Annotated in this window: 58 protein-coding genes and 1 tRNA gene (2 of these 59 cut by a window edge); 30 read left to right on the top strand and 29 right to left on the bottom strand. The window is 49.8% G+C overall.

What is annotated here, in order from left to right:
- The 3 genes in view from AB9H23_RS07460 to hacA are tightly spaced (at most 15 nt apart) and all read right to left on the bottom strand, a layout consistent with a single transcriptional unit that may run on beyond the window.
- Nucleotides 1–306 carry the 5' portion of a 3-isopropylmalate dehydrogenase gene (locus tag AB9H23_RS07460; RefSeq protein ID WP_321211292.1) on the bottom strand. The gene continues 675 nt to the left of window position 1, outside the view, so only the first 306 of its 981 coding nucleotides appear in the window; it begins with the start codon at nt 304–306; its stop codon lies beyond the left edge, outside the window.
- A 5-nt stretch (nt 307–311) separates the two neighbouring features.
- Nucleotides 312–800: a 3-isopropylmalate dehydratase small subunit gene (locus AB9H23_RS07455; protein WP_321211291.1), complete on the bottom strand. Its 489-nt coding sequence runs from the start codon at nt 798–800 to the stop codon at nt 312–314.
- Nucleotides 801–815: 15 nt separating this feature from the next.
- The gene (gene hacA / locus AB9H23_RS07450; protein ID WP_321211290.1) at nt 816–2,072 is read right to left on the bottom strand and encodes a homoaconitase large subunit; all 1,257 of its coding nucleotides are present in this window, start codon (nt 2,070–2,072) and stop codon (nt 816–818) included.
- A 325-nt stretch (nt 2,073–2,397) separates the two neighbouring features.
- Between hacA and AB9H23_RS07445 the strand changes: the two genes are divergently transcribed.
- The 7 genes from AB9H23_RS07445 to AB9H23_RS07415 all read left to right on the top strand — a co-directional run bounded on the left by AB9H23_RS07445 (nt 2,398) and on the right by AB9H23_RS07415 (nt 11,472).
- Nucleotides 2,398–4,776, top strand: a complete 2,379-nt coding sequence (locus tag AB9H23_RS07445) for an OB-fold nucleic acid binding domain-containing protein (protein ID WP_321211289.1) — start codon at nt 2,398–2,400, stop codon at nt 4,774–4,776.
- A gap of 21 nt (nt 4,777–4,797) precedes the next feature.
- Nucleotides 4,798–5,733, top strand: coding sequence for a DNA repair and recombination protein RadA (gene radA / locus AB9H23_RS07440; protein ID WP_300477590.1), 936 nt, complete (start codon nt 4,798–4,800; stop codon nt 5,731–5,733).
- An 18-nt stretch (nt 5,734–5,751) separates the two neighbouring features.
- Nucleotides 5,752–6,651, top strand: a complete 900-nt coding sequence (locus tag AB9H23_RS07435; RefSeq protein ID WP_321211288.1) for an AEC family transporter — start codon at nt 5,752–5,754, stop codon at nt 6,649–6,651.
- 182 nt (nt 6,652–6,833) lie between these two features.
- Complete coding sequence (gene hdrA, locus AB9H23_RS07430; protein WP_321211287.1) at nt 6,834–8,813, top strand: H(2):CoB-CoM heterodisulfide ferredoxin reductase subunit HdrA; 1,980 nt, start codon at nt 6,834–6,836, stop codon at nt 8,811–8,813.
- Between the two features lie 192 nt (nt 8,814–9,005).
- Nucleotides 9,006–10,277 carry a serine hydroxymethyltransferase gene (gene glyA / locus AB9H23_RS07425; RefSeq protein WP_370004646.1) on the top strand — a complete coding sequence of 424 codons (1,272 nt, stop codon included), beginning with the start codon at nt 9,006–9,008 and terminating at the stop codon, nt 10,275–10,277.
- Nucleotides 10,278–10,973 carry a dihydromethanopterin reductase (acceptor) gene (locus AB9H23_RS07420; protein ID WP_321211285.1) on the top strand — a complete coding sequence of 232 codons (696 nt, stop codon included), beginning with the start codon at nt 10,278–10,280 and terminating at the stop codon, nt 10,971–10,973.
- Nucleotides 10,974–11,079: 106 nt separating this feature from the next.
- Nucleotides 11,080–11,472: a HEAT repeat domain-containing protein gene (locus tag AB9H23_RS07415; RefSeq protein WP_321211284.1), complete on the top strand. Its 393-nt coding sequence runs from the start codon at nt 11,080–11,082 to the stop codon at nt 11,470–11,472.
- Nucleotides 11,473–11,511: 39 nt separating this feature from the next.
- Here AB9H23_RS07415 and AB9H23_RS07410 read toward each other — a convergent pair whose 3' ends face one another.
- A complete protein-coding gene (locus tag AB9H23_RS07410; RefSeq protein WP_321211283.1) occupies nt 11,512–11,877 on the bottom strand; it encodes a DUF192 domain-containing protein in 366 nt (121 codons plus the stop codon).
- A gap of 93 nt (nt 11,878–11,970) precedes the next feature.
- Between AB9H23_RS07410 and AB9H23_RS07405 the strand changes: the two genes are divergently transcribed.
- From AB9H23_RS07405 to AB9H23_RS07390, 4 genes are read left to right on the top strand one after another with little or no spacing between them, the layout of a single operon-like run.
- A complete protein-coding gene (locus AB9H23_RS07405; protein WP_013296541.1) occupies nt 11,971–13,176 on the top strand; it encodes a methionine adenosyltransferase in 1,206 nt (401 codons plus the stop codon).
- A 22-nt stretch (nt 13,177–13,198) separates the two neighbouring features.
- Nucleotides 13,199–16,336, top strand: coding sequence for an isoleucine--tRNA ligase (gene ileS / locus AB9H23_RS07400; protein WP_370004645.1), 3,138 nt, complete (start codon nt 13,199–13,201; stop codon nt 16,334–16,336).
- A 2-nt stretch (nt 16,337–16,338) separates the two neighbouring features.
- Nucleotides 16,339–18,483 (top strand): phosphoribosylformylglycinamidine synthase subunit PurL, encoded by a 2,145-nt coding sequence (gene purL / locus AB9H23_RS07395; protein ID WP_370004644.1) that lies wholly within the window; start codon nt 16,339–16,341, stop codon nt 18,481–18,483.
- A gap of 8 nt (nt 18,484–18,491) precedes the next feature.
- Nucleotides 18,492–19,052 carry an SEC59/DGK1/VTE5 family protein gene (locus tag AB9H23_RS07390; RefSeq protein WP_321211280.1) on the top strand — a complete coding sequence of 187 codons (561 nt, stop codon included), beginning with the start codon at nt 18,492–18,494 and terminating at the stop codon, nt 19,050–19,052.
- Nucleotides 19,053–19,120: 68 nt separating this feature from the next.
- Here the strand turns inward: AB9H23_RS07390 and AB9H23_RS07385 are convergent, their stop codons facing one another.
- From AB9H23_RS07385 to AB9H23_RS07375, 3 genes are read right to left on the bottom strand one after another with little or no spacing between them, the layout of a single operon-like run.
- Complete coding sequence (locus AB9H23_RS07385; RefSeq protein WP_370004643.1) at nt 19,121–20,245, bottom strand: ABC transporter permease; 1,125 nt, start codon at nt 20,243–20,245, stop codon at nt 19,121–19,123.
- Entirely contained in the window at nt 20,242–21,324 is a 1,083-nt protein-coding gene (locus AB9H23_RS07380) for an ABC transporter permease (RefSeq protein WP_370004642.1), read from the bottom strand. The genes AB9H23_RS07385 and AB9H23_RS07380 overlap by 4 nt, the downstream gene beginning before the upstream one ends.
- The gene (locus tag AB9H23_RS07375; RefSeq protein WP_370004641.1) at nt 21,325–22,230 is read right to left on the bottom strand and encodes an ATP-binding cassette domain-containing protein; all 906 of its coding nucleotides are present in this window, start codon (nt 22,228–22,230) and stop codon (nt 21,325–21,327) included. It abuts the gene before it with no gap.
- Nucleotides 22,231–22,325: 95 nt separating this feature from the next.
- Here AB9H23_RS07375 and glp point away from each other — a divergent pair, with 95 nt between their 5' ends.
- Both glp and AB9H23_RS07365 read left to right on the top strand, forming a co-directional pair.
- A complete protein-coding gene (gene glp / locus AB9H23_RS07370) occupies nt 22,326–23,540 on the top strand; it encodes a gephyrin-like molybdotransferase Glp (RefSeq protein WP_321211276.1) in 1,215 nt (404 codons plus the stop codon).
- A 74-nt stretch (nt 23,541–23,614) separates the two neighbouring features.
- Entirely contained in the window at nt 23,615–24,772 is a 1,158-nt protein-coding gene (locus AB9H23_RS07365) for a site-2 protease family protein (RefSeq protein WP_321211275.1), read from the top strand.
- A 34-nt stretch (nt 24,773–24,806) separates the two neighbouring features.
- On the opposite strand, the gene AB9H23_RS07360 is transcribed toward AB9H23_RS07365, so the two are convergent.
- The gene (locus AB9H23_RS07360) at nt 24,807–24,962 is read right to left on the bottom strand and encodes a hypothetical protein (protein ID WP_321211274.1); all 156 of its coding nucleotides are present in this window, start codon (nt 24,960–24,962) and stop codon (nt 24,807–24,809) included.
- Nucleotides 24,963–25,198: 236 nt separating this feature from the next.
- Between AB9H23_RS07360 and AB9H23_RS07355 the strand changes: the two genes are divergently transcribed.
- The 3 genes from AB9H23_RS07355 (at nt 25,199) to feoB (ending at nt 31,526) form a co-directional block, all read left to right on the top strand.
- A complete protein-coding gene (locus AB9H23_RS07355; protein WP_370004640.1) occupies nt 25,199–29,206 on the top strand; it encodes a cobaltochelatase subunit CobN in 4,008 nt (1,335 codons plus the stop codon).
- A gap of 132 nt (nt 29,207–29,338) precedes the next feature.
- Nucleotides 29,339–29,569, top strand: a complete 231-nt coding sequence (locus AB9H23_RS07350; protein WP_321211272.1) for a ferrous iron transport protein A — start codon at nt 29,339–29,341, stop codon at nt 29,567–29,569.
- A 1-nt stretch (nt 29,570) separates the two neighbouring features.
- Complete coding sequence (feoB, locus tag AB9H23_RS07345; protein ID WP_370004638.1) at nt 29,571–31,526, top strand: ferrous iron transport protein B; 1,956 nt, start codon at nt 29,571–29,573, stop codon at nt 31,524–31,526.
- A gap of 74 nt (nt 31,527–31,600) precedes the next feature.
- On the opposite strand, the gene tusB is transcribed toward feoB, so the two are convergent.
- From tusB to AB9H23_RS07315, 6 genes are read right to left on the bottom strand one after another with little or no spacing between them, the layout of a single operon-like run.
- A complete protein-coding gene (tusB, locus tag AB9H23_RS07340; RefSeq protein ID WP_013296528.1) occupies nt 31,601–31,924 on the bottom strand; it encodes a sulfurtransferase complex subunit TusB in 324 nt (107 codons plus the stop codon).
- Entirely contained in the window at nt 31,924–32,523 is a 600-nt protein-coding gene (locus AB9H23_RS07335) for a (Fe-S)-binding protein (protein WP_321211270.1), read from the bottom strand. Before AB9H23_RS07335 ends, tusB begins: the two co-directional genes overlap by 1 nt.
- Before the next feature lie 9 nt (nt 32,524–32,532).
- Complete coding sequence (locus AB9H23_RS07330) at nt 32,533–32,889, bottom strand: DsrE family protein (protein WP_013296526.1); 357 nt, start codon at nt 32,887–32,889, stop codon at nt 32,533–32,535.
- A 1-nt stretch (nt 32,890) separates the two neighbouring features.
- The gene (locus AB9H23_RS07325) at nt 32,891–33,256 is read right to left on the bottom strand and encodes a DsrE/DsrF/TusD sulfur relay family protein (RefSeq protein WP_300477627.1); all 366 of its coding nucleotides are present in this window, start codon (nt 33,254–33,256) and stop codon (nt 32,891–32,893) included.
- A 57-nt stretch (nt 33,257–33,313) separates the two neighbouring features.
- The gene (locus AB9H23_RS07320; RefSeq protein WP_321211269.1) at nt 33,314–33,961 is read right to left on the bottom strand and encodes a DUF166 domain-containing protein; all 648 of its coding nucleotides are present in this window, start codon (nt 33,959–33,961) and stop codon (nt 33,314–33,316) included.
- The gene (locus AB9H23_RS07315; RefSeq protein WP_321211268.1) at nt 33,962–34,354 is read right to left on the bottom strand and encodes an arsenate reductase ArsC; all 393 of its coding nucleotides are present in this window, start codon (nt 34,352–34,354) and stop codon (nt 33,962–33,964) included.
- Between the two features lie 139 nt (nt 34,355–34,493).
- Between AB9H23_RS07315 and AB9H23_RS07310 the strand changes: the two genes are divergently transcribed.
- Both AB9H23_RS07310 and AB9H23_RS07305 read left to right on the top strand, forming a co-directional pair.
- The gene (locus AB9H23_RS07310) at nt 34,494–35,846 is read left to right on the top strand and encodes an FAD-dependent oxidoreductase (protein WP_321211267.1); all 1,353 of its coding nucleotides are present in this window, start codon (nt 34,494–34,496) and stop codon (nt 35,844–35,846) included.
- Nucleotide 35,847: 1 nt separating this feature from the next.
- Nucleotides 35,848–36,621, top strand: coding sequence for a hypothetical protein (locus tag AB9H23_RS07305; protein WP_370004637.1), 774 nt, complete (start codon nt 35,848–35,850; stop codon nt 36,619–36,621).
- 102 nt (nt 36,622–36,723) lie between these two features.
- Here the strand turns inward: AB9H23_RS07305 and AB9H23_RS07300 are convergent, their stop codons facing one another.
- From AB9H23_RS07300 to AB9H23_RS07290, 3 genes are read right to left on the bottom strand one after another with little or no spacing between them, the layout of a single operon-like run.
- The gene (locus tag AB9H23_RS07300; RefSeq protein WP_321211265.1) at nt 36,724–37,257 is read right to left on the bottom strand and encodes a rubredoxin; all 534 of its coding nucleotides are present in this window, start codon (nt 37,255–37,257) and stop codon (nt 36,724–36,726) included.
- A 2-nt stretch (nt 37,258–37,259) separates the two neighbouring features.
- Nucleotides 37,260–37,673 (bottom strand): ferritin family protein, encoded by a 414-nt coding sequence (locus tag AB9H23_RS07295; RefSeq protein WP_370004636.1) that lies wholly within the window; start codon nt 37,671–37,673, stop codon nt 37,260–37,262.
- Between the two features lie 5 nt (nt 37,674–37,678).
- Complete coding sequence (locus tag AB9H23_RS07290) at nt 37,679–38,893, bottom strand: FprA family A-type flavoprotein (protein WP_321211263.1); 1,215 nt, start codon at nt 38,891–38,893, stop codon at nt 37,679–37,681.
- A 123-nt stretch (nt 38,894–39,016) separates the two neighbouring features.
- Between AB9H23_RS07290 and AB9H23_RS07285 the strand changes: the two genes are divergently transcribed.
- Nucleotides 39,017–39,757 (top strand): V4R domain-containing protein, encoded by a 741-nt coding sequence (locus AB9H23_RS07285; RefSeq protein WP_370004635.1) that lies wholly within the window; start codon nt 39,017–39,019, stop codon nt 39,755–39,757.
- A gap of 59 nt (nt 39,758–39,816) precedes the next feature.
- Here the strand turns inward: AB9H23_RS07285 and cobI are convergent, their stop codons facing one another.
- Nucleotides 39,817–40,515 carry a precorrin-2 C(20)-methyltransferase gene (cobI, locus tag AB9H23_RS07280; RefSeq protein WP_321211261.1) on the bottom strand — a complete coding sequence of 233 codons (699 nt, stop codon included), beginning with the start codon at nt 40,513–40,515 and terminating at the stop codon, nt 39,817–39,819.
- A gap of 92 nt (nt 40,516–40,607) precedes the next feature.
- Here cobI and AB9H23_RS07275 point away from each other — a divergent pair, with 92 nt between their 5' ends.
- Nucleotides 40,608–42,362 (top strand): ATP-dependent DNA helicase, encoded by a 1,755-nt coding sequence (locus AB9H23_RS07275; RefSeq protein ID WP_321211260.1) that lies wholly within the window; start codon nt 40,608–40,610, stop codon nt 42,360–42,362.
- Nucleotides 42,363–42,385: 23 nt separating this feature from the next.
- Here AB9H23_RS07275 and AB9H23_RS07270 read toward each other — a convergent pair whose 3' ends face one another.
- Nucleotides 42,386–45,187: an FmdE family protein gene (locus tag AB9H23_RS07270; protein WP_370004633.1), complete on the bottom strand. Its 2,802-nt coding sequence runs from the start codon at nt 45,185–45,187 to the stop codon at nt 42,386–42,388.
- Nucleotides 45,188–45,351: 164 nt separating this feature from the next.
- Here AB9H23_RS07270 and AB9H23_RS07265 point away from each other — a divergent pair, with 164 nt between their 5' ends.
- The gene (locus AB9H23_RS07265) at nt 45,352–45,867 is read left to right on the top strand and encodes an FmdE family protein (RefSeq protein ID WP_370004632.1); all 516 of its coding nucleotides are present in this window, start codon (nt 45,352–45,354) and stop codon (nt 45,865–45,867) included.
- Between the two features lie 108 nt (nt 45,868–45,975).
- On the opposite strand, the gene AB9H23_RS07260 is transcribed toward AB9H23_RS07265, so the two are convergent.
- From AB9H23_RS07260 to AB9H23_RS07230, 7 genes are all read right to left on the bottom strand, one after another.
- Complete coding sequence (locus tag AB9H23_RS07260; RefSeq protein ID WP_370004631.1) at nt 45,976–46,296, bottom strand: hypothetical protein; 321 nt, start codon at nt 46,294–46,296, stop codon at nt 45,976–45,978.
- Nucleotides 46,297–46,491: 195 nt separating this feature from the next.
- Entirely contained in the window at nt 46,492–46,839 is a 348-nt protein-coding gene (locus AB9H23_RS07255; protein ID WP_370004630.1) for a hypothetical protein, read from the bottom strand.
- 263 nt (nt 46,840–47,102) lie between these two features.
- Entirely contained in the window at nt 47,103–47,534 is a 432-nt protein-coding gene (locus AB9H23_RS07250; protein ID WP_321211256.1) for a hypothetical protein, read from the bottom strand.
- Nucleotides 47,535–47,572: 38 nt separating this feature from the next.
- Nucleotides 47,573–48,067 carry a cysteine peptidase family C39 domain-containing protein gene (locus AB9H23_RS07245; RefSeq protein WP_370004629.1) on the bottom strand — a complete coding sequence of 165 codons (495 nt, stop codon included), beginning with the start codon at nt 48,065–48,067 and terminating at the stop codon, nt 47,573–47,575.
- Entirely contained in the window at nt 48,048–48,242 is a 195-nt protein-coding gene (locus AB9H23_RS07240; protein WP_321211254.1) for a cysteine peptidase family C39 domain-containing protein, read from the bottom strand. Before AB9H23_RS07240 ends, AB9H23_RS07245 begins: the two co-directional genes overlap by 20 nt.
- Before the next feature lie 35 nt (nt 48,243–48,277).
- Complete coding sequence (locus tag AB9H23_RS07235; RefSeq protein ID WP_321211253.1) at nt 48,278–48,433, bottom strand: hypothetical protein; 156 nt, start codon at nt 48,431–48,433, stop codon at nt 48,278–48,280.
- Nucleotides 48,434–48,681: 248 nt separating this feature from the next.
- Nucleotides 48,682–49,074: a hypothetical protein gene (locus tag AB9H23_RS07230; protein WP_321211252.1), complete on the bottom strand. Its 393-nt coding sequence runs from the start codon at nt 49,072–49,074 to the stop codon at nt 48,682–48,684.
- A gap of 366 nt (nt 49,075–49,440) precedes the next feature.
- Here AB9H23_RS07230 and AB9H23_RS07225 point away from each other — a divergent pair, with 366 nt between their 5' ends.
- From AB9H23_RS07225 to AB9H23_RS07215, 3 genes are read left to right on the top strand one after another with little or no spacing between them, the layout of a single operon-like run.
- Nucleotides 49,441–50,073 (top strand): flavin reductase family protein, encoded by a 633-nt coding sequence (locus tag AB9H23_RS07225; RefSeq protein WP_321211251.1) that lies wholly within the window; start codon nt 49,441–49,443, stop codon nt 50,071–50,073.
- On the top strand, nt 50,070–50,384 hold the full coding sequence (locus tag AB9H23_RS07220) for a dTDP-4-dehydrorhamnose 3,5-epimerase family protein (RefSeq protein WP_321211250.1): 315 nt from the start codon (nt 50,070–50,072) through the stop codon (nt 50,382–50,384). Before AB9H23_RS07225 ends, AB9H23_RS07220 begins: the two co-directional genes overlap by 4 nt.
- A 20-nt stretch (nt 50,385–50,404) precedes the next feature.
- Entirely contained in the window at nt 50,405–50,599 is a 195-nt protein-coding gene (locus AB9H23_RS07215; RefSeq protein ID WP_321211249.1) for a polysaccharide biosynthesis protein, read from the top strand.
- Between the two features lie 53 nt (nt 50,600–50,652).
- On the opposite strand, the gene AB9H23_RS07210 is transcribed toward AB9H23_RS07215, so the two are convergent.
- Nucleotides 50,653–50,728, bottom strand: a tRNA-Arg gene (locus AB9H23_RS07210).
- Between the two features lie 133 nt (nt 50,729–50,861).
- Here AB9H23_RS07210 and hisF point away from each other — a divergent pair.
- Genes hisF through AB9H23_RS07190 form a run of 4 tightly spaced genes read left to right on the top strand, consistent with a single transcriptional unit; the run spans nt 50,862 to nt 53,678 of the window.
- A complete protein-coding gene (gene hisF / locus AB9H23_RS07205; RefSeq protein ID WP_237779488.1) occupies nt 50,862–51,701 on the top strand; it encodes an imidazole glycerol phosphate synthase subunit HisF in 840 nt (279 codons plus the stop codon).
- 7 nt (nt 51,702–51,708) lie between these two features.
- Nucleotides 51,709–52,638, top strand: coding sequence for a DNA glycosylase (locus AB9H23_RS07200; protein WP_370004628.1), 930 nt, complete (start codon nt 51,709–51,711; stop codon nt 52,636–52,638).
- Nucleotides 52,639–52,672: 34 nt separating this feature from the next.
- On the top strand, nt 52,673–53,176 hold the full coding sequence (locus AB9H23_RS07195; RefSeq protein ID WP_321211247.1) for a hypothetical protein: 504 nt from the start codon (nt 52,673–52,675) through the stop codon (nt 53,174–53,176).
- Complete coding sequence (locus tag AB9H23_RS07190) at nt 53,169–53,678, top strand: GAF domain-containing protein (RefSeq protein WP_321211246.1); 510 nt, start codon at nt 53,169–53,171, stop codon at nt 53,676–53,678. The genes AB9H23_RS07195 and AB9H23_RS07190 overlap by 8 nt, the downstream gene beginning before the upstream one ends.
- An 84-nt stretch (nt 53,679–53,762) precedes the next feature.
- Here AB9H23_RS07190 and AB9H23_RS07185 read toward each other — a convergent pair whose 3' ends face one another.
- Nucleotides 53,763–54,188: a peptidylprolyl isomerase gene (locus AB9H23_RS07185; RefSeq protein ID WP_321211245.1), complete on the bottom strand. Its 426-nt coding sequence runs from the start codon at nt 54,186–54,188 to the stop codon at nt 53,763–53,765.
- A 79-nt stretch (nt 54,189–54,267) separates the two neighbouring features.
- Between AB9H23_RS07185 and AB9H23_RS07180 the strand changes: the two genes are divergently transcribed.
- Entirely contained in the window at nt 54,268–55,434 is a 1,167-nt protein-coding gene (locus AB9H23_RS07180) for an acetylornithine transaminase (protein ID WP_321211244.1), read from the top strand.
- Nucleotides 55,435–55,463: 29 nt separating this feature from the next.
- Here AB9H23_RS07180 and AB9H23_RS07175 read toward each other — a convergent pair whose 3' ends face one another.
- Nucleotides 55,464–55,871 carry an NUDIX domain-containing protein gene (locus AB9H23_RS07175; protein ID WP_321211243.1) on the bottom strand — a complete coding sequence of 136 codons (408 nt, stop codon included), beginning with the start codon at nt 55,869–55,871 and terminating at the stop codon, nt 55,464–55,466.
- A gap of 84 nt (nt 55,872–55,955) precedes the next feature.
- On the opposite strand from AB9H23_RS07175, the gene lysA reads away from it, so the two are divergent.
- Nucleotides 55,956–56,775: the 5' portion of a diaminopimelate decarboxylase gene (gene lysA, locus AB9H23_RS07170; protein ID WP_370004627.1), read on the top strand. 467 nt of this gene lie beyond the right edge of the window; the window shows 820 of its 1,287 coding nt (coding positions 1–820); the start codon lies at nt 55,956–55,958; the stop codon falls past the right edge of the window.

Raw genomic sequence — 56,775 nt, 5'->3', positions numbered from 1 at the left:
GTAAAGGCACGGAACACCCGGAAGGGACTTCACAGGCCTCAAATTCGCAAAAAGATCAAATTCACGCCTCAGTTTAACTATAACATCCGCTGCACTTTCACCTGCGGCACCAAAGAGGGTGGCGTCCGCCTCACCGATGATTTCAATTGTTTCATCTGGAAGGGCTGTTCCTGTCATCTCAAGGCACTCATCTCCAGCCTCTGCATATAAAAACTCAGGGTCGAGGTCCAGTCCTTTGAGAACGTGGAGGGTGGCCTCCATGACCTCCTTACCGATACCATCCCCGGGTATAACGGCTATCTTCATGGTATTCACCCGTCAAATTCTCCCTTTTTTCTGAGGTAGGGTATGAGACCCCCACTTTCAAGTATCTCCACCATGAAATCAGGGAGTCTCTTGAAGGGGAATTCTTCATCTCCCCGTATTATAACGCCCCTTTCCAGGTCCACCTCTATCTCATCACCCTCATTGAGTTTATCTGTTATTCCTGGCGCCTCAAGGAGGGGTATGCCCACATTTATGGCGTTCCTGTAGAATATCCTGGCAAAGGACTCTGCAATAACAGCGGCTATTCCAGCACCCTTGAGGGCAAGGGGGGCGTGTTCCCTTGATGATCCACATCCAAAGTTCTTCCCGGCAACTATGAAGTCCCCTGGCCTGACCTTTGAGGGGAATTCAGGGTCGAGACCCTCCATGACGTGTTCCCTGAGTTTTTCAGGGTCACGCATCACAAGGTACCTTCCGGGTATGATTATGTCGGTGTCCACGTCGTCGGGGAATTTCCAGACTCTTCCTTTCATATCTAAGCACCTCCACTATTCAAGTTCAGCAGGGTGGGTGATTCTGCCTGTAACTGCGGATGCGGCTGCAACCGCCGCGGATGATAGGTATACCTCTGCCTCTGGGCTTCCCTGCCGGCCCCTGAAGTTTCTGTTTGATGTTGAAAGGCTGACCTCTCCCGGCCCCACGAGTCCCACATGGCCACCGAGACATGGTCCGCAGCAGGGGTTGCATACCAGGGCGCCTGCGTCCACGAATATCTCCATGAGACCCTCGGAGAGTGCCCTGCGGTAGACCTCCCTTGAGGCGGGTATCACGAGCATCCTGACGCTGTCTGCAACCTTCCTGTTTTTCAGTATTGCAGCGGCATCCCTGAGGTCACTGAGGCGGCCGTTTGTACATGAGCCAAGGAAAACCTGGTCTATCTCAACATCCACCTCACTGACGGGCTTCACATTGTCAACGTTGTGTGGGCATGCCACCTGGGGTTCAAGGTCAGAGACATCAACCTCCATGACATTGAGGGAGGGGGCATCGGGGTCTGTCCTGAAGACCCTGTGGGGTTTATCTGATCTCCTTTCCACGTACCTTATGGTTTTTTCATCGGGTTCCACTATTCCGGTTTTACCTCCCATCTCTATTGCCATGTTGGAGAGCACCATACGGTCTGACACACTCATATCTGCGACGGTTTCGCCTGCAAATTCACAGGCCATGTAGGTGGCACCGTCTGCCCCTACATCCCCTATGATGTTCAGTATGACGTCCTTTGCATACACATGTTTTCTGAGTGAGCCGCTTATTTCGAAGCGTATCGTTTCAGGCACCCTGAACCACAGTTTTCCGGTGGCAAAGACCATTGCCATGTCAGTTGACCCTATACCGGTGGCAAAGGCCCCCAGGGCGCCGTGGGTGCAGGTGTGGGAGTCTGTCCCCACAATAACCTCTCCAGGCACCACGTGTCCCTTTTCAGGTAGCACCTGATGGCATACGCCCTCCCTGACATCATAGAAGTTCTCTATGCCCTGCTCCCTCACAAAGTCTCTCATTATCATGTGGTTCTGGGCCGCATCGAGGGAATCTGCAGGCACCTGGTGGTCGAATATAACAACGATTTTTTCAGGGTCCCAGACCCTGTCCCTTCCTATTCTTTCAAAGGATTCAACTGACAGGGGTCCTGTGAGGTCATGGGTCATGGCGACATCTATACTGGCCATAACTATTTCACCGGCCTCCACACGGTCTTTACCTGAAGCCCTGGCAAGTATTTTCTCAGAAACAGTCATAGACATCTTCTATCCTCCTTTAGCAGAATATAATGAAGGCATCATAAAATTTCCAGCAATGGATCCATGGGGCTGGCTGTGAAAATTAGAGCATCCTTAAAGTTCAGATGTCCCCATATGTTCACTGGATATCTGCATTCCACCTTCATACTGAAAAACTCGGCTGAATTTTACAGTTATATTTTCACCCACCATTAATAAATACTTTGATAATAAAATTTAAATATTCAGTAATACAAGGTAGTAACAGTTCCAGGAATATTAGTTTCCAGGACCTCACCAAGTCTTTTATAGACGGTGCATAATATTATTAATCAAGTGAGGGACCCAAATGAAGGAAGAACTTAAGAGGGAATATGAAAGGATTAAGGACAGAATGTCCCTTGAGGAATTTCAGGAGCTAATAGAGAAAAGGAAAGAGGAATATGGGGACGTAGGATTCATGGATGATGTTGCAATTGCAACGACGGTGGTTGATGAGATCCTCCGGGATGAAAATACGATGCTATCAGAGAAGGAAGAGCACAGGATGGACACCATATCCAAACTTGAGGAGGGTGCAGAGGCACCGGTGACAGGCAGGGTCATGAAAATATCAAGTCCCAGGACCTTCACAACAAGGAAGGGAAGAGAGGGAAAACTCGCCAATGTTATCATCGCAGATAATACAGCTGAACTTCGAACAGTTTTCTGGACAGAGAACATGAAGCTCCTCAAGAAATTCAATGAGGGCGATGTGATCAGGATAAGGGATGTTAGAATAAGGGGTGGATTCGGGGGCAGAAAGGAGGCACATCTCATGCCAAGGTCAAGGGTTGAGGTCCTTGACCCTGCGGATTTCCCGGACTTTCCAGAATACAGGGAGGAGATAACCCCCATCGCTGACCTTGCCGAGGACCAGGAGGTCAACGTCATTGCAAGAATAACAGGCATATCCCGGGTGAGGACCTTTGAGAGGGATGGCCGTGAAGGAAGGTTCATTTCCCTTGACATAATGGATGAAACAGGTTCAACCACATACACAATCTGGAACAACGATGTCAGCCTTGTGGAGGAGCTTGGTCTTAAGGAGGGAGACTCGGTTAAGATACTGGGGGCCCAGACAAGGAGAAGGGATGACAGTGTAACACTCACACACACCAGCCTCACAAGGATTGTGCCAGGGGAATATGATGTTCCCGAGTACAGTGAGAAGGTGGTTAAGATAGGGGACCTCCATGAGATGGAGAGCGCAACTGTGATGGGCCTTGTAACAAGGGTTCATGACCCTGTGGAGTTTGAAAGAAACGATGGAACAACGGGCTCTGTAAGATCCATTGAGATTACAGATGATACAGGCTCTGCAAGGGTAACACTCTGGGATGATGACACCCGCATAAAAATCAACAAGGGGGACATTGTAAGGATATCCGGTGCAAGGGTTGAATTTGATGAGTTCAACCAGTCATACCGCATAAACACAAACTTCAACACCCGTATCACCGTCAACCCTGAATCTGATGGTTCGCTCCTTAAGGTCCTTGAGGAGTACAGGGAACATCTGAGACCCCTCAAGATAGCCGAGATACTTGAAATGGAGGATGAGGGTGAGGAGGTAGATGTTGTAGGCAGGATATTCAGCCTCAGCGACCCGAGGGAATTTGAGAGGCAGGATGGGACCGGTATCGTGAGGTCAATGGAACTTGCAGATGAGACAGGCAAGATAAGGGTCAGCCTCTGGGACGAGAAGGCAGAAAAACCCCTGAATGTGGGGGACGCCGTGAGAATAGAGAATGCCAGAATAAGACTAGGGCTTTACAGCGTGGAACTCAACACAGGAAGAACAACCAGAATAGTGGAGCCCCTCCCAGAGGATATTGAAAACCTGCCCTCCTTTGAGGAGCTTGAGGAGATGCTCTACACCACAAAGAAAATTGATGAACTTGAAGAGGACGACAGGAACATAAGGATAATTGCGAGGGTGGTTGATCTCTTTGATCCCAGGGAGTTCCAGAGGGGTGACGGGACACCCGGCCTTGTGAGAACCGTTGAATTTGCTGATGACACAGGATCCATAAGGGCAAGCCTCTGGGATGATGCTGCGGAGAAACCACTGAGCATTGGAGATGCGGTGAGAATAGAAAACCCCCGCGTAATCTACAGGGATGATATGGGCGGAGAGAGACTTGAACTCAGCATAGGGAGAAATTCAAGGATTGAACCGGCAACTGAAAGGGATATCAGCGGGTTACCCTCCTTTGAGGAGCTCCAGGAGATTCTATATCCTCTTGTAAACATTGAGGACCTTCAGGAGGATTCAAGAAATGTCATGATAAAGGGTGAACTTACAGAAATGTCAGGCAGGAGGATTCTATCCATAAAGTGCCCATCATGCAATGAGAGGCTTGAACTCTCTGACGAGAACATCTGTAACTTCTGCGGCGCCCTTGTGGATGAGCCACGATACCTCCTCATGATCCCTGGAAGGATCATGGATGATACCGGCGAGGTCCTCATAACCTTCTTTGGAAGGGAGGCCGAGAAACTCCTAGAGATGTCCACGAGGGAGGTTGTTGATATCATAAACCAGTCTGCAGATGAATCAGCACTTGAGGAGAGGGTTGAGGACCTTAACGGCGTAACCGTGGAGGTTATCGGAAACGCGGATTTTGATGAATACAATGAGGAACCGAGGTTTATACCCAGAAAGGTTGTGAATATTGAACTTTAAAATGATTTAAGGGAGATTAAAATGGTTGAACTGGAAGATCTACCAAATGTAGGGGCCAAAACGGCACAGAAATTAAGGGACGCAGGCTTCGGGGACATGATGCGTCTTGCCACAGCCACCGCCAAGGAACTCTCTGTGAAGGCTGAAATTGGTGAGGGCGTGGCTGAGAAGGTGATAGAGGCCGCCAGAAGGGCTGAGAAGATAGACTTTGAAACAGCCTTTGATGTGATGGAACGCCGGAAGGACGTGGGCCGAATAACAACAGGGAGCAAGGCCCTGGATGAACTCATAGGCGGCGGGATTGAAACACAGGCAATAACTGAGGTTTTCGGAGAGTTTGGATCAGGTAAGAGCCAGCTATCCCATGAACTAGCAGTGACTGTGCAGCTACCAGAGGAAAGGGGTGGTCTGGATGCTGAGGCTGTATTCATAGATACAGAGAACACATTCCGTCCGGAAAGGATAGAGCAGATAGCCAACGCCTTTGAACTGGACCTTGAGGAGGTTCTCAACAGGATACACATTGCAAGGGCATTCAACTCAAGTCACCAGATACTCATGGCAGAGAAGGTGAATGAGCTCATACAGGAGGGCAAGAACATACGCCTTGTAATTGTGGACTCCCTCACAGCCCACTTCAGGGCGGAGTATGTGGGGAGGGAGGCCCTAGCAACAAGGCAGCAGAAGCTCAACCAGCACCTCCACACCCTCCAGAACATAGCAAACACCTACAATGCAGCTGTCTTCGTAACAAACCAGGTTCAGGCAAGACCCGACGCCTTCTTTGGAAGCCCCACAAAGGCTATAGGCGGACACGTCCTGGGCCATGCAGCGACCTACCGCCTGTGGCTCAAGAAGGGGCTTGCAGGTAAGAGGATAGCGAGACTTGTTGACAGCCCCCACCTCCCAGAGGGTGAGTGTGTCTTCAAGATAACAGAAGCAGGTATTGTTGATTAAACCCTAATTTTGATTTTTATGGGCTCGTTTGAAACGGTTCTATCCATACTGATCCTTGTCCTCACAGGACATGCACTTAAACTGGGGGGCATACTGAGGGAGGAGGATGCATCACCCCTCAACAGGATTGTCATAAACCTTGCAATACCCTCACTGATATTCACGTCACTCTACAGGGCTGATTTAAGTGGAATAGCGGACCTGTTCCTGATACCACTCGTCTGTATAACCACCGGGGCATTATCTGGAGCCATAGCGTCCCTGTGGGCAGAAAGGAGGGGTCTGGATTCCAGGAAAACCTGGGGGATAATTGTTGCTGCGGCAATGATGAACTCAGGTTTCCTGGGTTACCCTGTAACTGAGGGAATATTTGGATCTGAGGGTCTTTTAAGGGCCATATTCTATGATACAGGCACAACAGTGATGTTCACATCCCTTGGGCTTATACTATCATTTATCTCAGGGGCTGAGGGGACTGCAGTCGTTAAAAGGGCAGCCACCTTCCCACCCCTCTGGGCATTCATACTGGGGGTTACCTTCAACCTGATGGGATTACCTGTGGGAATGGCAGGTACGGTTCTTGGATATCTGGCCGGTGCAGCGGTTCCCCTCATAATGATTTCACTTGGTCTCTCACTGAACTTCAGGTTCCTGAGGGATTCGCTGGTTGAGGCCACATTTGTGAGTGCCTTGAGGCTCATAGTATCACCTCTGATTGCCGCATTCATTGTTTACCTATTATCATTTAAGGGTCTGGACTTCTCTGTAACGGTCCTTGAGGCATCAATGCCCTCAGCCATGCTTGCAGCGGTACTTGCAATTGAAAATGACCTTGACGTTGACCTTGTATCATCGTGCATATTCATGAGCACAATACTGGGCCTCGTGTCACTGCCAGTATGGTCCATTATACTCTGAAAAATTTATTTTATATTTGGAATATAATGAAAATATTTTTGAATTTTATCCATTTCATGAAAATGAGTGTAATAGTATATAAATCTTACTTAAAGTTTTTGATAGAAATGTTTATTTAGCACTGTGCTATACCTTACATCAAATAAGTGTCATTGCTAGATATCTCTATGCAAGGTGATCTAATGGCAGAAGAAAAAAAAGAAACAATGGAAGAACCAAAAATCGGTGTTTACGTCTGCCACTGTGGTGTAAACATCGGCGGTGTGGTCGACATTGAGGCTGTAAGGGACTACGCTGCGAAACTACCAAACGTTGTGGTTGCAAAGGACTACAAGTACTACTGTTCTGACCCAGGTCAGCTCGAGATACAGAAGGACATCAAGGAACTCGGTATAAACAGGGTAGTTGTGGCTGCATGTTCCCCAAGGCTCCACGAACCAACCTTCAGGAGATGTGTTGAAGAGGCAGGACTCAACCAGTTCCTATTCGAATTTGCAAACATAAGGGAGCACGACTCATGGGTCCACATGGACAACCCTGAGGGCGCAACAGAAAAGGCCAAGGACCTTGTGAGGATGGCGGTTGCCAAGGCAAGGCTCCTGGAGCCCCTCGAGGCATCAAAGGTTAGTGTGGATGACAAGGCCCTTGTCATCGGTGGAGGTGTTGCAGGTATACAGGCCGCCCTTGACCTGGCCGACATGGGATTCAAGACCTACATGGTCGAAAAGAGGCCAAGTATCTCAGGAAGAATGGGTCAGCTGGACAAAACCTTCCCAACCCTCGACTGTTCAATGTGTATCCTTGCACCAAAAATGGTGGATGTCGGTAAACACGACAACATTGAACTCATAACCTACGCCGAGGTTAAGGAAGTTGACGGTTACATAGGTAACTTCAAGGTCAAAATCGAGAAGAAACCAAGGTACATAGACGAGGACCTCTGTACCGGATGCGGTTCCTGCGTAGAGGTATGCCCAATTGAAATGCCAAACTACTTCGACGAGGGAATCGGTATGACCAAGGCTGTCTACATACCATTCCCACAGGCTGTCCCGCTCTGCGCAACAATTGACAAGGACTACTGTATAGAGTGCATGCTCTGTGATGAGGTCTGTGAAAGGGGAGCCGTTAAACACGACCAGGAACCAGAGGAGATCGAAATCGAAGTTGGTACAATAATTGTGGCAACAGGATACGACGCCTACGACCCAACAGAGAAACTCGAATACGGTTACGGTCGACACACCAACGTCATAACAGGTCTTGAACTCGAAAGGATGATCAACGCATCAGGTCCAACCGATGGTAAGGTCCTCAAACCATCAGACGGTGAAAAACCAAAGAGGGTTGCATTCATCCACTGTGTGGGTTCAAGGGACGAACAGGTTGGAAAACCCTACTGTTCCCGTGTGTGCTGTATGTACATCATGAAGAACGCACAGCTCATCAAGGACAAAATGCCTGACACAGAGGTCACACTCTACTACATGGACATAAGGGCATTCGGTAAAGGATTCGAGGAATTCTACAAACGCTCACAGGAGAAATACGGAATCAAGTTCATAAGGGGACGACCCGCTGAGGTCATCGAGAACCCTGACCTCACACTCACAGTGAGATCAGAGGACACACTCCTGGGTAAGGTCACAGAGTACGACTACGACATGGTTGTCCTTGGTGTCGGTCTCGTGCCACCAGAGGGTGCAGAGACACTGAGGCAGACAATCGGTCTATCCAAATCTGCAGATGGCTTCCTCATGGAAGCACACCCAAAACTCAGGCCTGTTGACACACTGACAGACGGTGTGTACCTTGCAGGTGTGGCTCAGGGTCCAAAGGACATCCCTGACGCTGTTGCACAGGCTTCAGGTGCAGCTGCACGTGCAGCAATACCAATGGTCAAGGGTGAAGTGGAAATTGAGCCAATAATCGCAGTTACAGATTCCGACGTCTGCGGTGGCTGTGAGGTCTGCATTGAGCTCTGTCCATTCGGCGCCATAAGCATAGAGGAAGGGCACGCCAACGTCAACGTGGCCCTCTGTAAGGGTTGCGGTACCTGTGTGGCAGCATGCCCATCAGGTGCAATGGACCAGCAGCACTTCAAAACAGAGCAGATCATGGCTCAGATCGAAGCGGCACTCAACGAACCAGCTTCAAAATAGATGGGCTGGGACCCATCAAAACCTTTTCTTTTATCTCTTCTGATTTGATTCTGTTTCAAGGCTATTCCTGTAGCCGTCTTTTTTGCATCATCCTGCAGGATTCATCTGTTGGTCTCATGATTGGCTGCAAGTATAATAGCGGCACCAATTTTATATTGTAATTTTAACTATTTTCCTATGGAGATGATTTTCATGGTCAGCAATCAGGATTATACCGAGAGGATAAGAGATCTCATGAAGGATCATAACAGCTGGATGGAGTCAAGCATCAATCTCATAGCAAGTGAAAATATAACCAGTTCAAGGGTCAAGGAGGCCCTCATCTCTGACCTTTCACACCGCTATGCAGAGGGCCTCCCTGGTGAGAGGCTCTATGAGGGCTGCAGGTACATAGATGAGATTGAAGAGATCACAATTGAACTCTCAAAGAAACTCTTCAGGGCAGAGCATGCCAATGTCCAGCCAACGTCGGGTGTTGTGGCCAACCTCGCCTGCTTCTTTGCAACTGCAGATGTTGGCGACTCCATAATGGCCATGGAGGTCCCATACGGCGGCCATATATCACATGCCAAGGTCAGTGCAGCCGGTGTGAGGGGATTCAAAATATACACCCACCCCTTTGACTTTGAAAACATGAACATAGACGCCGATGCAATGAAGAAGAAGATCCTTGAGGTCAAACCAAGGATAATACTCTTCGGCGGAAGCCTCTTCCTCTTCCCCCACCCTGTGGAGGAGGCAGTTGAGGCCGCAGAGGAGGTGGGTGCAAGGATAATGTACGACGGCGCCCATGTCCTCGGCCTAATTGCAGGCGGATACTTCCAGGATCCCCTCAGGGAGGGCGCCGATATGCTGGTGGGAAGCACACACAAGACATTTCCCGGACCCCAGGGCGGCATAATCCTCTGCAGGGAGGAACTTGCAGATGACATAGATGAGGCTGTCTTTCCGGGACTTGTGAGTAACCACCACCTTCACCATGTGGCAGGCCTTGGAATAGCAACCGCAGAGATGCTTGAGTTTGGAAGTGAATACGCGGCACAGACAATCAGAAACGCAAAGAAACTCGCAGAGAACCTCAATGAACTTGGATTCAACGTACTCTGTGAGCACCTCGACTTCACAGAATCCCATCAGGTTGTGATGGATGTATCAGACATTGGCAGGGCCGCCGAGATATCCAAGAAACTCGAGGCCAACAACATAATACTCAACAAGAACCTTCTCCCATGGGACGATGTTAACAGGTCAGACGACCCATCAGGAATAAGGATAGGTACACAGGAGATAACAAGGCGCGGAATGAAGGAGTCAGAGATGTCAGAGGTTGCAGAATATATAAAGAAGGTTGTTATTGATGGCAGGGACGTTAAGGAAGAGGTTTCAGAGTTCATGTCATCCTATACAAAGGTTCACTACGCCTTTGAGGAGTCAGAGGCCTACAAGTACATGGAGATCCGGTAGATGAGAATTGCCTGGGCATTCACAGGGGCCGGGCACCTCCTCCTTGAGAGTGTGGAGGCACTGGAGGAGATGGTTTCCAGGGGCCACGAGGTAACCATACTCCTATCAGGTGCCGCAGAGGAGGTTCTGAGGATGTACGGCCTCTTTGAAAGGGTCAGGAAACTTTCTGGCGGATACTACAGGGAACTTGTCCTTGAAAGTGAGGAGGGCTACAGCTTCCCAATAACAGGCAGGCTCTCCATGGGTAGGTATGACCTTCTGGTGGTATCCCCTGTAACATCCAATACCGTGGCCAAGATAGTTCATGGCATAGCCGACACACTTGTGACAAATGCCGTGGCCCAGGCAGGTAAGGGGGGAGTGCCGGTGTACTGCGTCCCGGTGGACCTTGAGGAGGGGGACGTTGAAACGGTCCTCCCATCAAAACTTGAACTTGAACTCTGCAGGAGATGCGAGCAGTGTCTTGCTGCAGCGGCATGTCCAGGGGACGCCATAGTGCCGGGGGTTGAGATAAGGCTCCTCAAGTGCAGGGGCTGCGGACTGTGTCAGAGCGCATGTCCATATGGCGCTGTCTCAGGTGGGAGGATAATAACCATCCACATGAGGGAGGTGGACATCAGAAACACAGAGAGGCTCTCCTCAATGGAGGGCATAACCGTGTTTGAGGGGCCCGGGGAAATTCTCGGGAACATATGACCATTCCAAAGCCCTCCAACATTACGTTTTAAGGTCAGCACCCATTCTCCTTCATAAAATTTAATTATCATCTGCAACAGAAATAATGGAGATAGGGGGTGTTTTAATGGAGGGCAAGAGGATTGATTTTCTCCTTGAGGAACTCAAGAACCCTGACTGGGTTGTGCGTGAGGACGCTGTTGAACTTCTTGCAGAGGTTGCAGATCCCAGGGCTGTGGAACCACTCATAGAGGCCCTTGATGACGAGGACTACCATGTCCGGGAGGCGGCTGCACTCGCCCTTGCAACCTTTGATGATAAAAGGGCTGTTGAACCCCTCAGGGAGCATCTTTCAGATGAGAAACCCGGTGTGAGGTACGCCTGTGCCCTGGCCATTGGAATACTCGGCGATGAGGATTCAGTCGAGGACCTTGAGGGCCTCCTTGACGATGAGAGCCCAATGGTTCGGAGGGTGGCGGAGGTTGCAATCTCCGAGATAAAGAAGAGGGCGGGATCCTAGCTCTCCTGGGATTTCACATTTTGGGTTCCTGAGGCGGAATCAGATGTCCTTAAATTCCAGCGTGTCGCCTATTCGGGTCCCGGTTTCATCAATTTTTCCCTTTTTAAGTTCTACAACATACCTTGCGGGTTTCACTGGATTGTAGACCTGCCATGGTTTGAGTTCAGCCATATCCACCACCCTCATATTTTTATCAACGAATAGAACGTCAAGCGGGACCAGCATGAAGAACATGTGTATCCCTGAACCGTATCTCCCACGTCCCTCGGGTATTTCAAGTACAAGTCCAGTCTCAACGTTCCTCCTGAGCATCAAACCCCTGAAACGTGAAAGGAATGTATCTGCAAACCTCACAGCACCAAGAGTGGCGCCCCTTGTCTTATTGAACACCTCTTTCTCCATCATAGATTCTCCTGAAAACACTGTGTTATATTTATTTATATCATCAGCTCAAAACCATAAACCATTACTGTGCATATTCATCAGGAGGTTATCAGTGTGAGAAATATTATCGTTGAACCCCTTAACCAGACACCAATCGAGGACCAGAAGGTGGAGATAGTTGAAAGGAAGGGCATAGGACACCCTGACAGTATAAGTGACGGGATCGCTGAATCAGTGAGCAGGGCCCTCTGCAACGCCTACCTTGATAGATTCGGTGCCATAATGCACCACAACACCGACGAGGTACAGATAACAGCCGGGGAATCCGCACCACAGTTTGGAGGCGGTGAGGTTATAAAACCGATAGAGATACTCCTCACGGGAAGGGGTATCGCCGAGGTTGATGGAGAGAAGATAGGCCTTGACAGGATAGCCATATCAGCAGCCAAGGAGTACCTCAGGGACAACATAATAAACCTTGATGTTGAGACCTGCACCGTGGTGGAGTGCAAGATCGGGCACGGCTCAGGGGACCTGAGGGACGTCTTTGCAAGGAAGGGAAGAGCACCCCTATCAAATGACACATCATTCGGGGTTGGATTCGCACCATTCTCAGAGACCGAGAGGATAGTGATGGAGGCAGAGAACCTCCTCAACTCCCCTGAATTCAAGAAGAAATACCCTGCAGTGGGTGAGGACATAAAGGTCATGGGGCTCAGGGAAAACGACAACATAACCCTTACAGTTGCCTGTGCAATGGTGGACAGATACGTATCAGACCTAGAGGAATACCTTGAGATCAAGAATGTGGTGAAGGATGAGGTATTCAAGCTGGCCTCAGGGATCACAGAGAGAAACCTTGAGGTTTTTGTCAACACAGCCGACCGCTGCGAGGACGATGAGCCATCAGTCTACATAACAGTTACAGGGACCTCCGCTGAGATGGGTGATGACGGATCAGTGGGAAGGGGTAACAGGGCCAACGGCCTCATAACACCCAACAGGCCAATGTCCATGGAGGCAACATCAGGTAAGAACCCCATAAACCATGTGGGTAAAATTTACAACCTCCTCTCAAACCAGATGGCCGCAGACATAGTTGAGAGCATCGAGGGAGTTAAGCAGGTCCATATAATGATACTCAGCCAGATAGGAAAGCCAATTGACCACCCCAAGGCCGCCACAGCCCAGGTGATCCTTGAGGACGGCTACACCATGGATGACATCACAGGAAAGGTTTCAGGAGTAATGGACGCATGGCTCGAGGACATACCAAGCATAACCGAGATGCTGGTCAAGGGCCAGCTCCGGACATTCTAATATCCATCTGAGGGAGAAATTCATGCCAATCCAGGAAGCCGAAAAATCCTACAAGCCCCATGTGATAGAGGAAAAGGTTCAGAGTTTCTGGGAAGAAAGGGATATCTATGAACGCGTGAAGGAACTGAGGGAGAAGGGCCCAAGGTATTCATTCCTGGACGGCCCACCCTACTGCAGCGGAAGGATTCACCTTGGAACAGCATGGAACAAGATAATGAAGGACTCCTACCTCCGCTTCAAATCAATGAGGGGTTTCAATGTCAGGAGGCAGCCTGGATGGGACACCCATGGCCTCCCAATAGAACACAAGGTTGAGGGGATCCTGGGTGTCAGGAGCAAGAAGGACATCGAGGATGAGATCGGAATAGAGGAATTTGTCAGGAAGTGCAGGGAATTCGCGGTTGAAAACAAGGCTGTGATGACATCCCAGTTCCAGCGCCTCGGGGTCTGGATGGACTGGGATGACCCCTACGTGACCTTCGACCCCGCCTACATGGAATCATGCTGGTGGACCCTGAAGAGGGCCCATGAGAAGGACCTCCTTTTAAGGGACCTCAGGGTGATAACGTGGTGTCCCCGCTGTGAAACGGCCCTGGCACTTGCAGAGATAGACTACCATGAGAAGGAGGACCCATCCATCTACGTGAAGTTCCCAGTCTCAGGGGACACGTATATACTGGTATGGACAACAACCCCCTGGACCCTTCCTGCAAACATGGCCGTTGCTGTCCACCCTGACTTTGATTATGCCCATGCCCGCCTGGATGGGGAAACCTACATAATGGCAGAGGCACTCGTTGAGAAGGTCCTCGGGGAGGAGGCGGAGATCATAAAGACCGTCAAGGGATCTGAACTTGAGGGCCTCACCTACAGGCACCCCCTGGATGAGGAGGTGCCATGCCACAGGGACATGGAGCACAGGATCATCCTGGGGGACCATGTGACACTCACGGAGGGTACAGGGTGCGTGCACACAGCCCCTGGTCACGGTCCAGAGGACTTCGAGATAGGTAAAGAATATGGCCTCCCGGTATTCTGCCCTGTGGACGAGGCAGGGGTCTTCACTGAGGATGCAGGGAAATATAATGGTAAATTTGTTAAGGACGCTGATTCTGACATAATAGATGACCTCAGATCAAAGAACCTCCTCCTGAGGGCAGAGACCATCAGTCACAGGTACGGGTTCTGCTGGAGATGCAAGACACCCATAATCTACCTTGCCACAGAGCAGTGGTTCCTCAAGATAACAGAGATAAAGGATAAAATGCTCAGTGAACTCGACAGGGTACAGTGGATCCCCTCATGGGCAGGGGAGAGCAGGTTCAGGAACTGGATAGAGAATGCAAGGGACTGGACCATCTCAAGGCAGCGCTACTGGGGGATACCCATCCCCATATGGGTCTGCGAGGACTGCGACAGCATACACGTTGTTGGATCAATAGAGGAGCTCAGGGAGCTGGCTGTTGAGGGCCAGCTTGAAGGGGACTTCATCCACAGGCCCCATGTTGACAGGATAATACTTGAGTGCGGTAGATGCGGGGGCAGAATGAAGAGGACACCCGATGTCCTGGATGTCTGGATAGACTCAGGGGTTGCAGGCTGGGCAGCCCTACACTACCCCAGAGAGAAGGAACTCTTCAGTGAATGGTTCCCCTACGACTTCATAACCGAGGGACATGACCAGACAAGGGGCTGGTTCTACTCACAGCTTGGCTGCGGTGTGATAGCACTTGATGAGACACCCTACCGGCGGGTGCTCATGCACGGTTTCACCCTTGATGAAGAGGGCAGGAAGATGAGCAAGTCCCTGGGGAACGTGGTTGAACCTGAGGATGTCATAGAGAAGTACGGGGCAGACGTCCTGAGGTTCTACCTTCTATGGGCCAACAAGCCATGGGAGGACCTTAAATTCGTATGGGACGAACTTAAGAATGTTAACAAGATGTTCAACATACTCTGGAATGTCTACGTCTTCGCAACAACCTACATGTCCCTTGACAGGTTCCAGCCAGGTGACCATGAACTGGAGGACCTCCACTTCAGGGATGAGGATCGATGGATAATCTCAAGGGTTAACTCTGTGGCCCTGAAGGTGACAGAGGCCCTGGATAACCTCCACTTCCACAGGGCAACCCGTGAAATCCACGACTTCATAGTGGAGGACCTCAGCCGCTGGTACATAAGGCTCATAAGGAGCCGCACATGGATAGAAAGGGACGACCCAGACAAGCTGGCAGCCTACCACAGCCTCTACACAGCCCTCAAGACACTTATAGTGACACTATCACCCATAGCACCCCACGTATGCGAGGACATCTACCAGAACCTTGTGCGGGGGGCTGAACCCGACTCACCTGAGAGCATACACATGCTGGACTGGATGCTACGTGAGGATGCGGTGGATGGCAAACTCGAGGCAGAGATGGACATCGTCCGCGAGATAATAGAGGCATGTGCAAGGGCAAGGGACACTGCAAGGTACAAGCTGAGATGGCCTGTAAGGGAGATAGTTGTGGTATCAGAGGATGAGAAGGTTCTGGAGGCCGCTGAATCCCTCAAAGGGGTTATAGCTGAACAGGCCAACGCCAAGTCCATCAGGACTTCAACTGAATTCCCTGATATGAGGATAATAGCCAAACCAAACCCCGCAACCCTGGGTCCAAAGCTCAGGCAGGACATGCCGCCTGTCATGAGAAAACTTGAGGAGGCGGATGGCGCTGAGGTTAAAGCCGCACTGGAATCAGAGGGCAGCTTCAGGGTTGAACTGGACGGCAGAATAATCGTCTTGGAACCCGATGATATAATATTTGAGACAGAACTCCCTGAGAACATCGTGAATGCACAGTTTGAGGGTGGAAGTGTATTCGTTGACACGGAACTCACACCTGAGATAATGAGCGAGGCAATGGCCCGCGAACTTGTAAGGAGGATCCAGGATATGAGGAAGGACCTTGACCTGGACGTTGAGGCCAGGATAGAGGTTTCAGTGAAATGCAGCCCAGAATTCAGGGAACTGACCGAGCCCCAGAGGGAATTCGTTGAGAATGAGGTCCGGGCCAGCCATCTCTCCTTTGATTACACCGAACTCGAATACACCAAGGAATGGAAGATATCGGATGAAAACCTTATAATATCCATAAAACCTTCAGATAAGGTGTGAAAATGGTTTTAACAGATTCAGAGATTGAATTCATAAGGAAAGAACTTGGGAGGGATCCGAATCCCCTCGAATACGGGATGCTGGATGTGATGTTCTCTGAGCACTGCTCATACAAGAGCAGCCGCCCGGTTCTCGGCTTCTTCCCAACCGAGGGCGAGGGGGTAATCATAGGCCCCGGTGATGACGCCGGTGTGGTTGAGGTCACCGATGAGCTGGCCATGGCCATTGGAATTGAGAGCCACAACCACCCATCTGCGATAGAACCATATGGGGGTGCAGGTACCGGTATAGGCGGGATTCTGAGGGATATAATCTCAATGGGTGCCATGCCCATAGCTCTCCTTGACTCCCTTCGGTTCGGATACCTTGAGGACCAGAAATCAAGGTACCTCTTTGAACACGTGGTTAAGGGTATATCTGACTACGGGAACCGTGTGGGGGTTCCAACCGTCGCAGGTGAGGTTGAATTTGACGATAACTTCCAGCTGAACCCCCTGGTGAATGTTATGTGCGCAGGCCTTGTGCGCAAGGATGAGATAAAACGGGGGATAGCCCCCCGGCCAGGCGATGTATTCCTCCTCATGGGGGGCAGAACAGGCAGGGATGGAATCCATGGCGTAACCTTCGCCTCTGAGGAACTCACAAGTTCATCTGAACTGGAGGACCGGCCAGCGGTTCAGGTCGGCGACCCATTCACCAAGAAGATGGTGATGGAGGCAAGCTTTGAGATAATGGAGAAAATAGAGGTTTCAGGCGTGAAGGACCTCGGGGGCGGGGGTTTAACGTGCTGCATCTCTGAACTTGTGGCCAAGTGTGATAACGGTGCAAGGGTCAACCTGGAGGCGATACCCCTGAGGGAGGAGGGAATGACACCCTATGAGATAATGCTCTCAGAGTCACAGGAACGCATGATCTTCGTTCTCAGCCCTGACAGGGTTGATGAGGCAATGGAGATCTGCAGGAAATATGAGCTTCCGGCCGCGGTCATAGGTGAGGTTACAGATACCGGAAGGATGATCGTTGAAAGCGAAGGTAATGTTATAGCGGACCTGCCAGCAAAACTCCTCGCGGATCCCCCTGTGATTGAAAGGGAGGCAAAAAAACCTGATTTACCCGAGGGGCAGGTGGAGGTCCAGCACCCCCCTTTCACTGAAGCGCTCCTTAAACTCCTGTCATCACCCAACATTGCAAGCAAGAGGTGGGTTTACCGCCAGTACGACCATGAGGTTCAGATAAGAACCGTTGTGAAGCCAGGTGATGATGCGGCGGTCCTCAGGGTCGATGAGAAGACTGGAGTTGCACTCACCGTTGACTGCAACAGCATCCACACAAAGCTGGACCCATACGGTGGCGGCGCAGCCTCTGTGGGGGAGGCAATAAGGAACGTTGTTTCAATGGGCGCCTGGCCACTCTGCATAGTGGACTGCCTCAACTTCGGAAACCCGGAGAAACCGGAGGTTTTCTGGCAGTTCAGGGAATGCGTGAGGGGAATGGCTGACATGGCAGAGACCTTCGGCACGCCGGTAATAAGCGGTAATGTGAGCTTCTACAATGAAACCGAAGGTGTTACAGTGAACCCCTCCCCCGTGGTTGGAGTTGCAGGGAGGCTACCACTTGATAGCATAAAGACAATGGACTTCAAGGCTGAGGGCGAGAAGATAATCGTCATCGGGGATACAAAACCTGAACTGGGAGCCTCAGAGTACCTGAGAACAGTTCATGGCATTGTTGATGGTAAGCCACCCGAAACAGATCTCAGGGCAGAATTTGACGCTGCAAACTCAGTCAGGAAGATAATTGAGAGATTCGGGGATCAGGTAACGGCAATCCATGACTGTTCAGCAGGCGGTATAGGGGTTGCAGTTGCTGAGATGGCCATAAAGTCAGGTATCGGGGCAACCATAGACACAGGGAAGATCCCTGGAAGCTTCAGTAACATCCATGAGGCCCTATTCTCTGAATCAAATGGAAGGTACATCATAACCGTGACGGGATCCGTGGAGGAAATAATCCAGGAACTTGAAGTGCCCTGCGCTGTGATAGGAACCACTGGAGGCGACACCCTGAAATTTGATGATGTAGCACTGGATGTATCTGAACTCTATGATGCCTACCATGGGGTTATTGAGGCATACATGTCCACATAGGTGTTTTTTTGAGGTACCGGAGGGAGTTCTTCAGGCAGATCATACATGCAGCAGGCATAGTCTTCGTGATCCTTGCAGGCTACCTTGGCTCCCTCCCCATGGTGGCCCTCTCCCTCGCAGCAGCACTCATGGGTGAGTTGATATTTCAGCTTGACAGAAGGTTCACCCTCCCCTTCTTTTCCTATGTTCTGAGGAGCTGCCGGAGGGATGATACCGAGAGGGGCTTCATCTACTACTTTCTGGGAATGGCCCTCACCTATGCCCTCTTTGGTTTTAACATTTCAGTGGCCAGTGCCTCAGTTATAATACTCACCCTGGGTGACTCACTCTCCACAATCATCGGCAGGGAGTATGGTTCACATCCCCTCCCATTTAACCCTGATAAGAGCATTGAGGGTTCAGCGGCCTTCCTTTTAGCAGGGTTCCTGGGGGCCCTCTTTTTCCTTGACCCCCTAACCGCACTCACAGGGGCTATTGCGGGCATGCTGGTGGAGGCCTACACCCCGGTTGAGGATAACATAACCATTCCCATCGGTGCCGGGGTTGTGATGCTGCTCCTCGTCCACTGAACAGATTTTTTTGTGAGGATTCAGAGTCTTATAACGTGATGAGACAAAAAACATGCTTTTTTTGAATTTCAGAGTCTTATGACTCCCTCCCTCCTGAATGAGACCACTGAAGCCGCAAAGAGGATTACAGATAAAAGGGCCGCCGGTAACATGTCATATATGAGACCCGGGTTGAGATATGGGCTCGATGAGAGCTTGACCATTATGATGCTTGGTATGAAGCGTATTATGGGGTTGAAGATGCCCATATCCATGAATAGGGGCACGAAGAGCAGGAACGTTGCAAAGAAGAGCACCACCGTGATGGCAGAGTTGGCCTCCTTTGTGCTGTCTGCGAGGATGGATATGAAGAGACCGGTCCCTGTGAACCCCAGTCCCGTGAGGAACATTATGATGGACAGCAGGGGGATATTGTAAACCGGCACCCCAAGGAGTATCACTATTCCAAGCCACAGGAGGCTCTGAATGAATGAAAAAATGAGTGCAGGGGTTATCTTACCAAGAATGACGCTGGTCTCGGATAGGGGGACCATCAGGAGGACCTCGAAGGTTTTTCTTTCCTTCTCGCCAACCACGCTGTCGGTTACAATGTTACTCCCAAGGAAGAATGGGAGGAAAACCACGAAGGGTATTATGAACCCGTACATTATCTCCACGAAGTAGGAGCTGTCAACTGCAAGGGGAGCATACCGGTCCCTGTTAATTGGGATAATTTTCAGTTTAACAGGATTCTCCAGGGCTTTAACTGTGGATGCTGGAATACCTGCCTCCCTGAACTGTTTCTGCTCTGCGTACCATGAGGCAGCACGCTGAAGCCTTTCGCTCATGATGGTGTAGAATGCACTGCCGGTGTCTGCTTCGATACGGACATCCCCACCGCTTGTGTAGACAATGGCAACCACCCCTGAACCCAGACTTTTCCGGGCATCAGCAAGATCCGGGAATTTCGTAACACCCAGACCCTCCCTCTCAAGGCCCTCAATGAGCAGACGTTCATCCCCCACAACACCCACCTTGAGGAACCTGGAACCACCCCACTCCCCAATGAGCTCTGGATCCGCTGCAACAGAACTTACAACTGCAAGTCCATAGGCACCCAGTATTATTATGACCTGCACTAGGACAAGCAGCATGTAGATCCTGTTTGAAAATATGTCCCGCGCCTCCTTAACTGTAAGGGCCTTCAGTTTCATGGTCTCACCATCAACCTTAAAATACCGGGCCTTGGACCAAAAACCACATCATCCCTGCTGAATAATCTGACTGCAAGGCCATAGAAGAGGATGTTGAGTATGAGGACCGAGAACAGGGGCGGTATGAGGTCAGCTGCATTCAGGTTAACTCCTGATATCAGCTTTATGGTGAGGGTCATGGGTGAGAGGGACCCTGAGGAACCGGCCATGTAGGCGAGGGCGGGCACAATAAGGTATGCTGCTGCGATTATGTAGGCAAAGGTTATACCTATCCCGGCCTCCCGGTAGTTCTTTGCATAGACCGATATGAGTGCTGTGAGCCCTATGATGGGTGTTGATGAGAGCACAACGGTTAGATAGGCACCTGCCGGGTTGCTTATCTGGAAACCGGCTGCCATTATGAGGATCATCCATACACCCACCTGCAATGCCACCGTGGCGGTAACAGAGAGACACTTCCCGATGATTATTTCAGAGCGCCTTATTGGCATTGCAATAAGGGCTTCACCTGTTTTCCTCTCCTTTTCACCCACGATACTGTCCACCACCAGGTTTCCGAACAGGAAAACCGGGAGAAAGAGAAGAATGGAAACCATGACACGCCTCACAAGCTGAAGTGGAAGGGCCTCACCCTGTGTCTCCTCACGAACCTCAGGTCTCGGCGTTGGGGTTTCAATGAGTTCCCTGGTTATAATGGTGGAGGCCCTTTCAACCGCGGCTTCCACCTCGTCCCTTACAACGGTCCTTCTTGGATCAGAATAGTCAAGGTAGAGCGTTGCATTCAGGGGGATGCCTGTGAAGTTATCGACCAGGAGCCTTGATGGTGCACCCCCATGTATATAGAGGACATCTGGGTTCAGCTGCCCGGAGATGATACCTGAGGGGTCGGTGACACTGAGCTCTGCAAAACCCCTGAGGGAGGGGGTGAATGTGCTTCCCTCACCGATCATCTCAATGAAGCCGCTGAACATGAATATGGTGAGTGAAAGTACCAGTATCTGGAATAGGAATATGAAGAGGAATTTACGGCTTCTGAATGTTCCCCTGAGTTCCCATTTTGTAACTGTTAGGAGATTCATCTAGGACCCCTTCAGGCTCTGTATGAATACGTCGTTGAGTGTTGCCTCCCGGGTGTTCACACTGAAGACCGTTCCAGGGATATTCTCTATAACCTCTGTTATGGATTCACGGCTACCAAGGGATAATCTGATGATTTTACCATCAATTACAACGGATTTAACACCACTTATCTCCATAAGAGATTCTCTGCTGACCAGTGAGGGCTCCGAGACCTTAACTTCAAGTATCAGGTCCCCCTGGACCCTGGATTTGAGTTCATCTGGGGTTCCAATGTCTAGTATGCGCCCCCTGTTTATTATGGCGACCCTGTCACAGAGGTAGTCGGCCTCCTCCATGTAGTGGGTGCAGAGTATCATGGTCCTTGAGCCCTTTAGATCCCTTATGAATTCTCTTATTGAGAATGCTGTCGCCGGGTCAAGGCCCATGGTGGGTTCATCGAATATTATGATTGGAGGGTCATGTATGAGGGCCCTTGCTATCCCGATCCTCTGCCGCATGCCCTTGGAGAATGTGTTTATGGGGTCCGCTGCACGTTCACTCATACCCACGAGTTCAAGTAACTCGTATATTCTATCATCCAGCACATCCCTGGGGACACCATAGAGCTCACCGAAGTACCTCAGGAGATCTGCAGCCCTGAAACGCTCATAGAGGTTGGGCTCCTCTGGAAGATAACCTATCATTGCTTTAACCCTGAGTGGGTCCCTGGTAACATCATAGCCACCCACATGGACTGTGCCAGAGTCAGGGTGCAGTATCCCTGCTATTATGCGTATTGCGGTGGTCTTACCGGCACCGTTGTGGCCGATTATGCCCATGAGTTCCCCTTCCCTCACACTGAAGCTGAGGTTATCAAGGGCCCTGATTCTTCCAAAGCTTTTAGAGACAGAGTCCACCTCTATCATGAAACCTCCATGAATCAAAGATTCTTTTCCAGCTGGGAATTTATATCCCCCTTTATATATAATAGTATAAACAGTACTTAAGCGGTGATGGTCACATGTTTCTATCAGAACTCATACCAGTGAGGGATGCATTCAGGATTCTTGATGAAAATCAGAGATCAACTGCGACTGAAACCCTTAATCTCTTATATGCCCATAAAAGGGTTCTTGCGGAGGATTTAAAAGCCAGATTTGACTCCCCACCCTTTGACAGGTCAGCGATGGATGGATACGCGGTGAGGGCAGAGGATACATTCGGTTCCTCCCCTGAAAATCCATCAAGATTCACTGTCACAGATTCCATAGGGGCCGGGGATGTATCTGATGTGGATGTGGGTAGGGGTGAGGCTGTTAAAATCGCAACAGGGGCCCCCATACCCCGCGGAGCAGACGCTGTTGTCATGGAGGAATACACTGTCGGCTCAGGGTCTGAGATCAGTGTTGTAAGACCGGTGTTTCCTGGAGAGAACTTGGCACCGGCAGGAGAGGATTTCAGGGCAGGGGATACCATCCTGAGTAAAGGAACCCTCCTCAGACCTGCAGAAATTGCCATGGCGGCATCGGCAGGTTACAGCCAGCTGAGGGTGTATAAAAGGCCCTCGGTAAAGGTGATAATAACAGGTAATGAACTCATGGAGCCTTCAGCGGACCTTGAACCAGGCAAGATACCCAACTCAAACCTCTACACCCTCAAGGCCCTTGTGGAGAGTGCAGGTGGAGAGGCAGAGGTTAGCCACGCCCCCGACGACATGGATATCATAGTGGATGAAATCAGAGGGGGAGTGAAGGAACATGACATGGTCATAACAACCGGCGGAACAGCGGTGAGCCGTGGGGATGTGGTTGTGGATGCCGTGGACAGCCTTGGCGACGTACTCTTCCATGGGGTGGCAATGAGGCCAGGGAAACCTGTGGCATTTGGAATTGTTGAGGGTAAACCTGTGTTCATGCTTTCAGGGTATCCTGTCGCCGCCATGGTGCAGTTCGATGTCCTTGCAAGGTATTATCTTCTCAGAATGCAGCACCTGGATTACAGGCACAGAACAGTGAAGAGGCGGTGTCTTGGTAAGGTCGCATCTGGACCCGGCAGGACGGAATACGTGCGGGCAAATGCAGATAACGGAACGGTTAAACCCGTCCAGAGCAGGGGTTCGGGTATAATAAGGTCAATGGTGGAGTCAAATGCCTACATAGTGATAGATGAGAACCTTGAGGGCATAGCTGAAGGTGAGGAGTGTGAGGTCCTCCTCTTTGATTCAATGACACTCTGAAACCCTGCCAGCATATATAAATGGGAGCTTTTATATGACCGCTTCAACAACCATTAAAACAGGTGTTATGTAATATGAATGCACTGTGGTTTTACGTCATCGCATTTATCCTGATATGGACACTCGCTGTTCTTTTCAGGGACAGACTCAAGATTGAGATACAGGGACCCCTCCTCCTGAGGAGAACAAAGAGGATGAGGGGATTCATCGACAGCATAGCGTCAGGCCACCCAAGACTCTGGAGGTGGATACTGAATGCGGGCATCCCTGTGGCGTTCTTCTTCATGTTCTACATGCTCTACCTCATGGTGATGTCCCTTCAGAACATATTCGTGACTCCACAGGCTTCACTCATCGTGCCGGGTGTTGACATACCGGGATCACCGGTTTACGTGCCTCTGGGTTACGGTATAGTGGGCCTTGCCACGGTCATAGTGGTGCATGAATTCGCCCATGGGATACTTGCAAGGGTTGAGGGGGTCCGTATAAAATCCATTGGCCTCCTTCTTCTGGCAATACTTCCGGGCGCTTTCGTTGAACCTGATGAGGATGACATCAAGAAGGTGAGCCCCATCTCAAAGCTGAGGATATATGCCGCCGGATCAGTGGCGAACCTCATACTTGCAGGTATATGCTTTGCACTATTCTTTGGTATTTCAGCATATGCCATGCCCGCTGCCTTCCAGGCCGACGGTGTTCAGATAGACAGTGTGGTCCCTGGAAGTCCTGCAAGCGAGGTCCTCAAACCGGGCCTCGTTATTGAGAGCATAAATGGAATGCCAACCACAAACCTCACCACCTATGGAATGGCCCTTAAGATGATACGGGTTGGTGAGGTTATCACAATAGACACTGATCAGGGGACATTCAGGCTTAAGACAGGCAGAAACCCCAACAACTCAAGCAGGGCCTACATGGGTATCCGGACCAGCAACCACCTGAAGGTGAGGGAGTCTGTGGCATCGGTCTTTGGCGGCACCCTGCCATTTGCCCTCACATACCTGGAGGAGCTCTTCTTCTGGATATTCTTCCTGAACTTTGCAGTGGGTACGGTGAACCTTCTACCTGCCAAGCCCCTTGATGGAGGTCTCATGTTTGAGGAGCTCCTGCGCTACAGGTTACCGGAGAGGATTGTTAAACCGGCGGTCAGCTATGTCTCCATATTTGTTATACTCATCATAGCGGTGAGTATAATCTGGGGCACAGGGCGCGGTATCCTGATGATGTTCTGATAGCTGAGCTATAAGCTGTCGACCGATGTTCTGATCAGCGCCTCTGGCAGCTGAAGCAGACATCGTCTTCCTTATCGGTCCTGTATATCTTACCGCAGCGGGGGCACATAACAGTCCTCATGCCGCTGCTCCTGGCTGGGGGATCGTGGCACTGGCACCTCACGCCCACCATCTTCTTCTTTTTCTTCATGTGATCTGATTTAGTTGCGGATAGGATATTATTTTTGTAAAGCACACCAGCGGGCCCTCTTTGATCATGAATCTGCAGATAAGATACTCATCTTTTTTGAGCCATTGACGTCTGCCAGGTATTAAATTCAGATACACAGCATATTAAAATAATTTTTATTTTTATTAAAGCAAATTTTATATAAATCTTAATTCAACAATATTTGATTTAAAATAAAATTAAATGGAGGTGAGAATATGAGAAGATCAGTGATTCCATTAATTCTAATCATTGCACTCATGTTTACAGGAGGTGTTTCAGCAGCGGATAACAGCAGCAACACCACGGGAGACGTTATTGCAGAGAACTCATCCCACTACAACCTTCTGATACTGACAGGGTCAACATCCAGTACAAAGGCGATAGTGGAGGGGTATAAACTGGCAGGCCAGAACGGCTACAGATTCAACCTCTCAATGTTCACCAATGACGAACTCCTGAGAAACGACCCGCAGATCGATGCAGCAGCCATTGAGGCTGGCAGAAGGGCCGATGTGATACTTATACAGATGATAAGCAGTCCAAACACGGTTGCAAAGGTCAACCAGATCCTCAACGTCACATCAGCAAGAAGGATCATAGCCATAGGAACAGGGAACACATTCAAGAGCTATCCACAGATAGGCGAGGACAATGCAACTGTTAAGAATATATGGGACCAGGGGGGTCCGGAAAATTTCAAGAGGATGATGTTTCTCCTTCTGAGGGATGCAGGGATGAAACTCAGACCAGGGGAGAACCTCACAGCAATTCCAGCCATAAAATCCTTTGTCTACCATCCTGAATCAGCACAGCAGTTCACCAGCTGGGACCAGTACTATTCATGGTATGTGCAGAGCGGACACTACAAGCCGGGAAAACCATGGATAGGGATCCTGACCTTTGACACCTACTACCGTGGAAGCGACATGAGGATGCACACTGCGATAGTTGAGAGCCTCGAGCGCAAGGGCTACAATGTGATGCTTGGATTTGCAGCGGACACACCAACAAAGAGGAATGTCATAGAGAAGTTCTTCCTGGATGGCAACAGAACACCAAGGATAAGTGGCCTCATAACCTGTATGGGGTTCAACCTCTATAACGGGGATCCGGTGAACTCCACCAGCATACTGAGGGAACTTGATGTACCCTCACTCTCAGCGGTATATGCTTCAAACCTCAAAACATGGAACGAGAGCATATCAGGACTCTCCTCCGAGGTCTACTGGCAGATAGCCATGCCAGAGATTGATGGGAGAATAGAGCCCATCATGATCGGCGGCGGCGTTGAGATGGTTGACCCGGAGACAGGCTTGAGGTACACATACTACGTACCCATACCCGACAGGATAGAGAGGCTCACAGAGAGGATGATCAACTGGGTGAAACTGAGGGAACTTTCAAACTCAGAGAAGAAGATAGCCCTCATCTACTACAACATAGGGGGCGGTAAGGATGGTATCAGTGCCAGCTACCTCAACGTACCAGAGAGCATAAGCACGATACTGAGTGCCCTGAAGGCAGCAGGTTACACAGTGGATGAAAAGTCAACTGCAGAGGTAATCAACATACTCCTTGGACCGGGCCTCAATGTGGGATCATGGGCCCCAGGGGAACTTGCAAAGGTTGTGAAGGCAGGTGCAGTGACCATACCCGTATCAGAATACCTGTCATGGTTCAGCCTCCTTCCTGAAGCCCTCAGAAACAACATAACAGCAACCTGGGGGCCAGCACCAGGAAACGTTATGGTATACAATGGCAGCATCGTGATACCCGGTGTGATGCTTGGAAACGTATTCCTTGGGCCACAGCCAATGCGCGGTTTTGGCGAGGACGCAGCTGACCTCATACACTCAACCACGCTCCCACCCCACCACCAGTACTTGGCATTCTACCTGTGGCTTCAGAGGAACTTCAATGCAGTTATACACCTGGGAACACACGGAACCCTTGAGTGGCTGCCAGGAAAATCCGTTGGACTCTCCTCACTTGACTGGCCAGACGTAATGATAGGTGACCTTCCCCACATCTACCCCTACATCGTCAACAACCCCGGTGAGGGAACACAGGCCAAGAGGAGGGGATATGCGGTGCTCATCAACCATAACATTCCACCGATGGTCGTGGGTGAACTCTACGGAGACCTGGCTGAACTCCAGCACAAGATCAACAGCTACCACTCATCAGAGGATCCCCAGAGGAAACTGATAATCGCAGAGGAGATAAAGAACCTCACGGTGAAGCTGGACCTTCACAGGGAACTGAACCTTGACCTCAACGCATCCTTTGAGGAGGCACTTGACAGGATTGAACACAGACTCGATGAACTCTCAGCAACACTGATACCCTACGGTCTGCATGTATTCGGAGAACCACTGAGCGGTCAGCTACTTGATGCAATGGTTGAGGCCATTGTGAGCTTTGACCCGGCGACACGTAACACCACAGAGTTCAGGAACGCCATAAGGGAGAAGCTGGCCAGTGACTGTGAGATCAGCAATCTCCTGAGGGCCCTTGAAGGCAGATTCGTTGAGCCTGGAAGAGGCGCCGACCCCATCAGGATACCCGATCTCCTGCCGACCGGTAAGAACTCCTACTCATTTGACCCCAGACTGGCACCTGATAGGGCTGCATGGGAGATCGGTAAGAAGATGGCCGATGATCTCATAGCAGACTACCTTGCAAAGAACGGCAAGTACCCTGAAACCGTGGGGGTTGTTCTCTGGGCCATTGAAACCATGAGGACCAATGGACAGACAATAGCCATGGTGCTGAGACTGATAGGTGCTGAGCCGGTATGGGATAAGTCAGGAAGGTTCACAGGGATCAACGTGACCCCCCTTGCAACCCTGGGAAGGCCAAGGATCGATGTCCTTGTAACCATCAGTGGGCTCTTCAGGGATACCTTTGCCTACAGCATAGACAGGATGGACGAGGCAATAAGGCTTGTGATGAAACTGGATGAACCGGTGAACCAGAACTATCTCAGAAAACACTACCTTCAGGATCTCATGAATTACACCGCCAGGGGCCTGCCAATGGCAGATACACTTGCAGGGGCAAGGATATTCGGCAGCGCCCCTGGAAGTTACGGTACAGGGATACCTGCTGTTGTTGAGTCCACTGCCAAGTGGAACAACCAGTCACAACTTGTTGAAACCTACCTTAACCACATGGGATTCATCTATGGAAAGGACATATACGCCATTGATGCAAAGGAGGTCTTCATGAAGCAGCTATCAAATGTAGATGCAACCGTGCAGGTGAGGGACAGTGTCTACGGGGTCCTGGACAACGATGATGTCTACCAGTACCTCGGAGGGCTCACAATGGCTGCAAGGGCAATGTCAGGTAAGAATGTTGCATCTTACATTGCCAACACAAGGTTCACCCCGAGGATTGAGACACTCTCAGATTTCCTTGCAGCTGAACTGAGGACAAGGACCTACAACCCAAAGTGGATTGAGGGAATGCTCAGCCAGGGCTTTTCAGGGGGTCATCAGATCTCAAAGGAGATAGGACACCTCTTCGGGTGGAGCGCGGTCACACCTGAACTTGTACAGGACTGGATGTGGCAGAGGGTCGCCGAGACCTATGTCCTTGATTCTTCTGTGAGGGACAGGTTCAGGAGTGTTCAGCCCTATTCGTATGCCTCCACCGTGGCATGGCTTCTTGAGGCCAGCAGAAGGGGCCTGTGGAGGGCTGATTCAGCAACGCTTCAGAGGCTTGCAGATGAGTATATCTCGGCGGTCAATGAGTATGGTGTTGTCTGCTGTCACCATACCTGTGCCAACATCGTCTTCAATGAGTGGGTTGTGAAGCTCTCCTCCCTTAACCAGGCTGCCCTGAGGAAGTTTGCAAGTGCAATGGCAGCAGCCACAGGAAAATCCATTGATGTACCGGGATCTGATACGGGGTCTGATACATCTGGCGGGACAGGTGATGATGGTCTTGGTGCTGGTGAAACCGGTGCACCGTCATCAGGTTCAGCCGGTGGAATATCAGGTTCCACACCCAGTGAGGCTGCCAGTTCTGGTGAGTCATCTGAGGCCAGTGAGGTTTCACAGTCAGAACCTGCCGGCGAGTCAGGTAAGGCCTATGAGGTCGCTGCTTCAAGCCAGAGCGGTTCAGCAAGCACCCAGACACCATTTTATGCTCTTGCTGGCATCATAGGAATTGTATGCCTCCTTGGAGCAGGGTATTTCTATCAGGGAAGAAATTAAACCCCTATTTTTTTATTTTTTGATGTCTGATTTTTCACCCTCATGAAACCCATTTTAGGAAAACCTAAAAATTTATATATGATGGGGGTTTAGGTATAACTAAAGTTTAGGAATACCTAAAAAGGTGGTGTCATGGAAACTACACTCGACAGAATATCCGAATCAGAGATGGTAACGGTCACCTCAGTTGACATTAGCGGTAACCTAAAGCACAGGTTCACGGTGATGGGAATCGTCAGGGGGTCCAGGGTAACCCTTGAAAAGGTTGCACCCCTCGGCGACCCCCTCAAGGTGAGGGTCAGGGGCCACCCCTTATCCATCCGCAGGGAGGAGGCCTCAAGGATAAGGGTGAGGAGAGATTAGGTTGTCACTGAGGATAGCCCTTGCAGGAAACCCCAACGTGGGTAAGAGCACCCTCTTCAACAGCCTCACAGGCCTAAATCAGCACGTCGGCAACTGGCCAGGCAAAACCGTTGAAAAGAAGGAGGGGCACCTGCACTTCAGGGGATGTGACATTGAGGTCATAGATCTGCCGGGAACCTACAGTCTCACAGCCGGTTCTCCAGAGGAGGAGGTGGTGATTGATTACCTCCTTGAGGAGTCTCCGGATCTTGTGATAAACGTTGTTGATGCATCAAATCTCGAAAGAAACCTTTACCTGGCCCTCCAGATAATGGAGTTTGGCCTTAACACCGTCATCGCAGTGAACCTCAACCGCGAGGCCGAGAGGAGGGGTTACAGTCTGGATTATGGGAAGCTTGAGGAACTCCTGGGTGTGCCTGTTGTGAGGATCGAGGCAACTGAAGGCGAGCAGGATGAGCTCCTTGAAAGGGTAATCGAATGGAGTAAAGGTGAACCCAGGATCCCCGGATATGAATTCCTGAGACATGAATCTCTGAGCAGACTGTATGAACTCATCAGGGGCAGCGAAATCAAGTTTCCACCCCAATGGATCATCATAAAGCTCCTTGAGGGCGATGAGAGGGTGGCCTCAATGCTCGGGGAGGAAATTCATGATGAATTCAGGAGGATTCGCGGGGTCCTTGAGGATGAATACTCTGTGAAGGCTGACGTGATTGTATCCGATGCCCGTTATGGGCTTATAGAGGCCCTTCTTGAGAGTACACTCAGAAAGCCACCGGTGGATCGGGTTACAGGTTCAGAGATTATTGACAGAATTGCGCTCAACAGGTACCTTGGCCTTCCGGTACTCCTTGGGGTGATGTGGCTGATTTTTCAGCTGACATTCACTGCAGGGGCCCCACTGACAGACCTCTTGGATTCCACCTTTTCATACCTTGCAGATGCGGTTCATGATATCATGGGTGATTCTATACTGGCATCCCTTCTATCTGATGGGGTGATAGGTGGTGTAGGATCTGTCCTGGTCTTTATACCCAACATATTCATCCTCTTCTTCCTCCTGTCATTCCTTGAGGATTCAGGTTACCTTGCCAGGGCGGCATTTGTCATGGATCGTGTGATGAACACACTGGGGGGTCTCAGTGGAAGGTCATTCATCCCCATGGTGCTGGGTTTTGGATGCTGCGTACCGGGCGTCATGGCCACAAGGACGATAGACTCTGAGAGGGAGAGGATAATAACGGCACTAATAGTGCCCTTCATGTCATGCAGCGCAAGGCTCCCTGTCTATGTGCTATTCACAGCAGCCCTCTTCCCGGTTATCTACCAGGGCTGGGTGATATTCTCACTTTACATTCTAGGGATAGTGGTGGCCATACTGACCGCCCGCTTACTCGGTAATAGAATCGTGGAGGGTGAAAGGTCACTCTTCCTCATGGAGCTTCCACCCTACAGGCTTCCGAGACTTAAGGCACTTCTCATCCACACCTACATGAGGGGTGTTCAGTTTATAAAGAGGGCTGGGACCATCATACTTGCAGGTTCACTGGTGATATGGTTCCTCTCGAACTTCCCGGGAGGGAACGTTTCATCATCAATCCTGGGGATTACAGGATCCATGATAGCTCCCATCTTCCAGCCACTGGGCTTTGGGGACTGGCAGTCTGCGGTTGCAATCATATTCGGTTTTGCCGCAAAGGAGCTTGTAATAAGTACCTTCGGGACGGTATACGGCACCGGTGATGTTGCAGCAACCATTCAGGGGATTTTCACGCCACTGGAGGCCTTCTCCTTCATGGTATTCATACTGCTCTACACCCCCTGCCTCGCAACACTTGCCGTAATAAAGCAGGAGGCCGGTACAAAATGGGCCCTCTTCTCTCCCGCATATTCCATGCTGGTTGCCTGGATTGCGTCATTCCTTGTCTACACGGCAGGTACTCTGACTGGTTTATGATCACAGAATGGAGGTGAAATCATGGTCTCCCGTGGAGGTATAAGGGGTGCAAGAAAACCTGTAAAACCAGAAGATTAGATGGTGAAGACCATCCGGTGCTTCTCCATGATATCCACAACTATCCTGTCAAAACCCTCAAGTATTTCCACACCATCGATGAGCATGTCACGGGTTATACCCCTTGCCATTAGATCTTCCTTCCTTGCAAAAACAGCCTCGGTCTCTGACAGTTCTCTGATGGTGTGGGAATACCTGTTTTTTTTCATTGCAGCATACACACCACTGGATATGAGGTACACGGTGAGTTCATCTTCCCTCCATATCCCCACAAGGTCAAGGAATGTCCTGAAGCCCAGTTCAGATGGACTTTTAGTTACAAGGAACCCCACAGAACCCATCAGTAACCGCTCCACCCCAGTGTCTCCATGAGTTGCTCACCAAGAAGTTTCTCAAGGCACTGGACATTCTCCTGCATCCATGGCTCCTTGAGGGGGTAGCAGTTATCGAGTTTCTGCTCACCGTTCAGGAGCTTCATTGCAAAGGCCATGCATGTTGATTCACCGCATTCGCCACAGTTGCTGCCAGGGAGGCACCTCTGTATATCGAGGGGTCCAATGCTTTCCACGTCCCTCCCACGCACACCCCTCATGTAGGCCTCGTAGGCCTGGTTTATCCTTTCCATGATCCGCCTTATGATATCAAAGGCCTCCTCCACGTCATGGTTTTTGTTCATGCTGACCTTCCCTGAGGGGTAGAGGCTTATGAGCCTGTCGTAGATGGTGAGGGTGAGAATGTTTTTCTTCTTAACATAATTCACAGCACCCGGCGGATACATATTTGCCAGGAGGGGGATGATGTCTCCGATTTCAGAGTCAAGCTCCATAAGGACCCTTATTTTCCCCTCACTTGCAATGCATGGCTTAACCTGTTTGAGGGTAACCTCCCTTACAAGGGGCCCATCAGGGATGAGCTCCCTTTTAACCTCATCCATTTCCATAACGGCACCTCATATCCTGATAACTGCGGTTTCACCCTTTGCAGAGATTATCTCATGGAGTTCCTCATCGTTTATTATCTCTGCAGCTTCGACAAGATCCTCCTCCACAAGCCCCCTCTCCCTGAGGGACCCCTCATGTACCAGTATGCTTCCCTCCGGAAATATGAGGTATGTGAGCTCCTCCACATTTGGGTACCCTATGCTCTCTGATTTCTGATCTGCAACTGCAGCGTAGACACCGTCCTCCATCAGGAGAACGTCAGAGTCAAGGCCACTGTTCAGACATGCTATGACAACATAGAAACCACTGAATGCATCTTCAGATCCATAGGGGGCCCTGTCTATTATTATGAGAGAGGATTTCATTTTAACAACCCAGACTTATCACGCGGTGACTTTTCTTTATCCATTCTGCCAGTTCATAAACACTTTTTATCTCCACGCCCTTTATGTAGGGCTTCTCTGAACAGGTGTAGCCCCGTGCGGTGGAGCACCTTATGCAGGATATCACATTAACACCGGACCTTACAAGGGCCCTGAATTTTTCTGCCACATTGGGGAATGACTGGGGGGCCTGGTCCCTTTTCGGTACATGTGTTCCATCCATGTAAAGGAATATGTTAACATCGTAGCCATTTTTTATGGCGCTTTCTGCCAGTTCTGATGCTATATCAGCATACTGATGGCGGTAGGGACCCTCAAGGAGGACTATTGTGAGCAGTTTTTTCTCCATGGATCTATCTTCGCATCCATAAAATAAATAATTTATTATGAATAATAATGATAGTTTTCAGTGATTTTCAAGTGCCCTCTCAAAGGCCTCGCAGTGGATCCTGGCAGCCAGCTCCTTCTTGCACTCATCATCTGCAAATAACCTCATCTTGGCGGCTCTGCAGGGGTAATGCTGTATTTTAAGACCTGCACGGACAGGCAGATCCTTCACCTCAGTTCCGGCAAGTTCCTCTGCAACAAACCGTGTTGCACCGCAGGGTGAACACCTGAGGACCCTTATATCCTTTACCCTGTCGTCTTCAACATCAACCTCAACCACGGGCTTTCCAAATTTCGATACGAATTCATCAAAGGATGGATTCCCGTTCTCCTCAAGGTCGCACATGTTCTCTGGTGCTGTGACATTCCCGTATCCCAGCAGCTGATTCCTGAAGCCCTCACCCCTCCAGGCACCCACTATTATCCAGTCAACCTGATTGTGGATGCGGTCCACAAGTTCAAGTGTGAGGTCAGGGTGGAGGATGTAGGTTATAACGATATGCGCTGATACTATCTGCTCAATCTTTTCCTGTGGTATTTCAACTTCATCTGCGAATATGCCTGAGGGTGCCTGGAGTTCAATGAAATCTGTTTCAAACTCCTCACCTATGTTTTCGTGGGCCCTTTCACCGTAGGGGCCGTCTGTCACTATTGCAACCCTGACCATTCAATCATCCTCCGGTTTGAATTCAGTCCTTATCCACTCTGCGATTTCATCGCGTATCCTTCTGAATCTGGCTATATCCCCACCTGCAGGGTCTGGAAACTCCGCATGCATGTACCTCTTACCACCAGGGAATACAGGGCATGCCTCATCACAGAGGCTCACAACCACATCAAACTCCTCACCCTCGAGTTCCCTGAGGTCGGTGGGCTTATGGGAGCTCATATCGATTCCAATCTCCTCCATGACCCTCACTGTCAGGGGGTTGATTTCCCTTGGCTGGCTTCCGGCACTCTGGACATGGTAGTGCTCCCCGTACATGTTTCTGAGAATACCCTCAGCCATCTGGGACCTTCCTGAGTTGTTTCTGCATATGAAAAGAACCCTCTTCTTCATGGTGATCCTCTTTACAGTTTCTGGCACATAAACCCGTGCACTGAAATCTATTCATACATCCAAATTTATAAATATATCGAGTTATTTATGAGATAAAAAATAAAACCATAAGTGATAACTCTGAGGGAGAAAGGGATAAATGAGAGTTGTTATAGTTGGAGGAGGGGCCGGAGGACTTTCAACGGCCTCAAACATAAGAAAATATGATAAGGATGCAGAGATAACTGTTATAACCCGTGATAAGCACGTGGCATATTCACCCTGCGCCATACCCTACGTTATGTGCGGGGAGGTTGAGTGCTTTGATGATATAGTGATGCACCAGCCAGAGGACTACAGGGAACGCAACATAGATATCCTCACAGAAACCGAGGTGGAAGAGGTTGACTCCCATAAAAAAACCGTGACCTATGTGAAGGATGGTAAACGCCAGGAAATACCCTACGACGTCCTTGTCCTTGCAACCGGGGGCTCCCCATTCATACCACCGGTTGAGGGGGTTGACCTTGAGGGGGTGTTCACCATAAGGACACTCACAGACGGTGAGAGGATAAGTGAATGGGCATCCAAAAGTAAAAAAGCCGTGGTGGTGGGCGCAGGGCTCATAGGTCTGGAGATAGCATATGGTCTTCTGAAAATGGGACTTGAAGTCACCGTGACAGAGATGCTGCCACAGATCGTCCCCCGTTCCCTGGACCCGGACATGGCAGCCATAGTACAGGAGTACCTTGAGGAGAAGGGGATAAGGGTTGTCCTTGGAAAGGCACTTGAGAGGATAACCGGAGACGAAAGGGTCGAGGCGGTTGCTGTGGGAGATGAGTGCATTGAGGCCGACCTGGTGGTCCTCGCAACAGGGGTGAGGCCAGAGACAAAACTTGCTCGGATGGCGGGATGCGAACTGGGACAGTGGGCGGTAAGGGTCAATGAGAGGATGCAGACAAGCGTACCTGACATTTATGCCGTCGGGGACTGCGTTGAGGTCTACGATGCCGTGACAGGCTTCAGGACCCAGTCACCACTGGGCTCCACTGCCGTGAGACAGGCCCGGGTGGCTGCAAGGAACATAGTGGGTCTTGATGCAACCTTCAGGCCGGTTCTCAACGCCATGGTATCAAAGATAGGTGAACTCGAGTTCGGTGCTGTTGGACTCACAGAGGTCATGGCACTCCAGAGCGGGATAAAGGTGGTCTCAGGAAAGAAGAGGGCCCTTACAAAGGCCAGATACTATCCCGGCGCCGAGAGGATTGATGTGAAGATGATATGTGACCTCAAGGGAAGGATAATCGGGTGCCAGATGGTTGCAAAGGAGAGGGTGGCTGAAAGGGTTGACACCATGTCACTTGCCATATCACAGGGACTCACATGTTCAGATCTTGCCTGGACAGAGTTTTCGTATGCGCCCCCCGTTTCAATGGTCATCGACCCCATAATCCTTGCAGCTGAGGCCGCCTGTGAAAAACTCAAACGGGTGAACAGCAAGCAGGATGATTGAAATGAGGCAGTTTCTCATAACCCCTGCGGCGGGTAAACGCCTGATTGCCAGGGGAATGATTCGGCACCCCGAGGTGGAGAGGGTTCTTGAGGATGGAACCCTTGTTATAATTGCAGGGACAACCAATGGCTACATAGCAGAGGAGATCCTGGCAGAAATCGGTGAGGATGGATTTGATCGAAGGGGCTTTCACAGGGGTATAACGGTCCCCGCAAATATCAGCAGGGATGATATGGGTCGGATGGGCACAGATTTTCCAGGTGACGTTGTGATCAGAGATGGCAGATGGGAGCGTGGTCTTGAAATCTTTGATGTTGCAGACGAACTTGGAAGGGGAGACCTCATACTCAAGGGTGCCAACGCCCTCGACTATCAATCAGGAAGGGCCGCTGTCTACATAGGCCACCCAATGGGGGGCACGGTAATTGCTGCACTGCAGGCCGCTGTGGGGAGAAAAACAGGGCTTATAGTACCCGTGGGCCTTGAGAAGATAATACCCGGGGACCTTGATTCTATTGCACTCAAACTCAACTCAGCAGCTGCCGATGGGCCAGGCATGCTTCCCATACCCGGCAGGGTATTCACCGAGGTTGATGCCCTGGAACTTCTAACAGGCGCATCTGCAGAGCCGGTTGCAGCTGGAGGAGTCTGTGGTGCCGAGGGGGCATTTTACATACTGGTTGAGGGCAGTGAAAGGTCACTTGAACTTGCAGAGAGGATAGTTGGGGAAATTGCAGACGAACCACCCTACGCCAACATTTATAATAAAAAATAGTACAGGGCCCTGATTTTATTCAAATTCATAAAATTCTGTTTTATCTGGCAAGGATAAGAAAAAAATTCAATTAAGATGATGATGGGATGAATCTGGCAGGCCCTATTTTTTTGATACCCCTGAAAGTTCGATGATGTGACCGTATTCCCCTGGAAGCCTCCTTATCCTGTACCTGTATCCTGTGGAGGTCTCAAGGGCCGCTGCAGCGGTGTTTGCATAGGGGCAGGTGGATACTGTGACCCCATCGTCCTCAAGGGAGCGGCAGAAACCATAGAACCTGCAGTTTTTCACATCCATAACATGCTTCTCTCCTTCAGAGCACTCGATGGATGCCGCGAATCCATGGCTGAGGAAGTATTCTGCTGTTGATTTTACAGGATCCTCAGGGTCAATGATCTCTGCCAGGACGAAGCCCATCTCCCTTGTGACTCCCTGGGAACCATTGCCGAGGACCTTCCAGAGGCTCTCTGTGATGGCCCTGAACATGAGCATGAATGGCTGCTCAGGGGATGATGAATCGGTTGAGTGCTCAAACTCGTCTCTGCCCACACCACACTGGGGGCAGACCCAGCCATCCCCAAGTTCGCTGAAATCCCTGTCAGGGACCTGGTACTGGCATATCCTGCAGACGTACATCTCTATCCCTTGAAGTACCTCTCGAGAATGCCCCTGAGCATACGGGCATGCCTTCCCTCATCCCTTGAGCTCTCATGGAAGAAGTCACAGGCCTCATCAACACCACACTCTGTGGCCCTGAGGGCCGCTTCACCCTTTTCCCTGCTGGCAGCCTCTTCACCCTCAAGCATCATCTCGATGTTCTCCTTGAGGTTGTCTCTGATCACGCCATTGAGCTCTGCAAACCTGGCTGCATGCTCAGCCTCCTCGAGGGCTATGGTTCTGAGGGCCTCTGCCACCTCAGGGAGGCCTTCCCTCTGGGCCTGCCTCGCCATTGCAAGGTACATTCCAACCTCGGAGCATTCTCCCCTGAAGTTGGCATCAACCACCTTCTCGATCTCAGTATCCCTGCATATACCTGTCCTGTTTTCGTTCATGTCATTCACCTCCGGATTTCAGCTGCAAGTTTTCTCCCTGCCTCAAAGCAGGCGTCGAGTTCTTCACCTGTGGGCACGTAGTAGACTTCCTCCTCGCAGGTAACATCGAATCCCGCCTCTGCAAGAAGCTCCTTCATGGTGCCTGTGGCACCACCATTTCCACCCATTGACCCGAATACAAGGGCCTTCCTGGTGAGGGTTCTGTTGAATTTGAGGCCCCTGAGGTACATGAGGAGGTCTCCGACGCTTGGGTAGGGCTCGTCGTATATGGTGGGGGCTCCAAGTGCTATGGCGCCGCTTTCAAGTATGTCCTTCACGATTTCGCTCCGGTCATCCTCATGGAGGCAGTAGACCCTAACATCGACCCCCTCACTCATAGCTCCCTCTGCTATGGCATGGGCCATCTTCCTGGTTGAACCGTGCATGGTGTCGTAGATCACCGTGACCCTCTCATCCACAATGCCTGTGGCCCAGCCTGTGTAGGCCTCTATGATCTTCATGGGGTCTGTCCAGATCTGCCCATGGGATGGGGCGATCATCTGGATCCTTTCGAGTAGCCCAAGCTCCTTAACTTCATCGAATTTTTTGAGTACCAGCTTTGAGAGTGGGGTTATGAGGTTTGCATAGAACTTCCTGGCGGCATCCATGAGGATGTATTCTGGTATCTCCCTGTCAAGGCGCTGGGGGTAGCAGAGGTGCTGCCCGAAGGCGTCGTTTGAGAAGAGTATCCCATCCTCATCAAGTAGGGTGAACATGCTGTCTGGCCAGTGGAGCAGTGGGGCCTCCAGGAATGTCAGTGTCTTCCCGCCAAGATCGAGCACATCCCCTGTTTTCACGGTCCTGAACTCTGCTCCCCTGAGGGAGGGGTAGTGTTTCAGGAGCCCCTTAACAGCCACCTCTGTGCAGTAGATGGGGGCTTCAGGGAACCTTCTGTGGAGTTCCACCAGGACACCGCTGTGGTCCTTTTCAACGTGGTTCTGGATTATGTAGTCAACCCTGTCCATTCCCACCTGTTGCAGGGCGTCCTCAACCCTTGCCATGAGCTCATCAAAGGTGCCGGGGTAGGAGTTGTCTATCAGTGCAACCCCATCATGTCCACAGACAAGGTAGGCGTTGTATGTGGTGCCCTGCAGGGTGTATCCATGGTAGTTTCTAAGATCCCAGTCCAGGACTCCAGTCCAGTACACTCCATCGGATATTCTTTTTGCTGCGGCCTTCATATTATCACCGGATATTCAGTTCGTATGTCATCGAATGTACTATAACCTACGAACTAATATATAATTTTTTCTGTTCTATGGTAGTGAAACAATTTTATGGATGGTGAAACATAACTCTGCTCAATGAGGGAAAGACAGCAGTTCACAATATTCGCAACGGATAGGGGAATAGAGGTAATCGAGAGTCCCGTTAAATCACTCATACTATCGGAACTCATGAAGAGGGAACTCAGATTTCAGGATATAGTCAGAATAACCGGGAAATCCAAGTCCACGGTATCAAAGCACCTCTCGGATCTCAGAATGGCTGGCCTCATCGTTGAAAGGCCGGACCCTGCAGACAGGAGAATAAAGGTCTTCTCAATAAACTCAAGGTACCTGGGTAAACTCAGAAGAAAAAAGCGCGGAGAACTGGATGAGGAAAAAACAGAGTTTCTTGCAAAACACCTGACCTCAGTGGGGGACCCATTTGAGTTCTTCAGGCTGATGTTCCATGTGCTCCGGGTTGAACTCATAAAGGAGGGTATAAACATCGACCCAATTCTCCACGAGGTGGGATTGAAGATAGGGGAGGTCATATACCCCAGTTTAAGGGCAGAAAACCTCGAGGATCTCCTTGAAAACCTCAGAAGATTCTGGAGGATAAACCGGCTGGGGACACTCAAGGTGGAAAGCACTGATCCACTTATAATCAGGGCCTACGACTGCTTTGAATGCGGACTGCTTCCTGACATCGGGGAATCCGCCTGTGCCCTGGACTCAGGGATACTTGAGGCCGTCTTTGGCAGATACTTCAATTCTGATGTTGAAATACAGGAGACAGAATGCTATGCAAGGGGGATGAGAGGTGCTCATTCCTCATAAACCCATGAGGGTCCCGGTTCATGGCCAGGATACCCAGGAACCCCCACCAGGGCTTTCGATTAGATGCTCCCCCTGAACCTCACAATGGTCGTTGCAAGGTACCTCCCCTGTGACGGGAAGCCCCTCTCAACCACCTCATCATCCATGCTGCAGTTCTCCACAGATACGACATCCCTCTCCCGGGGGTCGGACTCCACAACCTCCCTGGCGCGCCTCCCATGACGTGAGGTCTTCATTATAACGCAGGCATCAACGTTTTCAATTATGTTCCTGAAGCGCTCATCAACCCTTGGCACCACAACAAGGATCTCATCCCCCTCCACGATAGCCGTGCCTGCACTTGCAGCACACGCTGTGAACGATGTCACACCAGGAACCATCTCTGTCTCAAAGCCCATATCCTCAATCCGCCTCTGAAGGTAACTGAAGGTGCTGTAGATGGAGGGGTCACCCAGGGTTATGAATGCAACATCCCTCCCTGAGGCAAGTTCCCCTGAAACCAGGCGGGCAGCCTCATCCCAGTGCCTTTCAAGTTCCCCCCTGTCATCTGTCATGGGAAATACAGGATCAATTACCCTGTAATCATCGTCACGTTCACTTAAAACATCCTTCACAATTGAAAGGGCTATGCTGTCCCTTTCAGATGACGAACGGGGAGCGCATATAACTGGAACTGATCTTAAAACCTTCAGGGCCCTTATGGTTAAAAGTTCACTGTCACCTGGCCCAACACCCACACCTATGAGTTTTCCATTCATTAGAAACACCTGATAATCATTCTGCAGTCAATGAATTTGTTTTCAGTGGCACTCTCTAAACTTATATAGTTCCTCACCCTTAAATAGACTCCATGGAAAACCCACTTTTCTGTCCCGACTGTGGAATGATGAGGGATAACTGCACATGCAGGGGCAGGGGGCGCCTTTCATTCTTCAGGAACATCATAAAATCCGATGAGAAATCAGATTCCATCAACGAGGACCTCCAGAAGAGGTATCCCCATATACCCGGCGAAATCATAGAGAACTTTCCCTTTCCCCAGCCAAGACCAGGGCAGCTTGATATCATAAACGACATCTACCAGGCACTTGAGGACGGCTACCGTTACGTTATACTGGAGGCAGGTACAGGCACTGGAAAGTCGGCAATAGCATGCACCCTCGCAGGGATCTACCAGCCTGCATACATACTCACAATGACAAAACAGCTCCAGGACCAGTATGCAAATGAATTCGGGTTTCCGGTTGTGAAGGGGAGGGGTAACTTCCTCTGCCGCAACGACGACCTTGAGTCAACCTGTGACATGGGAACCTGCCAGACAACCCCCTCATCAGAGAACTTCCACTGCCCCTACGGTGTTGTGAGGGGCGAAACACTCCTGGGTGAGGAGGCATTCCAGGACTCATATGGCAACAGGGTATTCTTCAGGACAGATGAGCACTGCCACTACTGGGAACAGAAGGCAGAGGCCATAAACAGCCCCATAACCCTCATGAACTATGACTACGCATTCCTTGAACTGAACTACGTGGGCCACTTTGACAGGAGGAATCTCATGATACTGGATGAGGCCCACAACATCGAGGATAAACTCATGAAGCGACTGGAGGTCACCATATCCAACAGGCGCCTCAGGAAGGACATTAAGAGGACAATACCCTCCAGTATGATGCAGGAGGATGACCCCGCCGAGTGGATCCTCCAGGTTGAGGCCATAGCCGACCACTACAGTGACCTTGAACTGGAATCACTGCCCAGGAAGAGGAGGGACAGGATAAAGAGGACCATCAAGAGGCTTTCGGAACTTAAAATGAGCCTTGAGGATGAACCAAAAAACTGGGTTATTGATTCCGACGGTGAATCGGTTTCATTCAAACCCCTCAGGGTCCACCACTATGCACATGACCGCCTCTTCTCCTACTCTGAGTCATGCCTCTTCATGAGCGCCACAATACTGAATGAGAGGCTCTTCTGCCAGTGGCTGGGCATAAAACCCGATGAGGCCTACATCGTAAGGGTCGACAGCCCATTCCCGGCATCAAGAAGACCCATAGAACTGAAGATCGCCGGGAAAATGTCAAGGAACCGGATAAAGCAGACGGCCCCGGAGACCATCCCAATACTGAACAGGATCCTTGAAAGGCACAGAAACGATAAGGGACTCATACATACACACAACTACCGCTGCCAGAGGTTCATAATGGAGAACATACCAAACAGGAGACTCATCGACCACAAGGCATCCAACAGGGAGGCCGTTCTAAGATACTTTGAGGACTCCACTGAACCACTGGTCCTTGTGAGTCCATCAATGAGTGAGGGCGTTGATCTACCCTATGATAAGTGCAGGTTCCAGGTGATCTACAAGATACCCTTCCCCTACCTTGGGGATAAGCAGGTGAACAGGAGGCAGAGGATGGACCAGAGGTGGTACGCCTACAAGACAATAATGACACTGATGCAGGCATATGGGCGTGGTATGAGGGCCCATGACGACTCATGCTACACCTACATACTGGACGGTAACATAGAGATGCTCTTCAGAAGCCCCCTCTACAGGTCGCTCCTCCCTGAGTTCTTCAAGGAGGCCATAGTCAATGAGTGATATATAAAAAGAAAAAAGTTTTTTTATTTTCCGGCTCCACCCCTTAGGAACCCGAAGGCCACGAGACCAGCAGCCACAAGGACGCCCACGATACCATAAACATACCATGATGATTCTCCGTCACTGGAAGATGATGTCGCATTCTTAACCTCATATGCCTTCTTACCTTCAACGGAGGACTCCTCTGAGGCTTCAGATGCAGCACTCTCACCAGCAGGTGAAGTACTGAGGTCAACACCCGGTGAGTAACCGGCATGGACACCTGTAACACCATGAGAACCTGAGGACACGCCACCAGTTGAGCCGCCTGTGGAGCCACCAGGAACACCTCCCTGGTTCCCACTCTGTGATCCGCCATTGTTCACAGGTATGAGGTCATCCAGAGTTCTTGCAGGTATTGAACGCAGGTAGGCGAGCGGGTTACCATTTGCACCACTCTGTATCACCCTCAGTTCGTCCTCTGTTATCCACTTCTCAACCTCCTTTGTGAGCACCATGGGAGATGTCATGTAAGCTGGTGTCTGGCCGCTGTAGAGCATTATGAAGGCGGCGGCCCATTTCTCGAACATGGCATTCCTTGTGGTGCAGTCACTGAGGTCAAACTGTGGCCATCTGAAGCTTATCATCACCGCCTTACCAACCTTCTTCACGGGGTCCCATAGTATGAGTATTCCCTCTTCACTTCCACCGGGGATCATGGGTGATTCAAGTTCATCCTGGAGAACCCTCTTCGCAAAGTATGTGCCCGTACCAGGGCTAACACCCATGAGATAGAGGAGGGCGTCGTCCTTGCAGTATATGCTTGTCCCGAACCACTGGTACTGCTGGCCAGCTTCCAGCGGATAGTTCTCAAAGGCATACTCTGTTATGAAGAAACCTGGCTGAACACCGGGGCAGACATGGTTGTGGAATAGGAACGTCACGAGCTGGTCGTAGGGGATGTCGTACTTCCATGCGTTTGCTATGCTCTCTATGCTGAAATATGAACTTCCAAATATCCTTGAATTTGCGGTGTCTCTTGCGGCGTCATTAAGGGCTGCAGGACCTATGTCGTTGACCCGTATACCATCCGGCGTGGCCCCTGCAGTGAGGGCACCTGTCGTGGGGTTGTAGGTTATGTATACTGAGTCCAGTGTTCTTCCATCGGCTCCCTTAAGGACGAATGTGAACCACAGGGGCTTGTAGAATGGGCTGTGGATCGGTAGCAGATTTTTCCTGCTGAGTCTTGAACCAAGGACCTCAAAGATTCCGTCATAACATGCATCTGTTGGCGTACCGTTGAGGTAGACGTAACCTGCCGATGTGAGGACGGCAATGTTGAGACTGTCCCTTTCAAGGTTCACACCCCTCTCAGCCATGAATATGTTCTTTGCCATCTCTGCAGCCATTTTTCCGATCTCCCTGAGCTCAGTGTAACTCACACCACCAGCTGATGTGGCGGGGGTTGCCCTGGTTGCATTTGGAAGATTGAGTCTGTTTATGTATTCCATGTCAAGGCCGTGGGTTTCGTTCACCTGGTTATAGTTGACCTCCCTTCCCGCAAGGTAGTAGTACTGATCGGCTGTGAGATTATCGAGCTCTTTAACTATGGTTACAAGTGATGTGGGGTTCTGTGTAACCTTTTTAACAAGCCAGGCATTGAATTTGAGTTCTGATACTGCTGTTGCACCTGTTTCCCTTTTGTAGAGGTCGATGAGTGCCTGCTGGTCAAACTTCATGACAACAAGGGTGCCCGTATTTGTCCTTGAGTTCCATCTTATGAAGCCAACCATACTCGCATCTGCACCAGTACCTGATGTATCAAAGCCAAGGTATGACCTCTTTCCAGGTGTATTGTCGAGTGCAAGTATGAGTGCGTCGTCATCTGATCCGCCTGGAACACCTATTGTTACATAGTTGGTGATTTCTATCGGGGAACCTGTTGACCAGTCCTGAAGTGGCGGGTAGTACATGTATAGCGTTTTGCTCATGGCATAGCCGCTGATTGTTCCAATACACATGTGACCGTGGAAAGCTGCCTGCTTGAGAAGGTCAGCGGGGGCTCCAACAGCCCATGCATTGGCAAGGCTTGCGAATGGGAAGGCGTCTTCCCCCAGCCTTGAGGTCAGGTTATTCCACTGGGTGATGGTCATGTTCTGGGAGACGGTTCCAAGATAAACAAGGGTGCTGTTCCTGTAAAAAGCCATAAGAAGGTCTTTGCCCTTTTTTATTATGAAGGCCGTGCAGAGTGGATCCACTGCTGTTCTCCTGAGGGTGAGTATGTTTGCCTTTCCATAACTGATAACGCCCCCTGCCCTGTTGAGTATGCCCTCTATCACGTCTTCGGTCGTCTTATTTCTGTATTTAACAAGACCTGCGGTTGTTATAACCAGGACTTCACTTCCTGATGTGAAGTTCAGGATTCTGTTGGCCCTCTCGGTCACATCTCTGCCAAGACGGTATGCTTCTGTTGCATTGAGCAGAAGGTTCAGGCTGGCGTAGTACCTTGTGTCTCTGGGATCCCTCGGGTTTAATGTGAGGTTGAGTCTTCTCTCTGCGGTTATGTATCCAGGGGCCCTCACCGTGAGTGTAAGATTTGCTGAGCTTATATTTGTGTGCTGGAATATCAGCTTTGTGTAGCCGCTTGATGGGTCGTAGGTTCTCGTGTAATTCAAACCAACCCCCGAGTCTGTGATCTCAAATGTTGGGTTTATTCTGGCTGTGTCATCGCTGTACTGGTAACTGACAAGTACGCCAACCTCACAGGTTGTGTTGTCTGCAGCCGCCACTGATCCTGTCATTAGGACCATCAGTAAGAGCACTGAGACCAGAAATAGCTCACGCATTTTTTCACCTCCATCCATTTTTCACTAAGAATATAATTTTACTACTATAAAAATTAATATTATTACTTTTTTTAAATTAATATAAGTATGAGTAATAATATTCTCTGGATCCAGCACAAACGTTTATATTTAGTGCGGTCTCCAGAGATAGAATGGGTGATAACATGGATTATAGTGACATAGTCAAATTTCATGGTCATTCCTGTGCAGGAACAGCCCTTGGATACATGGTTGGAAAGATCGTGGCAGAGAGATTTGGAAGATCAGAGGATGAGGAGATAGTGGCGGTTGTTGAGAACGACAGCTGCAGCATAGACTCCATCCAGTTCATGACAGGGTGCACATTCGGTAAGGGGAACCTGATATTCAGGGACCATGGAAAACATGTCTACACGTTCCTGAACAGAAAAACAGGGGAGGGAATAAGGATATCCCTTAAAAAGACCATTGATGAACTCATGGATGAAATGGGAGTTGCTGACAGGGCTGAAATGACAGACAGGATACTTGAAATGGACCCCCATGAACTCTTTGATGTCACCGATGTGGTGGAGGAGATTCCAGAGAAGGCGAGGATCTATGGATCGGTGAGATGCGCTGAATGTGGAGAACCGGTTTCAGAGCACAGGGCAAGAATAAAGAATGGTGAAATAGTCTGCATCCCATGTTTCAGGGGTTAAAATTTTATTTTTTATCATTAGGTTATATTCAGTTCACCAGATGATCATCCAGATATAAAAAAAACGTTAAATGGATTACCTGGTCTCAGCATTGGCTTCCCGGAATGTTTACTGGGGGAGGGCGCTGTTTAGAATGCTTCCTGTTTGCATGAGGATCAGTGAGAGGAAAAATGACCCTGCTGTGAACAGCAATGTCCACGAATTTAATGGAAAACCTCTAAGAGCCTGCAGCATGACCAGGATTGTGTAACAGGATACTGCTGATATTATCATGTTGGTCTTTTCTTCCGCAGGCTTACTGAAGCGTGCGATAACGAGTCCCGTGAAGATGGCCAATGCCAGGCCCAGAAGGAAACCTGAATTTCTGCTCAGCATCCAGGGAAAAAGGAGCAATATAACCCCAGCCATGAGTACATATGCACGTCGCACCTAAATCACCACCTATCAATGGGTAGGGAGCCCATTATGATGCATATCTATACCCCCTCGTGATGGTACCAGACCATTTAGCTTTCACTGTAATCCTGGAACCCATCGAAATCTACCCAAATATCTCCACAATGAAGCCACCCTTCTACCTCAACAATTGATATAAGTTAGGGCTTAGCATCCCAAAAAGGTACTCTATGTTTCTTTGTTTTTACTGCTGGTTCTTAGGAGGGTTTTCAGTTGAGGTGTGTTGATCAGGAGGAGTGTTGTCAGTAATATGATGGCAACATACCAGTTTAAGGTGTTTAGCGCTGGTTGAAGTACCAGTATGATGTAGAGGAGGAGTGCTGTTAGGACCGTCTCAACAAAAATTTTAAGCTGCCCTTTGTGCTGGTTTGAAGTTCTATAACCATAGAGGGAGAGCATGGTAAGCATCAAGAGAAAAACCATGAATTCTGAGGCTCCATGGACATCCAACACATAAAGGAATGAAATTACCATCAAAACCGTGAATAGGCCTAAAAACCTTCTTTCATCAAACATTTATAAAACCTCCTGAATAAGGAGGAATGGCGGTACTTTAGTACCACCACCCACAATGTGTACGATAATAACGCCCTTCTGAAGGTTCAAAGATGAGATAAAGGGCACCCGCTTTGCCCCAAGGACCCCCATACACTGTCCCGGCAACAGCAACCCAGTAATAAACCTTCCACCAGTTAAACTCCTCACCATGCCATTTACCCTTCTTCTTCAACCGATACTTTCAGTTTTTTTGCTTGCTGTATTTTAATGATGCTTTTTTCTCAATCTTTTGAATCAGTTACTGGTTTGATTATGGTTAACACTGTAAAGGCGATATATGCGATGGCGGTTACTGTAAGCGCGACGCATGTGGTGCCCACAACATTTTTGTTGATGGGTGTTTCTGTGAGGATGGCGTTTGTTAAACCTATGAGGTTGAATCCCAGTGTGAACAGGGCGCTGATCAGCAGTGTCCCGGTAAAGTCATGGTCATAGCATCCACCCGTGTCTATGATAACCCCCTTCAAACCAGTCATGAACAGTATAGCAATGACATCTAAAATGAGAATATAGGCTGCTGAATCAACAGGGTCCCCTGAGACAACATAGAAGAATGGGGCCAGCTCATCCCCCTGCAGCCACCCTGATAGAACTATAGCCGCAGTTATGGCAAAAACCGCCAGTAACGTTAATATAAACCTTTTATATTTCATAGTTTTTCCCCTCTTTTAAAAAATAATTGGTTTGGTGGTTAGTATTCTACATAATGTATGCAGTGATCACGCCCCACGTATGCTTTCACCTTCTTGTTTGGCGGATGATAAGCACAATATTTCCAGTATCTTTGAGGAACATATTTATCTCTGATTGTGATGATTGGATTACCCAGCCCATATAAAGTCACTGGAAGCCACCATAACCGCCCTTTAATCCTCTGCATTTCCTCGGTGCTTAGGATTTTTCCTGTGTTTATATGGGGCTCTGTTTCTGTTTGGTTTTCTGGGTTTGTCTGATTTTCTGTTTCTGTTGTGTTTTCAGTTGTTTCTGTTTGGTTGGTGGTTGTGAGAGTGTAGCATGTGTAGATTTTTTGGAATTCTTCCAGTGGTATTTCTATGTTTCCCTGTGTGGGGTCTGCGAGTTTAACGGTGTTGCTGGTGACTTCCCTGATGAGGGTGTAGTGTCCCTTGCCGTCGCTCACTGTATAGGCGATCATGTTCCCGCGGAGTTCAGTGATGTTGAGTTTCACTCCAATGAGGTTCACGCCTTTGGCCTTTTGCTGCTTTGATGAGTCCCTGCATTGTTGTTCCGTCTTCTGTGGTTTCGGCGAGGTCTGCGAGTTCGTCTTCGGTTGTGTTTATTCCGAGGTTCTGGAGTAGTGTGGCGAGTGCTGCCGGGCCGCAGGTGTAGTTCCTGGTCTGCATAACCACTCCTGTGGTGTCGGCTGTGATGTTATCGTCTATGGTGAACTCTGCTGGATCCGTGAAGTTCCCTTTAGGGTTATCTGCTGTGGATAGTTCCATGGGATCGGTGGGGTTGCTGCGGCCGCGGCAGCGTTAAAGGATACTGCGAGTGTGAAGAGGATCAGCAAACCCCAAAGACACGACTTTCTCATCCATTATCACCACCATAAATTGATAATAAATCTATAAGAAAAACTCATATATATTATGGTTCACTTTTAATGTATTATTCACGTTGATGGGAAAGGATTCTTCTGGGGGGTTGCTTTCTTGTCACCTGGTGATCATCGGGGTCATTGGTTTTTTCTGGTTTGTCTTCGGGAACCCTTTATATCCCTTTTTTCTGGTACAGGTTTGGGGATACTGTTAATTGGGCCAGGGTGTTGATGATTTATTTAATTTATTTTTTCATCCCCCTCTTTTTTGGGGTTCTTTTGTGTTTGAGGGCTGGGATGATGTTGATTATTCCGGCTGGGAGAATGGCTGACCATAGGCTCTCTATTGTGCCTTTGGTTAAACTGATATCCATGAGTGTTGAATAGGTGATACCTGTGATGTTGATGATGGCAAGGGATAGGAGACATGGTGGCCAGTTCTCCCCCCACCATGCCTTCAGGAGACTTAACAGGAGCAGATTGAGCAGCAGGTAAAACAGGGCTGTGTTCAGCCGCTGATAGATGAGTTGAAAGAGTCCGCTCGCCGGGATGCCCCCTGAGAATAGGATGAGAAGTGTTGATATGAAAACAATCACCATTCCAGCCATACTTACAAAATAACTCTCCTCTGATTTCATTAAAACCCACCATTTATCTATTATCTGTCGAGATGGTACCTGTGAACCCACCGGTATGCCTGGACATACCTCCTCTTAAACCCCGGGTTGATATTATCGCCATACCACTGAATCAGACCATAGACCGTATAATAGGCCCAGAAGACCCTTCATAAAATACCACCCACAAACTGCCAGCATTTACCTTTGATGTTCTGCATTTTCTCCTTGCTTGATGTTCTGATGTTTTCTGTGTTGCTGGTTGTCTGGATCTTCTTCTTAGGTTTCTGGGGCTGGTTTTTCCACAGGGCTGTTCGATTATTTAGGAATTATATAACACTGAAAGCCTTATATATTTATTAAATTAATATAGAATACGGTGATTATATGATATTAAAAAATTTTAAGAGGGAATCATTAATACCACTTCCGGTAGCATTCATATCAACCGTGAGTGGTGAGGGTATAAGAAATATAGCCCCCTATTCATGTCTGATGCCCATTCTCAGGCCATTTGACCTTATCTGTGTGGCATCAGCTAAGATGAGGGATACATATGTGAACATAATGGAGACAGAGGAGTTTGTTATAAATCTGCCAGGTGCAGACATGGTTGAGAAAGTAATCCCCACAGCATCCCATGTTCCCCCAGAGATTGATGAATTTGAACTGGCTGGTCTTGAAGAGAAACCATCAGCAAAGGTGACAGTGCCGGGAATCAGGGGATGCTATGCATGGATGGAATGCGAACTTCACAGAATTTATGAGGATACCTACATGGAGGTACCATATCTACTGATAGTAGGTAAGGTTGTGCATCTGGAGGTCGATGATCGTATATACAACAGGAATGATGGTTCATGGGATACAGAAGCAGCCAGACCATTGATGATGGTAGAATCGGATAGGGGGATGCATTTCTGCACAGTAACGGATCTTAAATATTTTGAACCTTATGGTGCAATGTTCCCCGATGGGAAGGATCCCCTTTCATGGATGTATAAGGAGGAAAGTCCATGAAGACATTTGAAGAAATGGATAAACCCCGCGTGCAGAAAATGCCAGGATTTAATGGTGAGAGACCCATTGAAGGGGTGGTGATAAAGGACCTCGTGACATTTTCAGATGAAAGAGGGTTTCTTATAGAGCTAATGCGTCTGGATGATCATGGAATGAAAGCGGCGGATATAAAACAGATAATAGCATCTTACTCATATCCGGGGATGGTTAAAGGGTGGCACATACATTCCAGGCAACAAGATCGTCTGATCTGTGTGCATGGAATGGTTAAACTGGCTCTTTATGACTACCGCAGGGATTCACCCACCTAGGTATAATAAATGAAATCTTTATGGGCGAAAGATACCCAAGAGCTGTTTACATACCTCCAGGGATATTTCATGGAACAAAGAATATTGGTACAGATATTGCTGTGGTCATAGGCATGCCGTCCCTTCTATATGATCCTGAAAACGTTGATGAAAGACGGCTGGACCCTAATGATAATGACTTGATACCCTATGAATGGGGCTGTAAAATGGAATAGACGACCTTATGAGTTTATAATTAACAGGTATAACGTCAGAACCAGATGAAATACGGACCCGGGGGGATTTGAACCCCCGACCTTGGGATCCGAAGTCCCACGTCATATTCCAGGCTAGACTACGGGCCCTACAGACACTTCTCTATTTAAACTTAAACATTTAAATATTTTCTCATAGCCGTACACCACCACAGATTTATAGAGGGTACCCTTTAGATATACATAAAGTTTCAGGAATCTTAATGGGCCAGTGGCGATTGAAATGCTTGCAAAGAGGATAATACCATGTCTTGACTGCGACCTCCAGGTGCCTCATGGCAGAGTCGTGAAGGGCGTTGAATTCAAGAGGATAAGATATGCGGGGGACCCTGTGGAACTCGCAACCCGCTACTACGAGGATGGTGCCGATGAGATAGTCTTCCTTGACATAACAGCATCCCATGAGAGAAGGGAGACCATGACCCATGTGATAGAGGCAACCACCGAGAACGTCTTCGTGCCCATATGTGTGGGGGGAGGCGTAAGGAAACCAGAGGACTACGTTAAGATGCTGAAGGCCGGCGCAGATAAGTGCTCAACAAACACGGCGGCAATAAAAAACCCTGAACTCATCAGTGAGGCATCAAAACTCGTGGGGTCCCAGGCATGTGTCGTGGCAATAGATGCCAAGAGGAGATACATTGAAAACCCCCGGGAATCAGATGAGAGATTCATAATAGAAGTTGATGACGGCTACTGCTGGTACGAGTGCAGCATATATGGGGGAAGGGAGTTCACAGGGATAGACGCCATAAACTGGGCAATGGAGTGCCAGGAGAGGGGGGCAGGGGAGATACTCCTCACATCCATGGACCGCGACGGCACAAAGGAGGGCTATGACATTCCACTCACAAGGACCATGAGCGAGAACCTGGACATACCTGTCATAGCATCAGGGGGAGTGGGAAACCCCCAGCACATATACGAGGCCTTCACAGATGGAAAGGCAGACGCGGCCCTCGCTGCAAGCATATTCCACTTCAACGAGTATCCGGTCCCCGCTGTGAAGGAGTACCTTCACTCAAGGGGTATCCCGGTCAGGCTACAGGAAAAGCGGGGTTAAACTATACATGGATATACCTGTAAGGGAATTTGACCTTGAACTGACCCAGGAGAGCGGCCAGACATCCCAGCCACCATGGAAAAGGGTTGATGGCGCCTTCAGGGAGCTCCTAATAATCGAGGGAGTGCCCTGCCCTGTTGAGCTGAGGGTTGAGGATGAAGTCCTCAGGGTGAACCCCTACTCTGACGTCCCCAGAAAACCTTTAAAGAAGAAGATAGAGTATATATTCGACCTTAAATTTGAAATTGAAGATTTATACACTTTTCTTGAGGATAAGGGGCTCTCAGACACCATTCAATCATCAAGGGGGCTGAGGCTATTCCTTGCAAAGGATCCATTTGAGTGCATAATCTCATCCATAGCCTCCGCCAACTGCTCCATTAAGAGATGGACGAGGGCAGTGGATGATATCAAAAGGGGATGGGGTGACTGCCACGTATTCAGGGGGGAGCGGTTCTACACCTTCCCATCTCCTGCCACCCTTGCAGGAGTTGAGGAGGAATCACTTGAGGACCTTCAGAGGCGCGAGGATAAACTACCCGATGATTTCAGGTTCACTGACCTCAGATCATGCGGGGTGGGCTACAGGGCCCCCTACATAAGGGAGACCTCAAGGATACTCTCTGAGGAACTTGATATCAGCAAAATCCACAGGATGGACTACCAGGATGCCAGGGAGGTCCTCCTTGAACTGCCAGGGGTCGGACCGAAGGTGGCTGACTGCATACTACTCTATGGGTTCAGGAAAACTGAGGCCTTCCCTGTTGATGTTTGGGTGAGAAGGATAATGAACCACATGTACCCTGATAGAAACTTCAGTGCCAGGGAAATTGCTGAATTTGCAGCCCGAGAGTACGGTGAAATGGCTGGTTACGTCCAGCTCTACCTCTTCAACCACGCAAGGAGGTCAGGGCTACTTGAAAAACTCAGGGGTTAATGATGAAGGGCAACCTGTGCCCGGGAACTTTAAGATGAAGGATGTTATTGATGAATTCAGGAGGGCCGCAGGGAAATCTTTCAGGGAACTCAGAAGGGTCCTGGATGAAAAATACTGCTGGAAGTGCCCCCAGCGGTCAACAAGGGACAGGATAGGCTGCAGGGAGGTTGAGGCATGGATGCGTCTCAGATCGGCCCTTGAGGAGGAACTCACAGAACAGGTAAAGGTCCTCGGCGAGACTTATCATGAAGGTGTACTCTTAAGGATCAGGGAGAAAACTGAGAAGCCCACCATTAAGATAATCAGGGATAAGGGGGGATACATAATCATCAGGGATAGCACCTCTGGCCTCAGGATGGGCCATGAAGTCATGGTTGGCTCCAGGATCCTCAGGGTTGAGGGACTGGATGGTGCCGCTGTCATAACCGGTGGGGGAAGGTACCCCCTTTATGAGGTGCGGGGCAGGGTCCTGGACAGGGTTCGACCAGGGCACCCATTCTACAGGTATATAAGGTCACTGGAGGGCCATGATGAATGATCTGAGGGAAAAACTTGAATCTGTCTCGTCTGTTAAGGAAGCCTCTGATATTGTCTTTGATGAAATAAAAATGAGAACAGGAAGCAGGTACTGCTATGTCGCCTACGTTGACCCTGAAAATGGGGACAGTGTGGGTATAAGGTTCTCCCACCTGACAGACTACTGCAGTTACTATGAGGAGATGGGCGAGGCAAGGTTCAGGCTCCCAAAAAGCGGGAGGTACGGCGGCCTCCTCGGGTACTCCCTTGATACAGGGGAGTCATTCTTCACCAACAACCCGGCGGGACACCCTGCAGCCCATGGGATACCTGAGGGACACATAAAGGTTTCAAGGTTCCTATCTCTGGCAGTGAAGGATGATGAGGGGATCCTAGGGCAGATAGTGGCAGCGGATCCCCCTGAAAATTACAATGAGGGTCACCTCAGGGTGGCTGAGAAGATCGCAGAGGCCTACGCAGGGGTCCTTAGAAGGTTCTACCGTGGCGAGATACCCCTCAGATAGAACCCTCTAGGGAATTCTCATTCGTCGTAGACCCTGACCTAGATGTCTTCATCCTAATCATCAATGAAATCGAAAATGGAATTCTCATTCGTCGTAGACCCTGACCTTCAGCATCCGGTCGCCCCTCTCTATTGATTCAACAACATCCATGCCCTTCACAACCCGCCCAAAGACGGTGTGAACCCCATCAAGGTGAGGCTGGGGGGAGAGTGTTATGAAGAACTGACTACCACCGGTGTCCCTCCCTGCATGGGCCATTGAAAGGGCCCCCTTCACGTGTTTATTGGGATTTATCTCACACTTTATGGTGTAACCTGGCCCACCGGTACCATCACCCACCGGGCAGCCACCCTGAATCACAAAGTCAGGTATTACCCGGTGGAATGTGAGTCCATCATAGAAGCCGGTGTTTGCAAGTTTCTCAAAATTGGCAACTGTATTCGGGGCATCCTCAGGGAAGAGGATGAGCTCTATTTCTCCCTTAAAGGTTTCAATAACAGCCCTTTTCATTTAACCACCATAACATACATATTTATTATCCATTTAGGTTCAAGATTAATATAAGTCCACCACATGTTTCGGTGATATCATGGATTCAGAGGAAGTAATTGAACTTGAAAAAAAATTTATCATGCAGACCTACACGCGGCAGCCCATTGTGCTCTCCCATGGCAAGGGCGCCACTGTATGGGATATTGATGGTAACTCCTACATTGACTGCTTTGCTGGTGTTGCTGTTAACAGCATTGGACATGCCCACCCAAAGGTTGCACTTGCAATCTGTCACCAGGCCCAGAGGCTCATCCACTCATCCAACATATACTATACCAGGGAGCAGGCGGAACTTGCAAAGCTCCTCACAGGTATATCCCCCCATGACAGGGTTTTCTTTGCAAACAGCGGTGCTGAGGCAAATGAGGGGGCCATAAAACTTGCGAGAAAGTTCACAGGAAAATCCGAGATAATAGCCACGGAGAACTCCTTCCATGGAAGGACCCTTGCAACTGTAACCGCCACGGGACAGAAGAAGTACAGCGAACCATTCAGGCCACTGCCAGAGGGATTCAAACATGTCCCCTACGGTGACCTGGGGGCAATGGCAGATGCCATAGGTGATGACACGGCAGCCATAATACTTGAACCCGTGCAGGGTGAGGGCGGGGTTATAGTCCCCCCTGAGGGCTACCTGCGGGACGTGGGGGAACTTGCAAGGCAGAATGATGTTCTCCTCATACTCGATGAGGTGCAGACAGGGTTTGGAAGGACCGGCGCCATGTTTGCATCGGAGCTGTTTGATGTGCGACCTGACATCACCACGGTTGCAAAGGCCATGGGTGGAGGATACCCCATAGGCGCCGTGCTTGCAGATGAAAGGGTTGCATCGGCATTCAAACCAGGGGACCATGGATCAACATTCGGGGGGAACCCGCTGGGGTGTGCAGCTGCCATAGCAACCATTGAGGTTTTGCTGGATGAGAAGCTACCTGAGAGGGCGGCCAAGATGGGTTCCTATTTCATGGCAAGGCTCAGGCGGGTTCTGCAGGGCTGTGATTCTGTGAGGGACATCCGTGGCGTGGGCCTCATGATCGGGATAGAACTTGATGGCGACTGCAGCAGGGTCGTTGACGAGGCAAGGGAGATGGGTGTGCTTATAAACTGCACTGCGGGTAACGTGATAAGGCTGGTTCCTCCACTTGTCATAAAGAAGGAGGAGATAGACGCAGCGGTCGATGTCCTCGGACAGGTCATCTCCTAGTTTCAGTAAGATTCATGGTTTAAGGGGCGTCATCGAGTTTTGGGGTGCTCAAAAAGCCATGGATTTTTATTTTTAAATTCGCGGAGCCAGGGTGAAAAGTCCATTTCACCACCAGTGAACCAGCACCAGTCCTCGTGTTCGCTGCTGATTTTCGGAACGCCCCCTCTAAACTCAGTAGAGAAGATAATGTTGACCGATACCTTCTCCGGGAAAACCTGCTCAAATGCACCCAAAACATGCATGGGCCTGATTTCGAGGCCTGTCTCCTCATGGACTTCCCGTGATAGTGCCTCATCAAGTGTTTCACCACCATCAGGTTTTCCACCGGGAAGCTCCCACATTGAGGGGTTTGTTGCCGAATCACGGGATCTTTTCAGAATGAGAACACCATCATCACCCCTTATAAGGGCCCTAACGACCGGTATGAATGGTTTCATATTTTCACATCCCACGAACTTTTATTAGTCAGTTGAATGAAAGATTTGATTGATTCATTAATTAATCTGGGAGGATCATCCATTATGTTTTCTGATATTGAGGTTAACGATAAGGGACACCTTGTGATTGGGGGTGCCGATGCAGTTGAACTGGCAGATGAATACGGCACCCCACTCTATGTCATCGATGAGATGAGAATAAGGGACAATTACAAAAGGCTCCACAGGGCATTCTCCAGGAACTATTCAGATTTCCAGGTATTCTACGCCTGCAAGGCCAACACCAACCTCGCGGTTATGAGGATACTGGAGGAGGAGGGCAGTGGAATCGATGCCGTGTCTCCAGGGGAGATCTACACCGCCCTCATGGCGGGCTTTGACCCTGAAAGGATCCTCTACACCGGCAACAATGTGAGGGATGATGAGCTGCAGTTTGCACTTGAAGCGGGTGTGAGGATCAATATTGATTCAAGGTCACAGCTTCTGAGGCTGGCGGAGATGGCCCCTGAGGGACTTGAGGTATCATTCAGGGTCAACCCCCTTGTGGGTGCAGGCCACCATGAGCACTGCATCACCGGCGGGGAGATGAGCAAGTTCGGTATCATGGAAAGCGAGGCCCCCGAGGTTTACAGTCTCGCACTTGACCTTGGCCTTAAGCCGGTGGGTATACATGCCCATATAGGGTCAGGGATACTTGACCCGGAGCCCTTCATGCTGGCAGTTGAGTCCCTGATGGATATCGCAGGAAGGGTTCATGGGGAGACAGGGGTCGAATTTGAATTCATAGACTTCGGTGGAGGCCTGGGCATACCCTACACTCCAGATGAGGAGCCACTGGACATCGATGAATTCGCATCAAGGATAACGGGCCTCTTCAAGGATAAACTATCTGATTATGGCCTTG

The organism is Methanothermobacter sp. KEPCO 2, assembly GCF_041228365.1.
Classification (GTDB): Archaea; Methanobacteriota; Methanobacteria; order Methanobacteriales; family Methanothermobacteraceae; genus Methanothermobacter; species Methanothermobacter marburgensis.
Note: the sequence above shows the minus strand (reverse complement) of the source record. Positions and strands in the feature narration are given on the sequence as shown.

What these genes read in the sequence shown, in the direction of transcription:
- AB9H23_RS07455 (WP_321211291.1), bottom strand. Translation starts at nt 800, where the DNA reads ATGAAAGGAAGAGTCTGGAAATTCCCCGACGACGTGGACACCGACATA.
- hacA (WP_321211290.1), bottom strand. Translation starts at nt 2,072, where the DNA reads ATGTCTATGACTGTTTCTGAGAAAATACTTGCCAGGGCTTCAGGTAAA.
- AB9H23_RS07445 (WP_321211289.1), top strand. Translation starts at nt 2,398, where the DNA reads ATGAAGGAAGAACTTAAGAGGGAATATGAAAGGATTAAGGACAGAATG.
- radA (WP_300477590.1), top strand. Translation starts at nt 4,798, where the DNA reads ATGGTTGAACTGGAAGATCTACCAAATGTAGGGGCCAAAACGGCACAG.
- AB9H23_RS07435 (WP_321211288.1), top strand. Translation starts at nt 5,752, where the DNA reads ATGGGCTCGTTTGAAACGGTTCTATCCATACTGATCCTTGTCCTCACA.
- hdrA (WP_321211287.1), top strand. Translation starts at nt 6,834, where the DNA reads ATGGCAGAAGAAAAAAAAGAAACAATGGAAGAACCAAAAATCGGTGTT.
- glyA (WP_370004646.1), top strand. Translation starts at nt 9,006, where the DNA reads ATGGTCAGCAATCAGGATTATACCGAGAGGATAAGAGATCTCATGAAG.
- AB9H23_RS07420 (WP_321211285.1), top strand. Translation starts at nt 10,278, where the DNA reads ATGAGAATTGCCTGGGCATTCACAGGGGCCGGGCACCTCCTCCTTGAG.
- AB9H23_RS07415 (WP_321211284.1), top strand. Translation starts at nt 11,080, where the DNA reads ATGGAGGGCAAGAGGATTGATTTTCTCCTTGAGGAACTCAAGAACCCT.
- AB9H23_RS07410 (WP_321211283.1), bottom strand. Translation starts at nt 11,877, where the DNA reads ATGATGGAGAAAGAGGTGTTCAATAAGACAAGGGGCGCCACTCTTGGT.
- ileS (WP_370004645.1), top strand. Translation starts at nt 13,199, where the DNA reads ATGCCAATCCAGGAAGCCGAAAAATCCTACAAGCCCCATGTGATAGAG.
- purL (WP_370004644.1), top strand. Translation starts at nt 16,339, where the DNA reads ATGGTTTTAACAGATTCAGAGATTGAATTCATAAGGAAAGAACTTGGG.
- AB9H23_RS07385 (WP_370004643.1), bottom strand. Translation starts at nt 20,245, where the DNA reads ATGAAACTGAAGGCCCTTACAGTTAAGGAGGCGCGGGACATATTTTCA.
- AB9H23_RS07380 (WP_370004642.1), bottom strand. Translation starts at nt 21,324, where the DNA reads ATGAATCTCCTAACAGTTACAAAATGGGAACTCAGGGGAACATTCAGA.
- AB9H23_RS07375 (WP_370004641.1), bottom strand. Translation starts at nt 22,230, where the DNA reads ATGATAGAGGTGGACTCTGTCTCTAAAAGCTTTGGAAGAATCAGGGCC.
- glp (WP_321211276.1), top strand. Translation starts at nt 22,326, where the DNA reads ATGTTTCTATCAGAACTCATACCAGTGAGGGATGCATTCAGGATTCTT.
- AB9H23_RS07365 (WP_321211275.1), top strand. Translation starts at nt 23,615, where the DNA reads ATGAATGCACTGTGGTTTTACGTCATCGCATTTATCCTGATATGGACA.
- AB9H23_RS07360 (WP_321211274.1), bottom strand. Translation starts at nt 24,962, where the DNA reads ATGAAGAAAAAGAAGAAGATGGTGGGCGTGAGGTGCCAGTGCCACGAT.
- AB9H23_RS07355 (WP_370004640.1), top strand. Translation starts at nt 25,199, where the DNA reads ATGAGAAGATCAGTGATTCCATTAATTCTAATCATTGCACTCATGTTT.
- AB9H23_RS07350 (WP_321211272.1), top strand. Translation starts at nt 29,339, where the DNA reads ATGGAAACTACACTCGACAGAATATCCGAATCAGAGATGGTAACGGTC.
- tusB (WP_013296528.1), bottom strand. Translation starts at nt 31,924, where the DNA reads ATGGGTTCTGTGGGGTTCCTTGTAACTAAAAGTCCATCTGAACTGGGC.
- AB9H23_RS07335 (WP_321211270.1), bottom strand. Translation starts at nt 32,523, where the DNA reads ATGGAAATGGATGAGGTTAAAAGGGAGCTCATCCCTGATGGGCCCCTT.
- AB9H23_RS07330 (WP_013296526.1), bottom strand. Translation starts at nt 32,889, where the DNA reads ATGAAATCCTCTCTCATAATAATAGACAGGGCCCCCTATGGATCTGAA.
- AB9H23_RS07325 (WP_300477627.1), bottom strand. Translation starts at nt 33,256, where the DNA reads ATGGAGAAAAAACTGCTCACAATAGTCCTCCTTGAGGGTCCCTACCGC.
- AB9H23_RS07320 (WP_321211269.1), bottom strand. Translation starts at nt 33,961, where the DNA reads ATGGTCAGGGTTGCAATAGTGACAGACGGCCCCTACGGTGAAAGGGCC.
- AB9H23_RS07315 (WP_321211268.1), bottom strand. Translation starts at nt 34,354, where the DNA reads ATGAAGAAGAGGGTTCTTTTCATATGCAGAAACAACTCAGGAAGGTCC.
- AB9H23_RS07310 (WP_321211267.1), top strand. Translation starts at nt 34,494, where the DNA reads ATGAGAGTTGTTATAGTTGGAGGAGGGGCCGGAGGACTTTCAACGGCC.
- AB9H23_RS07305 (WP_370004637.1), top strand. Translation starts at nt 35,848, where the DNA reads ATGAGGCAGTTTCTCATAACCCCTGCGGCGGGTAAACGCCTGATTGCC.
- AB9H23_RS07300 (WP_321211265.1), bottom strand. Translation starts at nt 37,257, where the DNA reads ATGTACGTCTGCAGGATATGCCAGTACCAGGTCCCTGACAGGGATTTC.
- AB9H23_RS07295 (WP_370004636.1), bottom strand. Translation starts at nt 37,673, where the DNA reads ATGAACGAAAACAGGACAGGTATATGCAGGGATACTGAGATCGAGAAG.
- AB9H23_RS07290 (WP_321211263.1), bottom strand. Translation starts at nt 38,893, where the DNA reads ATGAAGGCCGCAGCAAAAAGAATATCCGATGGAGTGTACTGGACTGGA.
- AB9H23_RS07285 (WP_370004635.1), top strand. Translation starts at nt 39,017, where the DNA reads ATGAGGGAAAGACAGCAGTTCACAATATTCGCAACGGATAGGGGAATA.
- cobI (WP_321211261.1), bottom strand. Translation starts at nt 40,515, where the DNA reads ATGAATGGAAAACTCATAGGTGTGGGTGTTGGGCCAGGTGACAGTGAA.
- AB9H23_RS07275 (WP_321211260.1), top strand. Translation starts at nt 40,608, where the DNA reads ATGGAAAACCCACTTTTCTGTCCCGACTGTGGAATGATGAGGGATAAC.
- AB9H23_RS07270 (WP_370004633.1), bottom strand. Translation starts at nt 45,187, where the DNA reads ATGCGTGAGCTATTTCTGGTCTCAGTGCTCTTACTGATGGTCCTAATG.
- AB9H23_RS07265 (WP_370004632.1), top strand. Translation starts at nt 45,352, where the DNA reads ATGGATTATAGTGACATAGTCAAATTTCATGGTCATTCCTGTGCAGGA.
- AB9H23_RS07255 (WP_370004630.1), bottom strand. Translation starts at nt 46,839, where the DNA reads ATGTTTGATGAAAGAAGGTTTTTAGGCCTATTCACGGTTTTGATGGTA.
- AB9H23_RS07250 (WP_321211256.1), bottom strand. Translation starts at nt 47,534, where the DNA reads ATGAAATATAAAAGGTTTATATTAACGTTACTGGCGGTTTTTGCCATA.
- AB9H23_RS07240 (WP_321211254.1), bottom strand. Translation starts at nt 48,242, where the DNA reads ATGCAGACCAGGAACTACACCTGCGGCCCGGCAGCACTCGCCACACTA.
- AB9H23_RS07235 (WP_321211253.1), bottom strand. Translation starts at nt 48,433, where the DNA reads ATGAGAAAGTCGTGTCTTTGGGGTTTGCTGATCCTCTTCACACTCGCA.
- AB9H23_RS07230 (WP_321211252.1), bottom strand. Translation starts at nt 49,074, where the DNA reads ATGAAATCAGAGGAGAGTTATTTTGTAAGTATGGCTGGAATGGTGATT.
- AB9H23_RS07225 (WP_321211251.1), top strand. Translation starts at nt 49,441, where the DNA reads ATGATATTAAAAAATTTTAAGAGGGAATCATTAATACCACTTCCGGTA.
- AB9H23_RS07220 (WP_321211250.1), top strand. Translation starts at nt 50,070, where the DNA reads ATGAAGACATTTGAAGAAATGGATAAACCCCGCGTGCAGAAAATGCCA.
- AB9H23_RS07215 (WP_321211249.1), top strand. Translation starts at nt 50,405, where the DNA reads ATGGGCGAAAGATACCCAAGAGCTGTTTACATACCTCCAGGGATATTT.
- hisF (WP_237779488.1), top strand. Translation starts at nt 50,862, where the DNA reads ATGCTTGCAAAGAGGATAATACCATGTCTTGACTGCGACCTCCAGGTG.
- AB9H23_RS07200 (WP_370004628.1), top strand. Translation starts at nt 51,709, where the DNA reads ATGGATATACCTGTAAGGGAATTTGACCTTGAACTGACCCAGGAGAGC.
- AB9H23_RS07195 (WP_321211247.1), top strand. Translation starts at nt 52,673, where the DNA reads ATGAAGGATGTTATTGATGAATTCAGGAGGGCCGCAGGGAAATCTTTC.
- AB9H23_RS07190 (WP_321211246.1), top strand. Translation starts at nt 53,169, where the DNA reads ATGAATGATCTGAGGGAAAAACTTGAATCTGTCTCGTCTGTTAAGGAA.
- AB9H23_RS07185 (WP_321211245.1), bottom strand. Translation starts at nt 54,188, where the DNA reads ATGAAAAGGGCTGTTATTGAAACCTTTAAGGGAGAAATAGAGCTCATC.
- AB9H23_RS07180 (WP_321211244.1), top strand. Translation starts at nt 54,268, where the DNA reads ATGGATTCAGAGGAAGTAATTGAACTTGAAAAAAAATTTATCATGCAG.
- AB9H23_RS07175 (WP_321211243.1), bottom strand. Translation starts at nt 55,871, where the DNA reads ATGAAACCATTCATACCGGTCGTTAGGGCCCTTATAAGGGGTGATGAT.